This is a genomic window from Pseudomonas aestuarii (genome assembly GCF_027988105.1).
Classification (GTDB): Bacteria; Pseudomonadota; Gammaproteobacteria; order Pseudomonadales; family Pseudomonadaceae; genus Aquipseudomonas; species Aquipseudomonas aestuarii.
The window spans coordinates 731,787-786,766 of sequence record NZ_JAQJZJ010000001.1; the positions used below are offsets into that span (position 1 = coordinate 731,787).

Below are 54,980 nucleotides of genomic sequence, written 5' to 3' on the forward strand. Positions count from 1 at the left end.
CGTCCTGGGTCCACACCGAGGAAGCCAGGCCGTAGTCGGAGTCGTTGGCCCAGGCCAGCGCCTGCGCCTCGTCGTCGAACCGGGTGACCGAGACCACCGGGCCGAACACTTCGCGACGCACGATTTCGTCCTCCTGGCGGGCGCCGGCCAGCACCGTCGGTTGGTAGAAGAAGCCGGGGCCGGCGACCGCCTTGCCGCCGGTGACCACCTCGATGTGCCCCAGCGCCGCCGCGCGCTCGACGAAGCCACTGGCGCGCTCGCGGTGCTCGGCGGTGATCAGTGGGCCCAGTTCGGTGGCCGGGTCGTGCTGCAGGCCGTGCTTGATGCTGCCGACCGCCGCGCCCAGTTCGGCGACGAACTTCTCGTAGATGCCTTTCTGCGCATAAATGCGGCAGGCGGCGGTGCAGTCCTGGCCGGCGTTGTAGAAGCCGAAGGTGCGGATGCCCTCCACCGCGGCGGCGATGTCGGCGTCGTCGAAGATCAGCACCGGCGCCTTGCCGCCCAGTTCCATGTGCATGCGCTTCACCGAGGCGGCGGTGCTGGCAATGATGTTCGAGCCGGTGGCGACCGAGCCGGTCAGCGACACCATGCGCACCTGCGGGTGGGTCACCAGCGGGCTGCCGACGCTGGCGCCGCGGCCGAAGACGATGTTGACCACCCCGGCGGGGAAGATCTCGGCGAGGAACTCGGCCAGCTTCAGCGCGGTCAGCGGGGTCTGTTCGGAGGGCTTGAGCACCACGGTATTGCCGGCGGCCAAGGCCGGGGCGAGCTTCCAGGCGGCCATCATCAGCGGGTAGTTCCAGGGCGCGATGGACGCCACCACGCCGATCGGGTCGCGGCGGATCATCGAGGTGTGCCCCGGCAGGTACTCGCCGGCGGCGCTGCCACTGAGGCAGCGGCTGGCGCCGGCGAAGAAACGGAACACGTCGGCGATGGCCGGGATCTCGTCGTTCAGCGCGGCGGCGTAGGGTTTGCCGCAGTTGTCCGACTCCAGGCGGGCGAACTCCTCGGCATGCGCCTCGATCTTGTCGGCCAGGCGCAGCAGCAACAGTGCGCGGTCCTTCGGCGCGGTCTGCGACCAGCCGTCGAAGGCGGCGTCGGCGGCGCGCACGGCGGCATCGACCTGCTCGCTGCTGGCCTCGTTGATATGCAGCAGCGGCGCGCCGAGCGCCGGGTTGAGCACCGCCAGGCTGGCGCCTTCGCCAGCGACCAGGCGGCCATTGATCAGCAGTTTGCTTTGCATTGCGCAATCCTCTGGTTGGGGCTTCTACGAATTCACCGCGGCCGCGAGTTCGCGCCGCGTCAGGCTCATTTACCGCCGCTGCCGGCCACGCTCTCGCCGCCCTTGGTCAGGTAGTAGGCACCGAGGATCGGGATCATGGTCACCAGCATCACCGACATCGCCACCACGTTGGTCACCGGCACGTCGCGCGGTCGGCTCAACTGGTTGAGCAGCCACAGCGGCAGGGTGCGCTCGTGACCGGCGGTGAAGGTGGTGACGATGATCTCGTCGAACGACAGGGCGAAGGCGAGCATGCCGCCGGCCAGCAGGGCCGAGCCGAGGTTGGGCAGGATGATGTAGCGAAAGGTCTGCCAGCCGTCGGCGCCGAGATCCATCGAGGCCTCGATCAGGCTGTAGGAGGTGCGGCGGAAGCGGGCGATCACGTTGTTGTAGACGATCACCACGCAGAAGGTGGCGTGGCCGACGACGATGGTGAAGATGCCCGGCTCGATATCCAGGGTCTTGAACGCCGCCAGCAGGGCCAGGCCGGTGACGATGCCGGGCAGGGCGATCGGCAGGATCAGCAGCAGCGAGATGCCCTCCTTGCCGAAGAAGTCGCGGCGGTACAGCGCGGCGGCGGCCAGGGTGCCGAGGACCAGGGCGATCAGGGTGGCCAGGCAGGCGATCTGCAGCGACAGCTTGATCGCCTCGAGCACGTCGACCCGGGCGAAGGCCACGCTGAACCAGTGCAGGGTGAAGCCCTGGGGCGGGAAGCTGAAGGCGGCGTCTTCGGTGTTGAAGGCGTAGATGAAGATGATCAGGATCGGGAAGTGGAGGAATAGCAGTCCCGCCCACGCCGCCAGCTTCAGGCCCCAGGAAGCCCGCTCTGATGAGGGAGTATTAGAGCGCATCGAAGGCCCCCAGGCGTTTGACGATGGACAGGTAGATGGCGATCAGCACGATCGGCACCAGGGTGAAGGCGGCGGCCATCGGCATGTTGCCGACCGCGCCCTGCTGCACGTAAACCATGCTGCCGATGAAGAAGCCGGGTGGGCCGACCAGTTGCGGCACGATGAAGTCGCCCAGGGTCAGCGAGAAGGTGAAAATCGAGCCGGCGGCGATGCCGGGGATCGACAGCGGCAGGATCACCTGGACGAAGGTCTGCCAGGGGCGCGCGCCGAGGTCGGCGGAGGCCTGCAGCAGCGAGGGCGGCAGGCGCTCCAGGGCGGCCTGGATCGGCAGGATCATGAACGGCAGCCAGATGTAGACGAACACCAGGAAGCGGCCCAGGTGCGAGGTCGACAGGGTGCTGCCGCCGACCCCGGGAATGCTCAGGATCAGTTGCAGGGTCGGCGCCAGGCCGAGCTGGTCGACGAACCACTGGGCCACCCCGCCCTTGGCCAGCAGCAGGGTCCAGGCATAGGCCTTGACGATGTAGCTGGCCCACATCGGCATCATCACCGCGATGTAGAAGAACGCCTTGGTCTTGCCCGTGGTGTGGCGCGCCATGTAGTAGGCGATGGGGAAGGCCAGCAGGGCGCTGGCCAGGGACACGGCGATGGCCATGCTCAGGGTGCGCAGGATGATGTCGTAGTTGGCGGGCCGGAACAGCGCGATCAGGTTGTCCAGGGTCAGCTCCGGGGTGACCATCATGCTGTAGTCGTCGAAGGTATACAGGCCCTGCCAGAGCAGGGTCAGCAGCGAGCCGAAGTAGATTGCGCCGAACCACAGCAGCGGCGGCACCAGCAGCAACGCCAGGTACAGGTTGGGCTTGCGGTAGAGCAGGTTGGCCAGGCGGTGCAGCGGGCCATGGGCCGGCTGGCGTGTCCGGGATTTCAAGGACGCCTCCATTTCAGTGGCCCTCACCAGGGGCAAGATCCTGCAGCGCCACCATCGCTGCCCGAGCCCAGCGCGCGGTCACGGCCTGGCCGGGCTGGAAGGTCGGCGCGCCGGCCTGCCACTGATCGTTGGCCTGGCTGACGCTGAGGTTCTGGCCGTTTTCCAGCTGGATCTCATAGCGGGTAGCCGCACCCTGGTACTGGATGTCGTGCAGCAGGCCGCTGACTTCCAGCTCGCCACTGGCGAGGGGCTGGTCGTCGGCGAAGCGGATGTGCTCGGGGCGGATCGAGAACGGCAGGGCCTGGCCGGTCAGGCGCTGGGCCAGCGCGCCGCGCAGCACGTTGGAGGTGCCGACGAATTCGGCGACGAACGCGGTCGCCGGCTTCATGTACAGGTTGCGCGGGCTGTCGACCTGCTCGATGCGGCCCTTGTTGAACACCGCGACCCGGTCGGACATCGACAGCGCCTCGGTCTGGTCGTGGGTGACGAAGATGAAGGTGATGCCGAGCTGGCGCTGCAGCTTCTTCAGCTCGCCCTGCATCTGCTCACGCAGCTTGAGGTCGAGGGCGCCGAGCGGCTCGTCCAGCAGCAGCACTCGCGGTCGGTTGACCAGGGCACGGGCCAGGGCCACGCGCTGGCGCTGGCCGCCGGACAGTTGCGCCGGCTTGCGTGCGCCGTAGCCGTCCAGGGCCACCAGGGCCAGGGTCTCTTCGGCGCGGACATAGCGCTCGCCCTTGGCCACCCCCTTGACCTTGAGGCCGTAGGCGACGTTGTCCAGCACGTTCATGTGCGGGAACAGCGCGTAGTCCTGGAACACCGTGTTGACGTCGCGCTGATAGGGCGCCAGGCCGACGGCCTCCTCGCCGTGGATGCGGATGCTGCCGGCGCTGGGCTGCTCGAAGCCGGCGATCAGGCGCAGGCAGGTGGTCTTGCCCGAGCCGGAGGGGCCGAGCATGGAGAAGAATTCGCCATCCTGGATGTCGATGGACACCCGGTCGACGGCCTTGACCTCGCCGAAGACGCGGGAGACACCGGTGAATTGCACTGCAAGGGTCATGTAAAACTCCAGGATAAAAATATGCCACCCGCCCTGGCTGCCAGGGGCCGGAGGGACGGTGCAACAGGTTGCCGGCTGTGGCGTGGGTCCGGCCGCGCAGGCACAACCCAACTTGCGACACTGCGGTTAGGTTGTTAGCGAACTAGCGCTGCGCGAGCGGTTCGTGGGCAAGGCGTCCCGCAGCACGATGCGAGACATACCTTCTGGTAGGCGAGCATCGTGCGAGGACACAACGCCGCCCACGGACCGCGCAGCCGGCGCGGCTCCCTTATCTACCGCCCATGATCGCGATGTAATCCTGGGTCCAACGGCTGTAGGGCACGTACTTGCCACCCTCGGCCTGCGGGGTCTTCCAGAAGGCGATCTGGTCGAACTTGTCGAAGCCATTGGTCTTGCAGCCTTCGGCGCCGAGCAACTCATTACCCTGGCAGGCGGCGGGCACCGCCGGCAGGGAGCCGAACCAGGAGGCCAGATCGCCCTGTACCTTGGGTTCCAGCGACCAGTTCATCCACTGGTAGGCGCAGTTCGGGTGCTTAGCGTCGGCGTGCAACATGGTGGTGTCGGCCCAGCCGGTGGCACCCTCTACCGGCACCACTGAGGCGATCGGTTGGCTTTCCGCCTGCAGGGCGTTGACCTGGTACGGCCAGGAGCCGGAGGCGACCACGCCTTCGTTCTTGAAGTCGCTCATCTGTACCGTGGCGTCGTGCCAGTAACGGTGGATCAGGTCATGTTGCTGGCGCAGCAGGGCCAGGGTGGCGGCGTACTGCGCCTCGTTGAGCAGGTAGGGGTCGTCGATGCCCAGCTCGGGCTTGGTCGCCTTGAGGTAGAGCGCCGCATCGGCGATGTAGATCGGGCCGTCATAGGCCTGCACGCGGCCCTTGTTGCTCTTGCCATCGGCCAAGGTCTGCTCCTCGAACACCACCTTCCAGCTGGTCGGCGCGTCCTTGAATACCTCAGTGTTGTACATCAGCACGTTGGGGCCCCACTGGTAGGGGGTGCCGTAATGCTGGCCGGCGACGGTGTGCCAGGGGGCCTGCTTGAGGCGCTCATCGACGCTCTTCCAGTTGGGGATCAGGTCGATGTTGATTGGCTGCACGCGCTTGCCGGCGACCAGGCGCAGCGAGGCGTCGCCCGAGGCGGTGACCAGGTCGTAGCCGCCCTTGGCCATCAGGCTGACCATCTCGTCGGAGGTGGCGGCGGTCTTGACGTTGACCATGCAGCCGGTCTGCTGTTCAAAACCGGTGACCCAGTCGTAGCCCTTGTCGGTCTCGCCGCGTTCGATATAGCCGGGCCAGGCGACGATATCCAGGCGTCCTTCGCCGGCACCGAGGGCCTTCAACGGCTCGGCGGCTTGCAGGCTGGCGCTGGCCAGCAGTGCGCTGGCCAGCGCACTGAACAAAGCGGTTCTTTGCACGAACATTGGGTTTCCCTCTTTTCTGTTGTTGGGCTCGGGGCAGTTGAACGTCATGTAGCTCAGCCGGTCAGGGCTACTTGTGGGTACTACTCATTCAATCCAGCTGCTGCTGGCCGTGGCGGGCCATGATGTGGCGCACCACGCTGTAGTCCTGCAGCGAATCGCTGGACAGATCCTTGCCGTAGCCGGAGCGCTTGAGGCCGCCGTGGGGCATCTCGCTGACCAGCATGAAGTGACTGTTGATCCAGGTGCAGCCGTACTGCAGGCGCGCGGCGACTTGCATGGCCTTGTCCAGATTGCCGGTCCACACCGAGGAAGCCAGGCCGTATTCGGAGTCGTTGGCCCAGTCCACTGCCTGCGCCAGTTCGTCGAAGCGGGTGACGGTGACCACCGGGCCGAACACCTCGCGCTGGACGATCTCGTCGCCCTGCCGGCAGCCCGCGAGCAGGGTCGGCTGGTAATAGAAGCCGGGGCCGGAGTGCGCGGCGGCGCCGGTGACGCGCTCGATGTGCGGTTGACCGAGGGCGCGCTCGACGAAGCTGGCCACCCGGTCGCGTTGGCGCGCGCTGATCAGCGGGCCGATCTCGTTATCCGCATCGGTCTTGCGGGCAAAGCGCAGGCTGCTCACGGCATCACCCAACTCCGCCACCAGGCGGTCATGAATCCCTTCTTCAGCATAGATGCGGCAGGCCGCCGTGCAATCCTGGCCGGCGTTGTAGTAACCATAGCTGCGCACGCCTGCGACCACCGCCTGCAGGTCGGCATCGTTGCAGACGATCACCGGCGCCTTGCCGCCGAGTTCCAGGTGGGTGCGCTTGAGGGTTTTGGCGGCGGCCTGGAGGATTTTCTGCCCGGTGACGATATCGCCGGTCAGCGAGACCATGCGCACCTTGGGGTGGCTGACCAGCTGGCTGCCGACGCTATCGCCGCCACCACAGAGGATGTTCAGCACGCCGCGCGGCAACAGCTCGGCGAGCACCGGGGCCAGGGCCAGGATCGACAGCGGGGTGTGCTCGGAGGGTTTGAATACCAGGCAGTTGCCGGCGGCGAGGGCCGGGGCGATCTTCCAGGCGGCCATCATCAGCGGGTAGTTCCAGGGCGCGATGGAGGCGACCACGCCGATCGGGTCGCGCCGCACCATGCTGGTATAGCCCGGCAGGTATTCGCCGGACAGTTGGCCGGTCTGGCAGCGCACCGCGCCGGCGAAGAAGCGGAACACGTCCACCGCGGCGCTGAGGTCGTCCTGCCGGGCCAGGTGCAGCGGCTTGCCGCAGTTGAGCGCTTCCAGGCGGGCGAGCAGGTCGGCGCGCTGTTCGATGGCGTCGGCGATGCCGAGCAGGATCAGCGAGCGTTGCTGTGGGGTGGTGCGCGACCAGCTGGGAAATGCCCGGTGTGCCGCCAGGATGGCGGCCTCGACCTGTTCGCCTGAGGCTTCGGCGATATGGGTCAGGATTTCACCGGTTGCCGGGTTGAGGATCGCTTCCACCGCGCCTTCACCGGCGAGCAGTTGGCCGTCGATCAATAATTCACGGAAGAGGGGCGTGGGAATCGGTGCGCCAGCCATGCGGTGTGCCCTTATCTTAATTTGGGGACAACGGGCTGCTGTAGGGAGGACTCAGGCCCGGTGCGCTCTTCTCACTGTGCGAAGGAGAGACTAGATCCTGGGCTTAAGGCTCACAAATTCTTAATACTGAAGGCTGCGTTCGATTAAATAGATAGCTTGCGTCCGCCAGGTTGCTCGCGGGCAACGCTGAGGAAGGGGTCGACCAGTGCCGGTCGTGCGCTGCCGCGGCGCCAGGCCAGACCGACGTCGAGGGGCTGGGTCAGGTCGACCAGGGCGCGGGCTTCGATGATGTCGCCCTCCAGTGACCAGGGGCGGTAGGTCATGTCCGGCTGGATCGACAGGCCCAGGCCGGCGGCGACCAGGCTGCGCACCGCCTCGGTGGAGCCGGTGCGCAGGGTGATGTGCGGCTGCAGGCCGGCGCCGGACCAGATGCGCTGGGCATTCAGCTCCATCTCGTCGACATTGAGCTGGATCAGCGGCTCGCTGACGATGTCGGCCAGGCTGATGCTGTCGTGTTCCAGCAGTGGGTGCTGCGGCGGCAGCCAGAGGCGCAGCGGTGAGTGGGTCAGTACCTCGGTCTGCAAGGCGTGGCGGTCTTCAAGGTTGGACAGGATCAGCACGCCGACGTCGATCTCGCCGCTGACCAGCAGGTGCTCGATGTACGGGCGTTCGTCTTCCATCACGCGGATTTCGACGTTGGGGTAGGCGCGCTGGAAACGGGTGAGCAGGTCGGCCAGGTAGTAGCCGGCAACCAGGCTGGTCACGCCGATGGTCAGGCTGCCGGCGACCTGGTCGGCGCTCTGTTGCAGGCTGCGTTTGGCGTTGTCGACCGTGGCCAGGATCAGGTGCGCCTGGCGCAGGAACTGGTGGCCCTGGTGGGTCAGGGACATGCCCTTGGCGTGGCGATTGAACAGGCTGACGCCGATCTCCTCCTCCAGTTGCTGGATGGCCAGGGTCAGGGTCGACTGGGAGATGTGCACGGCCTGGGCTGCTGCGGAAATCGAGCCGGTCTCGGCGACGGCAATGAAGTGGCGGATCTGGCGCAGGGTCATCATCGCGGGCTACCAACAGGGGACTGAGCAGTCTTTCGGTACAGTTTTGTCGAAAGTACCTCATTGCGTTCGTTTTTGTAGAGCGCTAAATGTTTTCCCTGGTGGACGCGCGGCGTGCGACTCGCCAGGCCGCGCGGCGGCAACATCCCGACGCAATCCGCCGGCGACTGCGGGATTTTTCCATTTAATCTGACGGTAGTATTTGCACCTTGGTTACCCAGGAGACGTGACGATGAACACCCGTGGTTTGCTCGATCAGCTGCTCAAGTCCGGTCAGGATCTGCTGCAAAACAAGGCGGGGCAAAATCCCGGCAAGGGGCCCGCCGCCGGTGGTTTGGGTGGGTTGTTGTCAGGTGGTGCTGGCGGTCTGGGCAGTCTGCTATCCGGTGCGGGTGGCGGCGCCTTGGCTGGCGGTGCCATGGCTTTGCTGCTGGGCAACAAGAGCGCCCGCAAGTTGGGCGGCAAGGCGCTGACCTATGGCGGCCTGGCCGCGCTCGGGGTGATCGCCTACAAGGCCTATGGCAACTGGCAGGCGCAGCAGGCGCAAGCGCCGCAGGGCGAACCGCAAACTCTCGATCGCTTGCCGGCGCCGCAGGTCGAGGTGCATAGCCAGGGGATTCTCAAGGCATTGGTGGCCGCCGCCAAGGCGGATGGGCATGTCGATGCGCGAGAGCGCCAGCTCATCGAAGGCGAGCTGGTCAAGTTGACCCATGACGCCGAACTGCAGCGCTGGCTCGAGGCCGAACTGAACAAACCGCTGGATCCGGCCGAGGTGGCGGGCGCGGCGACCAGTCCGGAAATGGCTGCCGAGATGTATATCGCCAGCGTACTGATGGTCGATGAGGAGCACTTCATGGAGCGCGCCTACCTGGAGGAACTGGCCCGCCAGCTCAAGCTCGACCCGGCGCTGAAAAGCGAACTGGAAGCCCAGGTGCGCCTGGAGCTGAACGCCGGCTGAAAGTCGACCCTTGTAGCCCAGGTGCAATCCGGCAGAGGCGGGGGCCTGGATTCCATCCAGGCTACGAGCTGTCCGTAGGATGGCGTTCAACCTACGCGGCCCGCCTCATCCTACAAAAGCTTCCGGCGGGGCGTTGTCATTCACCGCGTCTATCTCAGACCAAAAGATCATGTCGCTCGGCTGCCGGGCGGCTAGGCTGTTGTCCATTCCAACCGCAATGGCTACAGCGAGGGCACCGATGCAACAACTCGAGGACAGCTACGACTACCTGATCGTCGGGGCCGGCCCGGCCGGCTGCCTGTTGGCCAATCGCCTGTCTGCCGATCCAGCGGTGCGGGTGTTGTTGCTGGAGGCCGGCGGGCGTGACAACTATCCCTGGATCCATATTCCGGTCGGCTATCTGTATTGCATCGGCAACCCGCGCACCGACTGGTGCTATTCCACCGAGGCCGAACCCGGCCTGAATGGCCGGGCGCTGAACTATCCGCGTGGCCGGGTGCTGGGTGGCAGCTCGTCGATCAATGGCATGATCTACATGCGCGGCCAGGCCCGCGATTACGATGGCTGGGCGGCGGCCGGCAATCCCGGCTGGGCCTGGGACGATGTTTTGCCGCTGTTCAAACGCACTGAGCACCATTTTGCCGGCAGCAGCGAGGTACACGGCGCCGCCGGCGAGTGGCGAGTCGAGCGCCAGCGCCTGTCCTGGCAGGTGCTGGAAGCCTTCCGTCAGGCCGCAGGGCAGAGCGGCATCGCCAGCATCGAAGACTTCAACGCGGGCGATAACGAGGGCTGCAGTTACTTCCAGGTCAATCAGCGCCGTGGCGTGCGCTGGAACGCTTCGAAAGCCTTCCTCCGCGATATTCGTCAGCGCCCCAACCTGCGCGTGCTGACGGGGGCCGAGGTGCAGCGGGTGGTGCTCGCCGAGGGGCGTGCCGATGCGTTGAGTCTGCGCTGGCAAGGGGGCGAACGGCTGATCCGCGCGCGGCGCGAGATCATCCTCTGTGCCGGCTCGATCGGCACGCCGGCACTGCTGCAGCGTTCGGGCATCGGTCCGCGGCCGTTATTGCAGCGCCTGGGCATCGGCGTGCAGCACGAGTTGCCCGGAGTGGGCGAGAACCTGCAGGATCACCTGCAGCTACGGCTGATCTACAAGGTCAGCGGCGTGCCGACCCTCAATCAGGTCGCCGGCAGCCTGTGGGGCAAGCTGGGCATGGGCCTGGAGTATCTGTTCAAGCGTAGCGGTCCATTGGCCATGGCACCGAGCCAGTTGGGCGCCTTTGCCCGGTCCAGTGCCGCGCAGACCTCGGCCAACCTGCAATACCACGTGCAGCCGCTGTCACTGGAGCGTTTCGGCGAGCCACTGCATGACTTCCCGGCCTTCACCGCCTCGGTGTGCAACCTGCGTCCGCACAGCCGTGGCAAGGTCGAAATCCGCTCGCTGGAGGTCGCGCAGGCCCCGTTGATCCAGCCCAACTACCTGAGTGACGAGCGCGACCTGCAGGTGGCCGCCGATGCGATCCGCCTGACCCGGCGCATCGTCGCCGCGCCGGCGCTGGCCGCCTTCAAGCCCGAGGAGTACAAGCCGGGGCCGAGTTACCAGAGCCAGGAGGATTTGCAGCGGGCGGCGGGGGAGATCGGCACCACGATTTTTCATCCGGTCGGCACCTGCAAGATGGGCTCGGGGCGCGCGGCGGTGGTCGATGCGCAGTTGCGCGTGCATGGCGTGCCGGGGCTGCGCATCGCCGATGCCTCGGTCATGCCGGACATCGTCTCCGGCAACACCTGTTCGCCGGTGTTGATGATTGCCGAGAAGGCCGCGCAGTTGATTCTCGAGTCGCCACCCTGCCCGGGCCTGGAGGCTACCCCGGCGCCGCCGGTGAGCGAGGCGGCGACCGGCTAAGTGCCCGCTGGCCGATCACGGCCGCTTGCGGGCTGCCAGAGGGACTGCGATTACGGTATACTCGCCGGCTTTTCCGAAAGTTTTACCTGCGAGTGCCGCCAGCCATGGAAATCAACCCGATCCTGAACAGCATCAAGGACCTATCCGAGCGCACCCAGACTATTCGGGGGTATCTTTGACTACGATCAAAAGCATGATCGGCTGGTCGAAGTAAACCGCGAACTCGAAGACCCGAACGTCTGGAACAACCCCGAATACGCCCAGAACCTGGGGCGTGAGCGCGCCGCCCTGGCGTTGATCGTCGACACCATCGACGACCTCGACGGCAGTCTGGGCGACTCGCGTGATCTGCTGCAGATGGCCGCCGAAGAAGAAGACCAGGGCGCCGTCGACGATGTCGCGGCCGAGGTCGAGCGCCTGCGCGAAATCCTCGAGAAGATGGAGTTCCGCCGCATGTTCAGCGGCGAGATGGACGCCAACAACGCCTACCTGGACATTCAGGCCGGCTCCGGCGGCACCGAAGCCCAGGACTGGGCCAACATCCTGCTGCGCATGTACCTGCGCTGGGCCGACAAGCGCGGTTTCGACACCACCATCATGGAGCTGTCCGCCGGCGAAGTCGCCGGGATCAAGGGCGCGACCCTGCATATCAAGGGCGAATACGCCTTCGGCTGGTTGCGCACTGAGATTGGTGTGCACCGTCTGGTGCGCAAGAGTCCGTTCGACTCCGGCAACCGTCGCCACACCTCGTTCTCGGCGGTGTTCGTCTCGCCGGAAATCGATGACAACATCGAAATCGACATCAATCCGTCGGACCTGCGCATCGACACCTACCGTTCTTCGGGCGCCGGTGGTCAGCACGTCAACACCACCGACTCGGCGGTGCGGATTACCCACGTGCCGAGCAATACCGTGGTCTGTTGCCAGAACGAACGCTCCCAGCACGCCAACAAAGACACCGCGATGAAGATGCTGCGCGCGCGCCTGTACGAGCAGGAAGTGCAGAAGCGCAACGCCGCCTCGCAGGTGCTGGAAGACTCGAAGTCGGACATCGGTTGGGGCCACCAGATTCGCTCCTACGTGCTCGATCAGTCGCGGATCAAGGACCTGCGCACCAATATCGAGCGCAGTGACTGCGTCAACGTGCTCGACGGCGATATCGACGAGTACCTGGTGGCCAGCCTGAAACAGGGGCTTTAACAACACGCAATGTAGGTTGGGCCGGTCAGGCCCAACGAGCGGCGCTGCATTTGCGTAGGAGGCCGGCCCGTTGGCCGGATGTTGGGCATCGCTGCGCTCAGCACCAACCTACGATTACCAGGAAAGACCAGAGATCATGAGCGACCAACAACTCGACCAGCACGAACTGCAACAGGAAGAAAACAAGCTGATTGCCCTGCGCAAGGAAAAGCTTACCGTCGCCCGTGAGCAGGGCAACGCCTTCCCCAACGATTTCCGTCGCGACAGCTACTGCGCGGACTTGCAGAAACAGTACGTCGACAAGACCAAGGAAGAGCTGGCCGCAGCCGCTATCCCGGTCAAGGTCGCGGGTCGCATCATGCTCAATCGCGGTTCCTTCATGGTCATTCAGGACATGACCGGGCGCATTCAGGTGTACGTCAACCGCAAGACGTTGCCGGAAGAAAAGCTGGCCGAGGTCAAGCACTGGGACCTGGGCGACATCATCGCCGCCGAGGGCACCCTGGCCCGTTCCGGCAAGGGCGACCTCTACGTCGAAATGACCCAGGTGCGCCTGCTGACCAAGTCGCTGCGTCCGCTGCCGGACAAGCACCACGGCCTCACCGACACCGAGCAGCGCTATCGCCAGCGCTACGTCGACCTGATCGTCAACGAGGAGGTGCGTGACACTTTCCGCGTGCGCTCCCAGGTGATCGCCCACATTCGCCAGTTTCTGATGCAGCGCGACTTCCTCGAAGTGGAAACGCCGATGCTGCAGACGATTCCCGGCGGCGCCGCGGCCAAGCCCTTCGAGACCCACCACAACGCGCTGGACATGGGCATGTACCTGCGCATCGCGCCGGAGCTGTACCTCAAGCGCCTGGTGGTCGGCGGCTTCGAGAAGGTCTTCGAGATCAACCGCAACTTCCGTAACGAAGGCGTGTCGACCCGGCACAACCCCGAGTTCACCATGTTGGAGTTTTATCAGGCCTACGCCGATTACGAAGACAACATGGACCTGACCGAGGAGCTGTTCCGCGAGCTGGCCCTGCTGGTGCTAGGTAGCACCGACGTGCCTTACGGTGACAAGGTGTTCCACTTCGGTGAACCCTTCGTGCGCCTCTCGGTATTCGACTCGATCCTCAAGTACAACCCGCAGCTGACCGCCGCCGACCTGACCGACATCGATAGGGCGCGGACCATCGCCAAGCAGGCCGGCGCCAAGGTGCTGGGCTTCGAAGGCCTGGGCAAACTGCAGGTGATGATTTTCGAAGAGCTGGTCGAGCACAAGCTGGAGCAGCCGCACTTCATCACCCAGTACCCGTTCGAAGTCTCGCCGCTGGCGCGTCGCAACGACCAGGATCCGAGCGTCACCGACCGTTTCGAGCTGTTCATCGGCGGCCGTGAAATCGCCAACGCCTATTCCGAGTTGAACGATGCGGAAGACCAGGCCGAGCGCTTCCACGCCCAGGTGGCCGACAAGGACGCCGGCGACGACGAAGCCATGCACTACGATGCCGATTTCGTCCGCGCCCTGGAATACGGCATGCCGCCGACCGCCGGTGAAGGTATCGGTATCGACCGCCTGGTGATGCTGCTGACCAATGCACCGTCGATCCGCGACGTCATCCTCTTCCCGCACATGCGCCCGCAAGCGTGACGCCAAGCCGCCCTCGGGCGGCTTTTTGTTGTCTGGCGCGGGATTTATTCTGCGCAATACTGCCTAACAAGAGATGTTGCTGCTTTTCAGTGTGCGCGAGGACCGTCCAGACGTGAGCTCCACTTCCATCCCAGATAGCGCCACCAGTATGGCCAATGCCGTTGCCCAGAGCGTGCAGTACCAGGGGCGCAAGGTCAGCCGGCGCAGCAGCGAGCAGCGTCGTCAGGCCATTCTCGATGCGGCCATGGCGATCATCGTGCGCGATGGGGTGCGTGCCGTGCGCCATCGTGCGGTCGCCGCCGAAGCCGGGGTGCCGCTGTCGGCCACCACCTATTACTTCAAGGATATCGATGACCTGATCACCGATACCTTCGCCCAGTTCGTCGAGCGCAGCGCGGCCTACATGGCCAAATTCTGGAGCAGCACCGAGGGTGTGTTGCAGGAGTTGCTTGGCGCGCTAGACGGCAGCGTGCAGGCGCGCCAGCACCTGGCGGACGAGATTGCCCGCCTGGCGCTGGAGTATGTGCGCCATCAACTGCTCAGCCGTCGCGAGCATTTGCTCGCCGAACAGGCCTTCGAGCAGGAAGCCTTGCTCAATCCGCGCTTGCACGAGTTGGTGCGTGCCCATCGGCAGATTCTCTTGCAGGGCGTCAGCCAGTTTTGCCAGGTGTTGGGTTCGGCGCAGCCCGAGCAGGATGCCAGGCTGTTGACGGCGATTATCGGCTGGATGGAGTATCAGGGCCTGCTCGATGGCCTTGAGCAGTTGGATAATGAGGACATGTTGGCCATTCTTAAACGTTATATGCATGTAGTGTTGGCACTCTGAGTCGCGCCCTGCGGGCGGGAGCCTCTCAAGGGTGTCTGCCGGCGTGATCGAACTGTTTCACAAGGAGAGCGAAATGAATGCCTGGCGCGTAGCGGTGGCCTTGTCCTTGCTGCTGTTGAGTGGCTGTCTGGTGACCCTCAACGACCCGATTCCAGCCAACGAAGCGGCGCCTATTCCCTTGCTCGGCGAATGGTCACGCAAGGACGAGTGGGGCGAGCGGTACTATCTGGACATTACCCGTGCCGGCTCCAACCTCTACGAGGCCAGAACCTACAAGGGCAGCCCGGACAACCTCGACAGTGAGGTAAAGTACGGCTTCACCGTGGCCCGTCATGGGCGGCGCTGGTACCTGTCGGCGGGGCTGCCGCAGAGCCTGGGCGGCAACTTCGCCATCGCCGGCTTCGAACTGACCGTCGACAGTGAACTGTTGGTCTACACCCTGGATGTCGATCGCATCCTGCAGGAACTCGAGGCGGGCACCTTGCAAGGCAAGACAGTCGATACCCAGCAGGGCGAGGGTGTGCTGATTAGCAGCCCACTGGATACCCTATTCGCCTATCTCGACGACCAGGCCAATTCGGATGTATTTATCGAGGCCGCGCGCTATCAGCGCGTCGGTCCATAGTCAGTCAATGAGCAATTAATGAGGGAGCGATGAACAGTCTCACCGGGTTGGACGACTATCAGCTGATTGTTCGGGCTTTGTCCGACCGCATCGTCGAAGCGCAGACGCCAATCCGCGTGCTGGATGCGGTGAAATGGGATGACGGCATCCGTGAAGGCTTTCTCAAGCACAAAGGCAAGAAGTTGCCGGCGGTCGATCGAGCCTATTACGCCAACCGCCCCTTGGGCTTCGATGCCACCGCGAAGAAGCAGGAATTCCAGGCCATCGAGCGTGATATCACCCGTCAGCTCGGTCAGTTCAACCCGGTGGGCCAGATCATGCGGCGCATGTGCCGCGAATACCGCATGGTCATCCGCATGCTCGAGGCGCGCGGTACCGAGGATTTCGGCCTGATCTCGCAGGACCTGTACGGCGCCGCCTCCGATGCCTTCCATGCCGGCGACCCGACCCTGGCCGACCTGGGGCTGATGTTTTCCGACTACCTGAACAATATCGACAGGCGCGGCGATCTGGAGGACGAGCCGAAAAACCTCAATGCCAAGCAGGCGGTCGACCTGCTGCAACATCGTCTGAACAAGGTGTTCGGCGAGGCGGAGGACACCATCCGGGTGTTCGAGTCCGACGGTATCCTCGCCGACGCGGCGGCCGGCGCCGACTACATCAAGGTCCGCGCCGATGCGCTGTTCAACGAGCGCGACGTCCGGGCCCTGGAAGTACACGAGGGACTGGTGCATGTCGGCACCACCCTCAATGGCCTGAATCAGCCGGTCTGCACCTTCCTGGCCAAGGGGCCGCCGTCGTCCACCGTGACCCAGGAGGGGCTGGCGATCCTGATGGAGGTGATCACCTTCGCCTCCTATCCGACCCGTCTGCGCAAGCTGACCAATCGCACGCGCACCATCCACATGGCCGAGGAAGGGGCGGATTTCCTGCAGGTCTTCGAGTTTTATCGCGAGCAGGGTTTCGACATGGAGGTCAGCTACAGCAATGCCAGCCGGGTGTTCCGTGGCTCGACCCCGAACGGGCTGCCGTTCACCAAGGACCTGTCCTATCTGAGGGGCTTTATCATGGTCTACAACTACATCCAGTTGGCCGTGCGCAAGGGCAAGCTGGAGCAGATACCGCTGCTGTTTTGCGGCAAGACCACCCTGGAAGACATGCGCACCCTGCGTCAGCTGGTCGACGAGGGCCTGGTGGTTCCGCCGAAATACCTGCCGCCGCAATTCCAGGACCTCAACGCCCTGTCGGCCTGGATGTGTTTCTCCAACTTCCTCAATCACCTGAGTCTCGACCGCATCGAAGCCGACTACGCCAACATCCTCTGAAAGCTGCTGCGGGCTTCGCGCATCATGCTGCGTTGAAGATGCGGGCGGAAATGCTCATTTACAGCTGTAAATTCCGCTTTCCGGCCTCATCTTCGCCTTGCCTTGCCTGCTCTTCGCTCGCGACACTTTCATGTCATGCGATAGGGTAGCCCGATGAACACCCAGGGCAGCGCCTAAGCGAACTGCCAGGAGCCTTTGCATGCCCAGCCACCAACTCGACTACGAAATCCTCGGCGCCTCGGCGCAGAGCGTGGAAATCATCCTCGACCCCGGTGAGACGGTGATCGCCGAAGCCGGGGTGATGAACTACATGACCGACGGCGTGCGCTTCGAAACGCGCATGGGCGATGGTGCCGCGAGCGGGGTGCTGGGCAAACTGTGGAGCGCCGGCAAGCGCATGCTCACCGGCGAGTCGCTGTTCATGACGCACTTTTCCAATGCCGGCAAGACCCCGGCGCGGGTCGCCTTTGCCGCGCCTTATCCGGGCACCGTGGTGCCGATCCAGCTGGCCGAGCACGGCGGCAGCCTGATCTGCCAGAAAGACGCCTTTCTCTGCGCCGCCTACGGCACCGCGGTCGGCATCAGTTTCAACAAGCGCCTGGGCGCCGGCTTCTTCGGCGGCGAGGGCTTTATCCTGCAAAAGCTCGAGGGCGATGGTCTGGCCTTCGTGCATGCCGGTGGCACGGTGATCCGCAAGGAGCTGAACAACCAGACCCTGCGTCTCGACACCGGCTGCCTGGTGGCCTTTACCAGCGGCATCGATTACGACATCGCCCTGGCCGGCGGGCTGAAAAGCATGCTGTTCGGCGGCGAGGGCATCGTCCTGGCGACTCTGAAAGGCACCGGCACGGTCTGGGTGCAGAGCCTACCGTTCTCGCGCCTGGCCGAACGCATCTACGAGGCGACTTTCAAAGCTCGTGAGGAAGTACGCGCCGGTGGTAAATGATCGCCACTTTGCAACGGCTTGCGTTTGTATCAAGCTGCGCCGCCTGTCGCTACTGTCAGTGTCACTGCATCGCTCGCCTGTCGGCCGGCCAGTTGGTTCGCCAGGCGATTATTTTTCTGCAACGTTCCACGTCGAGAGTCTGTAATGAGTGAATTGAACCCCATCCCCCTGATCCTCACCGGCATTGGCAGCATCTGCGCCACAGTGGCGGCCCTCGGTTATTACGGCTACCTGCATTTCGCCCAGCCGGAGGATGCCTTGCTGCTCTCCGACTACACCATGCTCAAGACCGTTCCCGGCGAGGACTACAAGGTCTCGCTCAAACCGGCCAGCCAGGTGGCGCAGTGCGTAGATGGCGTTTTGGTGCTGTTCGACCTGGAACAGAAAGGCCTCAGTGGCGTGCTGGTCGATCAGCGCAAGCGGGCCGTGCGCTGCGTGGCCGAAGAGGCTCCAGTCGCGCAGTGAGCCTGTGCCGGCCTCGAGGCCCTGCAATACACTGTCAGCCCTGATGCCCATCCCCAGCTTTATGCGCAACTGCCCCGCCAGGGCCCATGCAGGTGGTCTGCCTGCAGGGCGTCAGTGATCCGTTCAATTTCCGTCGCGCATGGGTAAGCTACCCAGTGATTACCGCACCGAGGAACAAACGATGAGCACTACCGCGCCGACCGCGCTAATCCACGAAACCTTCCCCGTCGGGCCTTTGCAGTGCAACTGCACGATAATCGGCGATCCCGTGACCAGGAAGGCGATCGTGGTCGATCCGGGTGGCAATCCCGAGCTGATCATGGCGCGTCTCGAGGCCCATGGCCTCAAGGTGGTCAGCATCATCCACACCCACGCCCATCTGGATCACTTCCTCGCCTCCGGGCAGATGAAGGAGAAGACCGGCGCGACCCTGCACCTGCACAAGGACGATCAGTTCCTCTGGGATGGCCTGGAAATGCAATGCCGCATGTTCGGCGTGCCCTATGTGCCGGTCCCCGCGCCCGATCAGTGGCTGGTCGACGATCAGGCGCTGGACTGCGGCTGCGGGGTGGCGCTGCACACGCCGGGGCACACGCCGGGCTCGATGAGCTTCTGGTTCCCTCAGGACAAGTTGCTGATCGCCGGCGACACCCTGTTCAAGCGTGGTATCGGCCGTACCGATCTGTGGGGCGGTGATTACCCGACCATCGAGCGTTCGATCAAGCAGCGCCTGTACAGCCTGGACGAAGACGCCACCGTGATTACCGGGCATGGGGCGCAGACCCGGTTGGGTGATGAAATGCGCGAGAACCCATTCGTGCGGGCATGATTGGCAATTTTTCGTGGCGGATCTTGCTAAGCTGGTGAGGAACTTAACGTCAGATCCGGGCTCAAAAAGCCGATGAAGATCTGTCACAACACGAAAAATAAAGGAATAACGATGACTACATGGCGCAATCTGGCATTCGCAGCAGTTGGCATGACCCTCTTGGCTGGCTGCACCACCAACCCCTACACCGGCGAACGTGAAGCCGGTAAAGCCGGGATCTACGGCGGTATCGGTGCTGTAACCGGTGCGGTGATTGGGGCGGCTACGTCGAGCAAGAAAGACCGGGCCAAAGGTGCGCTGATCGGTGCGGCAGTGGGCGGCGCCGCAGGTGGTGGCTATGGTTACTACGCCGATACGCAAGAAGCCAAGTTGCGCGAGACCCTGCAAGGCACTGGTGTACAGGTGCAGCGCAATGGCGATGATCTGAAGTTGATCATGCCGGGCAATATCACCTTCGCCAGCAACTCGTCGGATCTTTCCAGCGGTTTCTACCCGACCCTCAATTCGCTGGTCAAGGTCTTCAACGAGTTCGACAAGAACGGCATCGATATCGTCGGCCACACCGACAGCACCGGTTCACTGGAACTGAATCAGAACCTGTCGAATCGCCGCGCGCAAAGTGTCGCCTCCTACCTGACGAGCAACGGTATTTCGCCGGCACGCATTTCAGCCTACGGTGCCGGGCCGAGCCAGCCTATTGCCAGCAACGCCAGTGAAGCCGGCCGCGCGCAGAACCGTCGGGTCGAGATCAACCTGCGTCCCCTGCAGTAACGCGTCACAGCGACACCCAAAAGGCCTCCCGCATCGGGAGGCCTTTTTTGTTGTGCGGCGGTTGTCAGCATTTCGAGCGCCGTCTCAAGGGTTACCTGCTCTCAGTCACCTGGTTGCGGCCCATATTGCTGGTGCAATTGCGCCAGCTCGGCGTCCTTGTCTCGCCACAGCTGGTTGACCCACTGCTGGAAGCTGAGGCGATAGGCCTGGTCCTGGTCGTAGTTCCGGCCGATGAACTCTGGCGGGATCGGCAATTCATGGAAGCTCACCACCACGTCGCTGATCTCGCCGCTGAGGAGTTGCCAGAAGCCTGGATTACCCTGGGGATAATGAATGGTGACGTTGACGAGGCTGTGCAGTTGTTCGCCCATGGCGTCCAGCACGAAAGCGATACCGCCGGCCTTGGGTTTGAGCAGGTACTGGAATGCTGAGCCCTGCGCGGCTTGCTTGGCCGGGCTGAAGCGCGTGCCCTCGAGGAAGTTGAAGACCGATACCGGATTGCTCTTGTAGCGCGCGCAGGCCTTGCGGGTGGTCGCCAGGTCCTCGCCGCGTTTCTCCGGATGCCTGATCAGGTATTCCTTGCTGAAGCGCTTCATGAAGGGAAACTCCAACGCCCACCAGCACAGGCCGATGACCGGCACCCAGATCAGTTCCTGCTTGAGGAAGAACTTGAGCAGCGGCATGCGTCGGTTGAGCTGGTATTGCAGGACCAATATGTCGACCCAGCTCTGGTGGTTGCTCGTCACCAGGTAGCTATGCTGTTTGTCGAAGCGCTCGATCCCCTTGATGTGCCAGCGGGTCTGCGAAAGCAGGTCCATCCAGCATTTATTGGTGGCAATCCACGACTCGGCGATCACATGCATGAGGTCGCGCAACCTGCGTTGTAGCGCCGGGATCGGCAACAGCAGTTTGAGCAGCGCGAGGAAAAACAGCGGCCAGCACCAGAACAGGGTATTCAGGGCCAGCAGGCTTGCGCCAATCAGGCCGCGCAGGGCGGCAGGCAGACAATGCAGCATGGGGGCAGATGCCTCCGCAAAGGGGGCTCGGCCCCGGATCGTTGAGAGCCCGTGGTTCTCCACCACGGCTCAGTTGGCGCACAGGGTAGCGTCTGGGCACTGGACTGCAAGTGCTGGAGCTGACCGTCAGGTCATGTTGCGGGGCTGTCGCTAGTGCGGATTATCCAAAATCCACCCAGTAGCCCGAATAAGCCTTGGCGTCATTCGGCGACCACGAAATATGGCTGGTGTCGTATCGAGCAGGAACTGTCGGATCTTGCCGGTTCAGCGCTATCGGCAGCATGGGCCGAGCCCAGCCTGGAGAAATCGCGGTACATGGTAAGGCCGCAGTTAATCGACATACCAAGGTTGTCGTGACACCGGGGTGGATGGCGCATGCGCCATCCACCGAGGATACCGCGGCCCTTGCATATGGCCGCAGGGCTATGGCGGCTACTGCGGCAGGTTGGCGGCCTGGATGGCGGTCAGGGCGATGGTGTAGACGATGTCGTCGACCAGCGCGCCGCGCGACAGGTCGTTGACCGGCTTGCGCAGCCCTTGCAGCATGGGGCCGACGCTGATGCAGTCGGCGCTGCGCTGTACCGCCTTGTAGGTGGTATTGCCGGTATTCAGGTCGGGGAACACGAAGACCGTGGCGCGACCGGCCACCGGGCTGTTCGGTGCCTTCTGCCGGCCAACGCTCTCGATCGCGGCGGCGTCGTACTGCAGGGGGCCGTCGAGCAGCAGCTGCGGGTTGATCAGCCTGGCCAGGCGCGTGGCCTCGCGAACCTTCTCGACTTCTTCGCCGGTGCCCGAGTCGCCGGTGGAGTAACTGAGCATGGCCACCCGCGGCTCGATGCCGAAGGCCATGGCCGAGGCTGCGCTTTGCACGGCGATCTCGGCCAGCTCAGTCGCAGTCGGGTCCGGGTTGACCGCGCAATCGCCGTAGACCAGCACCTGGTCCGGCAGCAGCATGAAGAACACCGAGGACACCAGGTTGTAGCCCGGCGCAGTCTTGATCAGCTGCAAGGCCGGGCGAATGGTGTTGGCCGTGGTGTGGATGGCGCCCGAGACCAGGCCGTCGACCTCGTCCAGGGCCAGCATCATGGTGCCGAGCACCACGTTGTCTTCCAGCTGGGCCAAGGCCATGGGCGCATTCAGGCCCTTGCCCTTGCGCAGTTCGATCATGGGCTCGGCATAGCGCTCGCGGATCAGGTCCGGGTCGAGGATTTCCAGCCCCGGCGGCAGTTCGATGCCTTGGGCCTGGGCCGCGGCGTGCACGTCTTCCGGTTTGGCCAGCAGCACGCAGCGGGCGATGCCGCGCGCGTGGCAGATGGCGGCCGCCTGGATGGTGCGTGGCTCGCTGCCTTCTGGCAGGACGATGCGCTTGTCCGCGGCCTTGGCGCGCTGGACCAGTTGATAGCGGAACGCCGAGGGCGACAGGCGCAGCTCCCTCGGGGTGCCGCAGCGGGTGCGCAGCCAGTCGTGGTCGACATGACTGGCGACGAAGTCGGCGACCTTCTGCGCGCGTTCCTTGTCGTCCACCGGGATTTCCTTGTTCAACCGGTTGAGGTCAGTGGCGGTGTCATAGGAACCGGTGCGCACCGTCATCACCGGCAGGCCGCTTTGCAGCGCGCCACGGCACAGTTCCATGATGCGTGGGTCGGGCACGAAGTCGCTGCACAACAGCAAGCCGGCCAGCGGCATGCCGTTCATTGCCGCCAGGCTCGCGGCGAGGATGATGTCGTCGCGATCGCCAGGGGTCACCACCAGGGTGCCGGGCTTGAGCAGTTGTACGGTGTTGGCCACGGCACGGGCGCAGAGCATGATCCTGAGCATGCGCCGTTGTTCGTAGTCGCCAGCGTTGAGCACGCGGGCGCCGAGCAGGTCGGCGATGTCGCGGGTGCGCGGGGCGTTCAGCTCGTCCTGCCAGGGAATGCAGCCAAGCAGGCGGAAGTCTTCGTTCTTGAGCAGCGGCGAGTGTTCCTTCAGGCGCTCGCAGAAGGCGACGACGCCATCTTCGCTGCGCACCTTGTTGATGATGACGCCGAGCACTTTCGGGTCGCGCGGACCGCCAAACAGCTGCGCATGGATTTCTAACCGATCGCACAGTTCACTCAGGCTTTCCTGTTCCGGAGCCGAGACCAGGATCACCTCGGCATCCAGGCTCTTGGCCAGATGGAAGTTGATCCGCGCCGCATAGCTGGCCTGACGGGTCGGCACCATGCCTTCGACGATGATCACATCTTTGCCGGCGGCGGCCTGGTGATACAGGCTGATGATTTCTTCGAGCAGTTCATCCAGTTGGCCGTCGCCGAGCATGCGCTCGACATGCGCCAGGGCCAGCGGCTTGGGCGAATGCAGGCCGTGGGTGCGGGCGATCAGTTCGCTGGAACGCTCCGGGCCGGCATCGCCCTGATGGGGCTGGGCGATGGGCTTGAAGAAGCCGACCTTGAGGCCGGCGCGCTCCAGGCCGCCAACCAGGCCGAGGCTGATGGAGGTGAGGCCGACGCCAAAGCCGGTGGGCGAGATAAAGAAGGTGTGCATTGAGTCTCCAATCGTGTCGGGCGAGCGCTTACAGATAGGTAGGCGCTGGGCCGCAGGCGCTGTCGGTCGTGGTCGGGCTGGGTTTGCTGGGCGCGCAGGCCGGGCTTCGGCGCTGCGCTCTGCAATCCAGCCTGCATGGTCATCAGCATTCAGTTATCGAGCAGGGCCAGGGTGTCGAGGGCGATCTGGCGTTCTTCGTTGGTCGGTACCACCAGCACCCGCGGGTGGCCATAGGCCTGGATCGCGCCAGCAACGCCGCGGATGGTGCGGGCATTGGCCTCTTGGTCCAGGGCCAGGTTGAACAGTTTGAGGTGGGCCACGGTCTTGCTGCGGACCAAGGGCGAGTTTTCGCCGATGCCGCCGGTGAAAATCAGTCCGTCCAGCTGCGGCAGGGCGCAGCTCATGGCGGCGAGCGATTTGGCCAGGCGGTAGCAGAACACCTCGATGGCCAGGGTGGCGCCGGCATGGCCCTGTTCGCGGGCTCGCTCAAGGCTGCGCATGTCGTTGGACAGCCCGGAAAGGCCGAGCAGGCCGCTTTCCTTGTTCAGCAACTGCTCGATGCGCTCCAGGCTCCAGCCCAGGGTGCGCGCCAGGTGGCTGTGCAGGTTGGGGTCGACATCGCCGCTGCGGGTGCCCATCACCAGGCCTTCCAGCGGGGTCAGGCCCATGCTGGTGTCACGGCTCTGGCCGTTGACGATGGCGCAGGTCGAGCAGCCGTTGCCCAAGTGGGCCACCAGCCAACTGCTGTCGCCGGCTGCCAGGCCGGCCAGCTCGGCCGCGCGATGGCTGACGTAACGGTGGCTGGTGCCGTGGAAGCCGTAACGACGCACGCCGTGCTCACGGTAGAGCTTGTCCGGCAGGGCATAACGAAAGGCATGTTCGGGCAGGGTCTGGTGGAAGGCGGTGTCGAATACCGCCACCTGGGTCAGGGTGGGGAACAGCTTGATCGCCGCCTCGATGCCCTGCAGGTTGGCCGGATTGTGCAGCGGCGCCAGCGGCGCAGTGGCGTGAATGGCGCGCAAGGTGGCGTCATCCAGGCGGCTGGCCGCGGTGAAATGCTCGCCGCCATGCACCACGCGATGGCCGATACCGTGCAGCTTGCCGCCGGCGGCATTCTGCACCAGTGGCAATAGCTGGGCGAGGGCGGCGCGATGATCGCCATTGGGGATCATCAGGCTGTCCTTCTCGCCGCCACGCTGCCAGTGCAGCACCGCGTCGTGGCTGCCGAGGCGTTCGGCCAGGCCGCTGAGGGTGAATTGCGAGTGGGCTTCATTGACCAGGGCGAACTTGATCGACGAACTGCCGCAGTTGATTACCAGAATATTGCGTGCCGGCATTTACCGTTCCTTGTCTGTGTCGCTAGCAGCCTGTTGGACCTGTCCTTTCGCTGCGAGGGAAAGTCCGGATGGCAGCCGTTTTTGCGCTGTATCGAGGCGGCAGGCCGCCTGGCGAATGCTCGCTCTATTCGATGAAAAGCAGTGCGAAAAATGATCAGTTCCGCCTGTCCCGCAGTGGGGAAGTGTCAGGTCCGGCAGGCTGCCAGGGTTGGCTGCGCCGGACTCGACAGCTGCCATGCACCAGCCGCAGGCGAAGGGCTGATCCAAGCGGCTAGTGCGTTGTTTGGCGTCGAGCACCCAGGCGCTATTTTGCCACGGCGGCTGATGGCGCAGGTGCTGAGTATGACCACAGGACAAGATTGCCAGCCAATGACCGTCGGCGTCCTGACCAAAGTCAATCAATCGCACCCGGGCTGCGTCTGGCCGTCCGTCAGGGCTGGGTTCGCTTTCGCGCGCGCCCTTGGTTAAACTTGTCCGTTCTTTATTTCTATGCAGAAGGTCTCCCCCCATGCTGATCGCCTCCAATAAGGCTGTATCTATCGACTATACCCTTACCAACGATGCCGGTGAGGTGATCGATAGCTCCGCTGGCGGCGCGCCGCTGGTTTACCTGCAAGGCGCCGGCAACATCATCCGCGGTCTGGAAAAAGCCCTGCTCGGCAAGCAGGCCGGTGACGAGCTGGAAGTCTCCGTCGAGCCGGAAGAAGCCTATGGCGAGTACAGCGCCGAGCTGGTCGCGACCCTCAATCGCAGCATGTTCGAAGGCGTCGACGAACTGGAAGTCGGCATGCAGTTCCACGCCTCCGGCCCGGACGGCAGCATGCAGATCGTCACCATTCGTGAACTGGACGGCGACGACGTGATCGTCGACGGCAACCACCCGCTGGCCGGTCAGCGCCTGAACTTCAAGGTCAAAGTGATCGAAGTGCGTGACGCCAGTGAAGAAGAAGTTGCGCATGGCCACGTGCATGGCGAAGGTGGTCATCAGCACTGATCCACTGGCGCAATGTCGAGGGCGCAATACGACTTATGGTCGTAGCAACTGTGCCGCCGACTGCTAAGCTGGGTTAAACGAGAAAGGCGCCTTCATAGAGGCGCCTTTTTTGTCCTTTGCCGGTAATTTGAAGCGTTCCCAAGGAGCTAGTAATGAGTGCCTTTCACGACCTTAATCTGCGTGCTCTGGATGGTCAGGAACTGCCGCTGGCACCCTTCAAGGGGCAGGTTGTGCTGGTGGTCAACGTTGCCTCCAAGTGCGGCCTGACTCCGCAGTATGCCGGGCTGGAAAAACTCCATCAGCAGTACCGCGCGCAGGGCTTTACCGTGCTCGGCCTGCCGTGCAACCAGTTCGCCGAACAAGAGCCTGATAGTGAAGAGGCCATCCGCGAGTTTTGCAGCCTGAACTATGGGGTGACCTTCCCCTTGGGCAGCAAGATCGACGTCAATGGGCATGAGCGTCATCCGCTGTACCGCCTGCTGGCGGGCGAGGGCGCGGAGTTTCCCGGTGACATTACCTGGAATTTCGAGAAGTTCCTGGTCGGTCAGGACGGCCGGGTGCTGGCGCGCTTCTCGCCACGCACTGTGCCGGAGGATCCCGCCTTGATCCAGGCCATCGAAAAAGCCCTGAGCTGAAAGACCTCCAGGCGTTCGCGGCAAGGTGCACTGCATACGGCGATCCGTTCGCAGCGCAGCGATAGCCTGGCGGATTGATCGATGCTGCACTGCCTGCGGGTAGGGCGGCTTCGCAGCGCAGCGACAACCCGCCAGCATTTGTGTCACGCCACGTCAGCAGGGTGCACTGCCTGCGGCGAGTACTGCCTACGGATCGCGTCATGCTAGAGGCTGTCCCTTCTCCCGCCGTTGTTAGCGCCTATCACGCCGATCAATAGTGCTGGGCGAGGCGAGACGACCGGTCATATCCTTGCCGGCATGAATGCAAACCAACGACTCGACAAACGTGACCTGATCCTCGCCAAAGGCGCCGAGGTGATGACCCGTCGCGGTTATCACGGTGCTGGCGTGCAGGAGATCGTGCAGGCCGCCGGCGTGCCCAAGGGCTCTTTCTACCACTACTTCGCCAGCAAGGAAGAGTTCGCCCTGCAGGCCTTGCAGCAGGTGTATGGCCCGCGTTTGCAGCGTTATGGCCAGGCCCTGGCGAACCCGGCGTTGAGCCCGCGGGCGCGCATCCTCGGTTACTACGCGGAGTTGGTGGAACACTTTGCCCAGCAGGAAAAGCTCGAATACCACTGCTTTATCGGCAGCCTGAGTTTTGAGATGGCCGAGCTGTCGCCCACCCTGGGTAGCGAGATCGACGCCATTTTGCAGCGTTCGGCGGACATCCTGCAGGCCTGCCTGCAGCAGGCGCAGGATGCCGGCGAGTTGGCCGCCAATGAGGATTGCCGAAGCCTGGCGAGCTTTATCACCAGCGCCTGGCAGGGCGCCCTGACGCGCTTGAAAGTGGCGAACAACACCTGTGCCCTCGAAGACTTCATGCAGCGCTTGCAGCGGTTGTTGCAGGCCTGATTTTTTAAAACTCCATCAAGTAGACGACCGGTCACCTGGCCGGCAGAGGAACGACGATGACCGATCCGGTAAAAGCCTTGTTTCAACCCTTCAGCCTGGGCGCGCTGGAGCTGCCGACCCGTGTGGTGATGGCGCCTATGACCCGTTCCTTCTCGCCGGGCGGCGTGCCCAACAGCAAGGTCATCGAGTACTACCGTCGCCGCGCCGCCGGTGGTGTCGGCCTGATCGTCACCGAAGGCACCACCGTCGGCCACAAGGCCGCCAACGGCTACCCGAATGTGCCGCGCTTCTACGGCGAAGACGCCCTGGCCGGTTGGCAGAAGGTGGTCGAGGCGGTGCACGCCGAAGGCGGAAAGATCGTCCCGCAGCTGTGGCACGTGGGTAATGTGCGCAAGCTCGGCACCGAGCCGGATGCCAGCGTGCCGGGTTACGGCCCGAGCGAGAAGATCAAGGAAGGCAATGTCGTGGTCCATGGCATGACCCAGGACGACATCCAGGAAGTCATTGCCGCCTTCGCCCAGGCCGCCAAGGATGCCCAGCGCATCGGCATGGACGGGGTGGAAATCCACGGCGCGCACGGTTACCTGGTCGACCAGTTCTTCTGGGCCGGCAGCAACCAGCGTAGCGACGAATACGGCGGCGACCTGGCCCAGCGCTCGCGTTTCGCCATCGAGCTGATCCAGGCGGTACGCGCCGCGGTCGGCCCGGAGTTCCCGATCATTTTCCGCTTCTCGCAGTGGAAGCAGCAGGATTACAGCGCGCGTCTGGTGGAAACCCCGGAGGCCCTGGAAGCCTTCCTCAAGCCGCTCAGCGATGCCGGTGTGGACATCTTCCATTGCTCGACCCGGCGTTTCTGGGAGCCGGAATTCGAAGGCTCGGACCTCAACCTGGCCGGCTGGACGCGCAAGCTCACTGGCAAGCCGACCATCACCGTCGGCAGCGTCGGCCTGGACGGCGAGTTCCTGCAGTTCATGGTCAATACCGACAAGGTCGCCGAGCCGGCCAGCCTGGAAAACCTGCTGGAGCGCCTGAACAACCAGGAGTTCGATCTGGTTGCGGTGGGCCGCGCCCTGCTGGTCGACCCGGATTGGGCACTGAAGGTGCGCGAAGGCCGTGAAGGCGACATCCTGCCGTTCAGCCGCGAGGCGCTGATGAGCCTGGTCTGACTCTTGTTTCCCTGGGAGGCGCCGCACAACGGCGCATTCCCTCCTCAAGCCCCGGAACATCGGGGCTTTTTTTCGTCCGCAAGATCAGTCGATCAAGCCTGTGTGCGTCCGGCCGGGAGTTCGATAATGGGTGCCAGGGCCGTGCGCAGGTGCTGCTCGAACAACGAGATTATCGCTGGCCAGCCTTGCCGAGCGGCATGCTGGCGGGCATTCAGGCGCACCCGGCGCAGGCTTTCCGGCTCCTCCAGCAGCCAGCTGGCCGCCTCGATAAAGCCCTGTTCGTCTTCGGCCACGGCCAGGACACCGTTATGGCCGTGGCGGATGTGCTGCGCGGCGGCGGCCTGATCGAAGGCCACCACGCCAAGACCTGAGGCCAGGGCCTCGAGGACCACATTGCCGAAAGTTTCCGAGAGACTGGGAAAGACGAACAGATCGCCCGAGGCATAGTGTGCGGCCAATGCTTCGCCGCGCTGCAGGCCGCAGAAAACGGCATCCGGCAATTGCTGCTGGAGCGCCGCGCGTTGCGGGCCGTCGCCGACCAGGATCAGCTTCAACTGGCGTTGCGGGTGGGCGCCTTGCAGGGCACGAAAACTCCTGGCCAGCAGGTCGAGGTTCTTCTCCGCGGCCAGGCGGCCGACGTGCAGCACGGCGATGTCCTCATCGGCCAACCCCCAGCTTCGGCGTAGCGCGCTGCAGCGTTTGGCGGGGTGGAACAGCTGGCCATCGACGCCGCGGGCGAGCAACTCCAGGCGCTCGAAACCGCGACGTTGCAGCTCGATCAGCTGGCTGGTGCTGGGTACCAGGGTCATCTGCGAGCGGTTGTGGAACCAGCGCAGGTAGTTGGTCAGCACGCGGGTCAGCAGGGCGATGCCGTAATGCCCGGTGTACTGCTGGAAGTTGGTGTGAAAACCGCTGATCACCGGAATCTGCAGGCGCCGTGCGGCGCGCAGGGCGGACAGCCCGAGCGGGCCTTCGGTGGCGATGTACAGCACATCCGGGCGCTGCCTTTTCCAGCGTCGCAGCAGCTTGTGCAGTGACGACTGGCCCCACTGCAAGCCGGGGTAGCCGGGCAGCGACCAGCCGCGGGTCAGCAGTAACTGGTCGTCGCTTTGGCGGCCGTCATCGCTGCTCTGTCGTGGGCGCACCAGTTGCAGGCGATGGCCGCGCTCGCGCAGGCCATCGACCAGGCGGCCGAGGGTATTGGCCACGCCGTTGATTTCCGGCGGGAAGGTTTCAGTGATCAGGGCGATAGAGAGCGTGAGTGTGTGCATGGCAGCAGTGTCGGCTGCCGCCATGTAGCAGATGTGACATTAACGTGGCGTTATCGTGACCGCCCGACCGCCACCTTCGCGTACCCAGAATAGCGTGGCCCCCGCCACCGCCGCCGGCATCATCAGGATGTTGACGAAGGGGATCAACAACACCGCGTAGGTGATGCCGCCGAACCCCAGCGATTGCCAGCGCTTCTCGCGCAGCCAGGCGAGCATGTCCGGCCAGCTCATCTTGTTGTTGTCCGCCGGGTAGTCGATGTACTGGATGGCCATCATCCACACGCCGAACAGCAACCACAGCGGCGCGGCGATCAGGTTGACCACCGGGATGAAGGTGAGGATCAGCAGGCCGATGGCGCGCGGCAGAAAGTACCCCAGCTTGCGCATTTCGCGGCCCAGGGTACGCGGCACCATGGCCAGCAGTTCGGCCCAGCTGAAGGGCGGCAGGGTGTCTTCGCCGCGCACCACCACTTCGACCTTCTCGGCGAGAAAGCCGTTGAAGGGTGCGGCGATGATATTGGCCAGCATGGTGAAGGTGAAGAACACCATCAGCAGCACCAGCACCACGAACAGCGGCCAGAGAATGTATTCGAGGAAGCTCAGCCAGCTCGGCAGGCTCGGCATGAAGGCATCGACCCAGCCGCTGAACTGCTGCACGGCAAAGCCGACCAGGGCGACGAAGAGAATCAGGTTGATCGCCAATGGCAGTAACACGAACAGCCGTAGTCCCGGGCTCAACACCAGTTTCAGCCCCTCGCTGAGGTATTGCGGGCCGGATAGTACGGGAGCAGGCATGGGGGTTCTCCGTGAGCTGAAAGTCGCGCCGACCTTACCGACTTTGTCCGGCAGGGGAAAGTCCGCCGCTGTCGGCCGAGACATCATAGGGATTCGCTATGCATGGAATTGGCAAAGGGTATTTCCTTGCTTGCCAGCACCTGCGTAGCCTGCGCATCAGTTCAACGACTGATCAGATTTTGCGGCTGGCTGCCCACCGCACTGTTGAGGTGCTTGGCTGGCCCCTTTTTTATTCGCCCGGCACAGCGCCCGGCAGGAGTCTCTTATGTCTGCAACACGCCATGCCCGGGTGATCATCCTGGGATCCGGCCCTGCCGGTTACAGCGCCGCCGTCTATGCCGCACGGGCCAACCTCAAGCCGCTGCTGATCACCGGCATGCAGGCCGGCGGCCAGTTGACCACCACCACCGAAGTCGACAACTGGCCGGGCGACGTCCATGGCCTGACCGGCCCGGCGTTGATGCAGCGCATGCAGGAGCACGCCGAGCGCTTCGAGACCGAGATCGTCTACGACCACATCAACGCGGTGGACCTGGCCGGCCAGTCGTTCACCCTGGTCGGCGACAGCGCCACCTACAGCTGCGATGCGCTGATCATCGCCACCGGCGCCAGCGCACGCTACCTCGGTCTGCCGAGCGAGGAGGCGTTCATGGGCAAGGGCGTCTCGGCGTGCGCCACCTGCGATGGGTTCTTCTACCGCAACCGTGACGTCGCAGTGGTCGGCGGCGGCAACACCGCGGTGGAAGAGGCGCTGTACCTGGCCAATATCGCCAGCAAGGTAACCCTGGTGCACCGTCGCGAGACCTTCCGTGCCGAGAAGATCCTGCAGGACAAGCTGCAGGCGCGGATCGCCGAAGGCAAGATCGTGCTCAAGCTCAACGCCGAGGTCGAGGAAGTGCTGGGTGACAACATGGGCGTGACCGGCGTGCGCCTGAAGAACAACGACGGCAGCAGCGCGGAGCTGAAGGTCGATGGCCTGTTCGTCGCAATCGGCCACACGCCCAACACCGCGCTGTTCGACGGCCAGTTGGCGCTGAAGGAGGGTTACCTGGTGGTCAGCGGCGGTCGTGACGGTAACGCCACCGCCACCAGTGTGCCCGGCGTGTTCGCCGCCGGTGACGTCGCCGACCATGTCTACCGCCAGGCGATCACCTCGGCCGGCGCCGGCTGCATGGCGGCGCTGGATGTGGAGCGTTTCCTCGACGGCCAGTAACACCCAGAAGCGTGATGATCGCGCCGACGCAGCGCGTCGGTGCGATCATGCGGGTAGTGCGGCTTCGGCGCGCAGCGACAACCCGCCAGCGTTGCGCCGTGCCGAGCAATCAATGGTGCACTGCCTCCGGCGAGTGACTCCGCTGAGTGCGGATTGCTCAAGGCAATAGATCGGTTTGCAGGCAGCCGCAGTCGGCGGGAATTTTTCAGGCCTTGCGCGTGAGCGGCTGCCGGTCGAAGCGCACGCCGGCGAGGCCGGTGCTCATAAGGGCGCGGATGTTGCCGTGGTCATTGCCTTCCGGGTTGGCCAGCACGCTGCGGTAGTGTTCGCCGAAGCAGCGCAGGGTTTCTTCCAGGCTCAGGCCTTCGAGCAGGGCCAGGCCGAGGGTCTTGCAGGAGCCTTCATTCTGTCCGGCGGGGTTTTCCACCGCGCCATTGCTGAAGGCGCTCGGCTGGTAGTCATAGTGTTCGGCGACGAAGGCCAGGGTCTCGGCAAAGGCGAACGCATCGTTATGCAGGCGGACCCTGAAATCGTGCAGGGCGCTCATGCATTGTTGCCTTTATCGCTGGCCTTTCTGAACGCAGCCTGCTGCTCGGCGCTGGCCTCTTGCTGGTATTTGCTTTTCCACTCGCTGTACGGCATGCCGTAGATTTCTGTGCGGGCCTGATCCGGGGTTACCGCAACGCCGATGTCGTCGGCCGCGGCCTTGTACCATTTGGACAGGCAATTACGGCAGAAACCGGTGAGGTTCATCATGTCGATGTTCTGCACATCGGGGCGGCTGCGCAGGTGTTGCAGCAGGCTGCGGAAGGCGGCTGCTTCGAGTTCCAGGCGTTCTTGATCGGTCATGGTGATGTTCTCAGGGGCGGGCAGGGCCTCTGTCGGACGCCGTGGGCGTCCGACAGAATTGCAGGCTAGGGTGGCGAGGATAATAAAAGCCCCGCCGCCTGGCGGCAATGCCTGGGCGGCTGGATGGTCGAACCGTTGCTGGCTTATCCGCCGTTCAGCGGTGGCTGGCCAGGGTGATCGATACCGACTCGGCAAAGCGCAGGGCGTGGGGCTTGTCCACTTCCACTTCGGCGTAGCGCACGGCGCTCTGCTCCATCACCAAGTCGAGGATTTCCTGGGTCAGGCGCTCGAGCAGGGCGAAGCGGTGGCCTTCGACGTGCTGGATGATTGCCTTGGTGATGGTGCGGTAGTTCAGCGCGTGATCGATATCGTTGTCGCGCACCGCCTCGTTGGCCGGGTAGAGGATGGTCAGGTTGATCAGCACATCCTGCTTGTTGTTGATCTCCTCCTCCTTGATCCCGATGAAGGTTCTCAGGCGTAGATCCTTGACCCGAATTCGCGCCATTCCAGGTTCCAGTCGTGGCATTGCTACTTGCTCCGTCCAATCAGTTGCAGGAATTCCTGACGGGTGTTGCTCGACTCGCGGAAGGCGCCGAGCATCACCGAGGTGCTCATGAGCGAGTTCTGCTTCTCGACGCCACGCATCATCATGCACATGTGCTTGGCTTCGATCACCACGGCGACCCCGGCGGCGTTGGTGACCTGTTGCACGGCTTCGGCGATCTGCCGGGTCAGGTTCTCCTGGATTTGCAGGCGCCGTGCGTACATGTCGACGATGCGCGCGACCTTCGACAGCCCCAGCACCCTGCCGGTGGGAATGTAGGCAACATGCGCCTTGCCGATAAAGGGCAGCAGGTGGTGTTCGCACAGGGAATAGAGCTCGACGTCCTTGATGATCACCATTTCGTCATTGTCGGAGGCGAACAGCGCGCCGTTGACCACCTCTTCCAGGCTTTTCTGATAGCCGTTGCACAGGTATTGCATGGCCTTGGCTGCGCGTTTCGGGGTGTCCAGCAGACCTTCGCGTTCAGGGTCTTCACCTACGCCAAGGAGGATCTCGCGGTAGTGATCAGGCAGTTGTCGGTTCATTCGATGCAGTCCTCGAGGCGCGCCTCATTGGAGATGGCGCCCGCCGTTTACGGTAAGGGTGGTGCCGGTGACGTAAGGGTTGTCCAGCAGGTAGCGCAAACTTTGGTAGATCACCTGGGGGCCGGGCTCGAAGCCCAATGCCGATTTCGCCAGGGTTTTTGCCCGGTAGAGCGCATCATCCTCGGGGTTGAACATGATCAGTGCCGGGGCGATCCCGTTGACCTTGATCTGCGGCGCGAGTTTCGCCGCGAACGAGAGCGTGAGGCTGTCCAGGCCGGCTTTGCTGGCGCAGTAAGCGGGGCGCTTGGCGCTACCTTTGCGCGCGACATCATCGCTGATATGAATGATGTCGGCCGGGGAGGAGCGCCGCAGCAGATCCGCACAATGCAGGTTGATCAGATAGGGTGCCAGCATGTGCACGTTGAACAATTGCTGGAATACCGTGGCCTCGTCGCCGGGTGTTTCGACCAGCCAGTCGGAGGCATTGTGGACGATGGCGCGCAGACTGTTGGTGTGGGTTTTCAACTCGGCGATAAAGGCGAGGATCCCGGCCTCACTGGCAAAGTCCGCCTGGATGGCCAGCGCTCCGCGCGCGCACAGGTGCTTGATGCCCTCGCGCTCGCGGCGGTAGGTGGCAATCAGTCGATGACCATCGTCAAGCAGGCGCTCGGCACAGTGCAGGCCGATGCGTTGACTGGCGCCAGTGATCAGAATGGGTGATGCGCTAGCGCTCATGATGGGCTCAGCTGATGGAGTAGTGGGTGCTGCGGCGTTACCTCCGGGCACCTCACCACCGAGTAAGGTGCTTCGCCGACTGAAGCAGTGACAAAGTTATACCAGCTATCAGATTTGTACAACCATGCGACCTGTATGGTTACTGGCGACTTGGCCGCTTTATACCTGTTCTGCTGGGCTGTATTGCTCCTGGGCAGATTTTCAGGGATCGGCAATCTTGGTTTTATCCTGTACAAGATGGTTTTACGTGTACAGATATCTGGGGTGGTTATGAGCCTGTGGCAATTGCGTATTGCACTGCTGTGGCGCCAGGTCGAGCGGGTCGAAGTGGTGGCCGTGCGTTGCAGCGGTTATGCCGTGCAGGTGATTGCGCTGGATGGCGGCGTACAGGCTTTATTGCCGGTCGCAGGTGTCCGCCTCTGGCCTTCGTTGCCTGCGCTCAAGGTGCGTCTGCGCTGCTGTGGTGTGCGACGAATGGTGCTGGTGCAGCGCCACAGTCATGACGAGATCATCGGCCGTCCTGCTCTGCAAGTAGCCGATAGCGGCTTGCTCATGCCGCTATAGGCGTGCGTCGGAGCTGGGGTCCGGGCGCTGGTCGGCGTTGCATTGCCCTTGCTGGCAGCGCTTGCCTGCCGCTGGATGAGGCAGCCAGGCCAGGTGTGGGCGTAACCGGCAGAACAGCCAGTAACCCAGTTCGAACAAGGGCCGTAGCGCCCGCCAGGTCAGGGGTGTCGCCCAGCGGCCAAGGCCCGCCGCGCGCCAGCTCCAGAGCGTGGCATCGAGGCCGGTCAGCCATTGGCCATCGGCGAAGCGGGCGTGCAGCCTGTTGCTCAGCGTGGTGCGATCAATCCCGACGCTGTCGGCCTGGAAGTCTGCGCGGCTGATATCGATCAGCAGCAAGCGATGCTCATCGGCATGCCGGCTCAGCAACTGAATTTCCCGCGCGCACAGCGGGCAGTCGCCATCGTAGTACAGGCTCAGCGGCCAGTGCGGGCGATTGTACATAATGTCGTCCAATGTATAGGTTCTGTATAATGTAGGCGGATGTCAGCTGAGTTACAATGCCGGCAACATTTCTGTGGTGATGCCTCTCCCATGTCCGATCTCGTTGGTGCCTTGTCCCTCGATTCGAGTGCCCTCAAGCAGGAAGAGCTGTTTCCTATCCGTGAGGTGTCGCGGTTGACCGGGGTCAATCCGGTGACCTTGCGGGCCTGGGAGCGACGTTACGGGTTGATCCAGCCGACGCGTACCGACAGCGGGCATCGTCTCTACTCGCAGGCGGACATCGAGTCGGTGCGCAGCATCCTGGCGTGGATCGAGCGCGGCGTGTCGGTGAGCAAGGTCGGCAAGATTCTGGCGAAAAACATCTCGACCCGGTCGGCCAGCACGCCGGTGTATGAAGAGGTGACCTCCGGCGAGTGGGCGGAATGGCAAGCTCAACTGCGCCGCGCGATCAGCGCCTTCGACGACGTCAGGCTCGATCGCTTGTACGGCCAGGTGTTTTCCAGCTATCCGCTGCCGGTGGTGTTCCAGGACATTCTGATGCCGCTCTGGCAGGAATTGCTGCTGCGTCAGGACGAGTTTGGTCAGGCCAGCGAGTGGTTGTTCCTCGATACCTTTCTGCGCGCGCGCACCCTGCAGCGCCTGCAGATCTTCCGCACCCAGGTCGAGGAACGGGTCTTGCTGGCGGCCTTGCCGGGTCACTGTCGTGAGTTGGAATTGCTGGTCACCGGCCTGCTGTTGAGCAGTACGGAGGTTTCGGTCAGCGTGCTGGGCGTGGGCCAGCCGCTGGAAGAGCTGGCTCTGGTCTGCGAACGCATGCAGCCGCAGGCGTTGGTGCTGTTCACCAACCTGCCACCGAGTGATGACTTGCCCCGCGTGCTGGCGCGCCTGGCGCTGGGGCTGGATTGTCCGCTGGTGCTGGCGGGAGATGGCGCCGAACTCGCCGAAGACAGCCTGAGCGGCTCGCCGATCGCCTGCCTGGGCAACGAGGGTCGCCTGATGCAGCGCCGTTTGCAGCAGTTCCTCGCCGGGCATCTGGATACCTGACAACCACTTCAGGTCCCGCATTCCGGCATAGGCTGGCTGGGGCTGTGCCGAAGGTAACCTTTGCCGCCAAAGGTCGCCTATGGGCTCAGCCCGCGCGGCGCGACCTGCGCGGCCCGACCCCTACACGCTTGAGCCGCGCTTCAGCACAAACGGCTGACCTGCCGGTGAGCATGCTGGGCAAGGGGAGGGCCTGCTAGCTCCGGTTGACCTCGGGGTGGAGGGCGCGGTGCTGCTGGAAAATGAACTGCTGCAAGCGCTCGCTGCCGCGTTTGTCGAGCGGGTCGAGTTGATAGGCCAGGAGCCCGTCAGAGGTTTTACGAACCAGGCTGCCTTCAACGGTAATCGGCTTCTGTCCGGCGAGCGGCAGAATCAGTTTGAAGTGCTCGGGCGTGGCACGTTTGCTGCGGAGTTCGATCAGTAGCCCGTTGAGCGACAGTTCGTGTACCCACAGGTCGCTGGGTTTGGCATTGCGCTGTCGCAACGCAACCGGTGGGTCCAGCGGCAGGCGCCAGGCGCGGTTGGAGGGGCCGTCTTCGAAAATCTGCGGAGTGCCAAGCTCAAGATGCTGAACCTGTTGTGCGTCCTCGACCAGGTGCGCGGTAAACGTCAGGCGCTGATTGGCGACGTGTGCCTCAATGGTCAGTTGTTCGTTGGCTGCACAGTAGGCGAGCAACTCTTTGAGCTGAGCGCCAGCATCGACCAGCAAGTCAGGTGCGGGCCTGCGTTTGCTTGACCCAGGCTTGCTATGCAGGTGCTGGATAAAGTCCAGCTCCTCCTGGGTGATTAACGGCTGGTCATGCATGCTCGAACCCTGCTTTAGAGTATTGCCTCCGCTATGACAATATAGCTCGCCATTGGTTGATGCATTTGGTCAGTTTTTCAACTGGGCCAGTTGTGCACGCAAGGTCGCCAGTTCGGCTTCCAGTTCCTTGACCCGTTCCTGGGCTTGCACTTGCTCGGTGACATTCTTCTGGATGCCGATGTAGTAGGTCAGCTGATCAGCTTCGTTGAATACCGGGGTGATCGACAGTTCGTTCCAGAATGGACTGCCGTCCTTGCGGTAGTTGCGAATGATCTGCCGGCAGGGGCGGTGGGCGTTCACCGCCTCGCGAATGGCGGCCAGACCCGGCTGGTTGCGGTCGCTGGCCTGCAGGAAGCGGCAATCCTGATAGAGGATTTCATCGCTGGTATAACCGGTGAGTTCTTCAAAGGCGCGGTTGGCGTAGATGAGGATGTTGTCATCGCCCTCTTGCTCGGCAACCACAATGCCGTCGTTCGAAGCGTCGATCACCAGTTGCAGCAGTTTGGCGTTGATCATGAGGCGATTCCTGGGCTCTGTCTGCTGCATTCTAAAACATCCGGACGCGCTGTCTACTTGCGGCATAATGCCCGCCGTTTCAGACTGTGTTCTGCATGTTTCGGAGTTGTTTATGAAAATCGCCATCCTTTCCGGTTCGGTCTATGGCACCGCCGAGGAAGTCGCCCGGCATGCCGAGCAGCTGTTGAAAAATGCCGGTTTCGACGCCTGGCACAATCCGCGCGCCAGTTTGGCCGATGTCCAGGCGTTTGCCCCCGACGCCTTTCTGGCGGTGACCTCGACCACCGGCATGGGCGAGCTGCCGGATAACCTGCAGCCTCTGTATTTCGCCATTCGCGATCATCTGCCGGCGTGGAGTGGCCTGCCCGGCGGGGTGATTGGCCTGGGTGATTCCAGCTACGGCGACACCTTCTGCGGTGGCGGCGAGCTGGTTCGCGAGTTGTACGCCGAGCTGGGTATTCGCGAGGTGCTGCCGATGTTGCGTCTGGACAGCAGTGAGAGCGTCACGCCGGAAAGCGACGCCGAGCCCTGGCTGGCCGAGTTCATGGCGGCGCTGCAGGCCTGATCCCGTCCGCGCGCATGCGTTGATCGGCGCGGTGCAAAGCTGGCGGGTTGTCGCTGCGCGCCGAAGCCGCCCTACGATGTGAACTTCCCCGGTCGCGCGGCAAGTAGACAAGGCCTGCACGGTCACTAAGCTGGCTGCCAGGGCAACTCACGGCAGCGGCATCCCTCGCTAGACTCCTTGGCACTGATAACAACAAGTGCCGAGGTGTATGCCATGACCGCTGCTCCAGTTCTGCCGACTCCCAACCTCAAGGACCAGGTGTCCGCCGCCGAATGGCAGACCCGCGTCGATCTGGCAGCCTGCTACCGGCTGATTGCCCTGTATGGCTGGGATGACCTGATCTTCACCCACATCTCGGCCAAGGTGCCGGGCACTGACGAGTTCCTGATCAACCCCTACGGCTTGATGTTTCACGAGATCAGCGCCTCCAGCCTGGTGAAGATCGACCTGGCCGGCAACAAGCTGATGGACAGCCCCTTCGAGATCAATCCGGCCGGCTACACCATCCACAGCGCGGTGCACGAGGTGCGCCACGACGTGGCCTGCGTGCTGCACATCCACACGGCCGCCGGGATCGGCGTTTCGGCGCAGAAGCAAGGCCTGCTGCCGCTGTCGCAGCAGTCGCTGTTCGTCCTCTCCAGCCTGGCCTATCACGGCTACGAGGGGGTGGCGCTGAACCACGATGAGAAGGCCCGTCTGCAGGCCGATCTGGGCGACAAGAACTTCATGATCCTGCCCAATCACGGCCTGCTCACCGCCGCCGGCAGCATCGCCGATGCCTTCCTGATGATGTTCATCCTGCAGCGTGCCTGCGAGATTCAGGTGATGGCGCAGAGTGGCGGCAGCGAGTTGATCCAGATCCCGCAGCAGATTCTCGACGGTGCCAAGGCGATGCTCGCCGGGGTGATGAAGAACCCCACGGGCATGGGCGGCGCGCTGCCCTGGCCGGCGCTGCTGCGCAAGCTCGATGCGCAGATGCCGGGTTACGCCGAGTGACGGGGCTGCCAGGCATTGCCCTGGCGGACTGGCGCGACCAGGGTCGGGACTTCAGGTTCCGCGGCCATGCCATGCGCTACTGGACGGCGGGCGCGGCAAGCGCCGAGCCGCTGCTGCTGATCCATGGCTTTCCCACCGCCAGTTGGGATTGGCATTACCTGTGGACGCCGCTGAGCCAGAAATACCGGCTGATCGCCTGCGACATGCTCGGCTTCGGCGATTCGGCCAAGCCGCGCGGGCATGCCTACAGCCTGCTCGAGCAGGCCGACCTGCAGCAGGCGCTGCTGGCGCACCTGGGTATTGAGGAACCGGTGCATGTGCTGGCGCATGACTATGGCGACAGCGTCGCCCAGGAATTGCTTGCAAGGCATCATGAGGGCCGCCTGCAGCTGGCCAGTTGCGTGTTTCTCAATGGCGGCCTGTTCCCCGAGACCCATCACCCGGTGCTGGTGCAGAAACTCCTGCTCAGTCCCATCGGGGCGTTGATCGGTAGGCTGTTCAGCCGGCAGAAACTGGCGGCCAGTTTTGCCAAGGTGTTCGGTCCGCAGACCCAGCCCAGTGCCAGGGAGCTGGATGACTTCTGGAGCCTGATCAGCCACAACGATGGGCCAGGGGTGATGCACCGGCTGATTCGCTACATGCCCGAACGCCGGGTGCAGCGTGAGCGCTGGGTCAAGGCCATGCAGCGTGGCGGGGTGCCGCTGCGACTGATCGACGGCGCGCTCGACCCGATCTCCGGGGCGCACATGCTGGCACGTTACCGCGAACTGATTCCCGCGCCCGACACTGTGTCGCTCGAGAGCATCGGCCATTACCCGCAAACCGAAGCACCGGCCTTGGTCTTGCAGCATTATCTGGCCTTCCGCCAGGCGTTGGAGTCCAGGAATGAACAGGCGACAGCTGGTTAAATTCGCGGCATTGACTGGCGTGGCGGGTATCGGGGCAGGCTACTGGGCCTTGCCGGCCGGCGAAGTGCCAGGGCCGCTCAGCCTGCCAGGTGCGCAGCAGCTGTTGATCGGCCTGCGGGATAAGCCGTTGCTCAGCCTCAAGGGCTGGAGCCCGGCCGAGGTGTTCAACCACTGCGCGCAAAGCATCGAGTATTCCCTCGGCGGATACCCGACAATCAAGCCCGCCTGGTTCCGCCATAGCGTCGGGCCGCTGGCGTTCGGTGCGTTCGCCGCCCGCGGGGCCATGCGTCATCCGCTGGATGAGGCCATTCCTGGCGCGGCGCCGCTGAGCGCGCCGGCCACCCAGGCGCTGGCGCTAGAGCGGTTGCTGCAGGCGTTCGCCGACTTCGCCAGCCATCAGGGCGAGTTGCAGCCGCACTTCGCCTATGGCGCTCTGAGCCATGCCGACTATGCCCAGGCCCATGTGCTGCATCTGTATAACCACCTGAGCCTGATCCGCCTGGCTTAATCATCCCGCAGCCTTATCGAGCACCATTCAGCGGTGGGCGTCTTTATTGTGACCGGTGCACAGCTGCTGGACACTTCAGCCATTGCCAACCTGCCAAGGAGCTCACCGCATGAGCGAAGCCATTAGTTTCCAAGACCAAGTCGTGATCGTCACCGGTGCCGGTGGTGGCCTGGGTCGCGCCCATGCCCTGCTGTTTGCCAAACATGGTGCCAAGGTAGTGGTCAACGATCTCGGTGGTAGCACCCATGGCGAAGGCGCCAACGCCTCGGCCGCCGCCAAGGTGGTGGAGGAGATCCGCGCCGCCGGTGGTACCGCGGTGGCCAACCATGACTCGGTGACCGACGGCGAGAAGATCGTGCAGCACGCCCTGGACGCCTTTGGCCGTATCGATGTGGTGGTCAACAACGCCGGCATCCTGCGCGACAAGACCTTCCACAAGATGGACGACGCCGACTGGGATCTGGTCTACAAGGTCCACGTCGAAGGGGCCTACAAGGTGACCCGCGCCGCCTGGCCGCACATGCGCGAGCAGGGCTATGGGCGCATCATCTTCACCGCCTCCACGTCCGGCATCTACGGCAACTTCGGCCAGTCCAACTACGGCATGGCCAAGCTCGGCCTCTACGGCCTGACCCGCACCCTGGCCATCGAGGGGCGCAAGAACAACATCCTGGTCAACGCCATCGCCCCTACCGGCGGCACGCGCATGACCGAAGGGCTGATCCCGCCGCAGATATTCGAGCAGCTCAAGCCCGAACTGGTCAGCCCGCTGGTGGTTTACCTGGCCAGCCAGGCCTGCGAAGAAACCTCGGGCCTGTTCGAGGTCGGTGGCGGCTGGATCGGCAAGACCCGCTGGGAGCGCAGCCTGGGCGCCGGTTTCGACCCGCGTGTCGGCTTCAGCCCGGAAGACGTGGCCGATCATTGGCAGCAGATCTGCGACTTCGACGGCGCGGCGCACCCGGCCGATAACATCGAGGCCTTGCAGGAGATGATGAAGCACCTGCAGCAATACACCTCCTGATCGCGCCAGTCTGGCGGGGGATTCGGCCAACGGGCTGATTTTCCTGACGCAGCGCTTTAAGGTGAAGGCCGGCTAAATGCCGGCCTTTGCCGTTTCAGGACGCGCCAGCGGCACGGCTCCTGAACCCGCGTGGCCTGCCCGCGAAAGATGCGCAGGGCCAAGCGCATTGCCGGCAGGGGACCGAGGCGTCGCCCGGCGCCTGGGGTTTGTCTTGATGACGGAGATTTGTTCATGAGCGTTATCGTTGAGAACAACGGCCCGGTCACCACTCTGATCATCGACCGTGTGCCGGTACGCAACGCCGTCGACCGGCCGACCGCCGAGGCCCTGGCTGCCGCCTTGCGCGCGTTCGAGGCGGACCCGCAGGCGCGGGTCGCCGTGCTCGCCGGTGCCGGCGGGACCTTCTGCGCCGGTGCCGACCTGGGCGCGGTGGCCGCAGGCGGTGAACGGGCCAATCGCCTGGAACCTGAGGGCGACGGCCCCATGGGGCCGAGCCGCATGCAACTGAGTAAACCGCTGATCGCCGCCATCGAGGGCCATGCGGTGGCCGGCGGCCTGGAGCTGGCGCTGCTCGCCGACCTGCGGGTGATGGCCGCTGATGCCGTGCTCGGGGTGTTCTGCCGGCGTTTCGGCGTGCCGCTGATCGACGGCGGCACCGTGCGTCTGCCGCGGATCATCGGTCAGGGTCGCGCGCTGGACCTGATCCTCACCGGCCGTGCGGTATTGGCCGAGGAAGCGCTGGCCATCGGCCTGGTCAATCGGGTGGTGACGGCCGGCACGGCACTGGCCGCCGCCCAGCAGCTGGCCCTGCAGCTCGCCGACTTCCCGCAGCATTGCCTGCTGGCCGACCGGGCCAGCGCCTATGCGCAGTGGAACCTGCCTTTCGATGAAGCCCTTGCCAACGAATTCAGCGGCGGCCTGGCGGTGCTCGAAAGTGGCGAAACCCTGGCCGGCGCGCAGCGTTTCAAGGCGGGGCAGGGGCGTCACGGCGCGTTCTGATGCCTGCGGGTCAAGGGCTTCAGCGTAGCCGTGGACGCGGCCGGGCGGCGCTGCGCTTTGGCCGCGAAGGGCTTACTCAACCCTTGCCGGAAATTCCGTACTTGCGCAGGCGCATGGCGATAGCGCTGTGCGAGGTGTGCAGGCGCGCGGCCAGTTGCCGGCTGGAGGGGTGGCTGAGGTAGAGCTTTTCCAGCAGGGCCTTCTCGAAACCGGCCACGGCGGCTTCCAGGCTGACGACCTCGCCTTCGGGCAGTTGCGGCGCTACGGCGGTGCTGGCGATGTCCAGGTCATCGATCTGCACCAGATTGCTTTCGCAGATGGCGGCGGCGCGGAAGATCACGTTCTGCAGCTGGCGCACGTTGCCCGGCCAGCGGTTGCCGAGCAGTGCCGGGTAGGTGTCCGGGGCCAGGCGGCAGGGCAGGCGTTGAATCTGCTTGCAGGCATGCTGCATGAAATGCCGGGCCAGCAGCAGGATGTCCTGGCCGCGCTCGCGCAGGGGTGGCACTTCCAGGTTGAGCACGTTGAGGCGGTAGAACAGGTCTTCGCGGAAGGCGCCTTCGCCGACCATCTGTTCCAGGTCGCGGTGGGTGGCGCTGAGGATGCGCACGTTGACCTTGACCTCGCGCTCGCCACCGACCCGACGGAAGGTGCCGTCACTGAGGAAGCGCAGCAGCTTGGCCTGCAGGTAGGGTGACATCTCGCCGATTTCATCGAGAAACACCGTGCCCTGGTTGGCCAGCTCCAGCAGCCCCGGCTTGCCGCCGCGCTGTGCCCCGGTAAAGGCCCCGGGGGCATAGCCGAACAGCTCGCTCTCGGCGAGGTTCTCCGGCAGCGCCGCGCAGTTCAGCGCCAGGAAAGGCGCCGTGTTGCGCGCGCTGATGGCGTGGCAGCCACGCGCCACCAGCTCCTTGCCGGTGCCGGTTTCGCCCTGGATCAACAGCGGCGCATCGAGGCTGGCGACGCGCAGGGCGCGGGTCTTCAAGGTGCGGATCGGCTGCGATTCGCCGAGCAGCGAATCGAAGCCCTCGACATGGTCGTGGTGCAGGGCCGCCAGCCGCGCACCGATGCGGCTTGGCTCATACAGGGTGAGCAAGGCGCCAGCGAGCCGGCGCTGCCCGCTGTCGACCGCTTCGCTGATCGGCGTGGCGTCCAGCAGCAGCGCCTGACCATTGAGGGTCACTTCGCGCAGCGGCAGGCGGAACTGCTGCTCCAGCAGGGCATGGGGCAAGGCCGGATCGGCGAACAGTTCACCGAGCGACAGGCCTTCCACGTCACGCTCGCAGAGGGCGATCAGCGCCGGGTTGGCCAGCAGCACGCGGCCGGCGCCATCCACCGCCAGCACCGGGTCGGTCATCGCCGCGAGCAGGGCGTCGAGCTGCAGGTGCCGGCGCTGTCCGGGGAGGATGTCGACGATGGTCACCGCCTGCACGCCACGCACCTTGAACAGCGCTTCGCGCAACTCGTCGAGCACCGCGGGGCTCAGGGTCGGCGCGTCGATATAGACATTGGGCGGGACCATCTCCACCGCATCCAGATTGAGATTGCGCCCACCGAGCAGCGCCAGGACTTCCTGGGTGATACCAACGCGGTCGATGAAGCTGACGTGGATGCGCATACGGGCGAGGAACCGACTCGATTACAAGGGCAGCAGTATGCCCGGTCTGAATGGCTTAGTTAACCGAGCGCAGGTTTTCACCCTTGCGCGTGGCAGCAGAGCCCCAGGCGCGGTGCTGGAGCAATCGTTAACCTGAGCGTCATAACCCGGCCGCAGTAGGCGAGAGTTTTTTCACCCGCTTCCGCCTTTGAAGGCTCATCCCGGCGAGGGTTAGCGGCTCAGCCGCAATTGATCCGCTGGATCGCTTCGGCCTCGTCGATCTCGATATTCAGGCGCTGCGAGTTGTACTCCAGGGTCACCGCATCGCCGGGGGCGAGTACACGAACGCTGCGTGCGCCGGCGTGTTGGCGCGCCTGTTCAACCTGTTCGGCGGTTGCGGTCTTGCCCAGCATGCCTTGCACCAAGTCGGCGTTACAGGCGCCGTTGGGGTTGGCGGGTGGTGCCGGTGCCTTGCTGCCGTCTACCGAGCTGCAACCGGCCAGCATGGCGAGCAGGGCCAGGGTGCAGGGAAGTCGTTTGCGATACATGCTGTGGTCCTTGGGTCGGGCGCCAGGCGGCGCACTGAATGGATAGCGGTTGATCCGCATGCCCATAGGGGGCCTGTGTTCCTCTGCCCAGGGATCAGGGCGGCTTATGGGTGTTTGCGATAGGTCAGCAGCACGATACCGCCGATGACTATCACTCCGCCAACCATCTGGGTCTGGCTCAGCACTTGGCCGAGGATCACCCAGCCCAGCAGCAGGGTCGCCACCGGCTCGATATTCATCACCGGGGCGTTGCGCATCATGTCCAGTCGCGGCATGCAGACGAACAACAGGGTAAACCCCACACCGTAGAGCAGTGCCAGCACGCCCAGAGCGATCCAGCCGGTCTGCGCCGCCGGCGGCGTCACACCGCCCGGCAGCAGGTCGCTGGCGCCGGCCACTAGCGCACTGCTGAAGACGATCAGCATAGTCAACATGCTGCGCAGCGAGCCGCGCAACGCCGACAGCTTGTGCTCGGTGAGCCACAGCGCACTGGCGAAGGCGCAGGCGGCGCAGAAGGCCAGGCCGATGCCCAGCAGCCACTCGGCGCTGACCCCTTCACGGGCACTCAGGCGCGTCGGCACGTCGAGGGCGAACAGCAGGCCGAACAGGATCAGGCCCATCAGCCAGGCCGTGCGCCGGGTCGGTGGCGGGCCGCCGAGCGCCCAGCCGAGCAGGGCCAGGATAATCGGAAAGGTATTGGCCGCGAGCAGGGCCAGGGCCACCGGAATCCGCGCCACCGCCGAATACAGGCAGAGACTCTGGGTGGCGATCAACAGGCCCATCAGCAGTTGCCAGCGCCAGGCTCCGGCTGGCAGGCGCAGCGGTTGTCGTTGCCAGGCGACGAGGGCGCTGAGCACCACCAGGGTCACCCCGGAACGGCAGAGAATCGCCAGCAGCACGCCAGCACCATCGTCGAAGGCGATGCGCGCGGCGATATGGTTGCCGGCAAAGGTACAGGCGAGCAAGGCCAGTAGCAGTACGGCGAGGTGGCGGGGAAACGGCGTAGTGGGGGACATGAACGCGCGGGCACTTCCGGGGCAGATTCGCCGCGAAACTCCGCGGCCTGGACAGGGTACAGCAGCCGCCGAGCAGCCGGTCGGTGTTGTTGCCGGGGTCTTTGCTCCAGTGCGCTAGCGCCACCCCAGAACCATTATCGACGACATGGAGCGACGGATGGTGGCGTGCGGGATGCGCAGCGTCAATGGCGCTCATCTAGGCTTCAGCCTGTCCATCACCGCTTGGTTCGGGGGAGCCGATATCCCAGGAGACACGCACATGCACAGGATGACTCGCACACTCGCCCTGCCGGCGGCCCTGTTGGTCTTGGCCTGCAGTTTCGCCAGTCAGGCCGAGCAAGCCGACATGACCTTCTTCGTCACCAGCGAGGGATCGGGCCAGGGCGCCAATTTCGGCGGCCTGGCGGGTGCCGACGCGCACTGCCTGAAACTGGCCGGGCTCGCCGGGGCCGGCCAGCACACCTGGCACGCCTACCTCAGCACCAGCGCCAGCGACGGAGCGGCGGCGGTCAACGCACGTGATCGCATCGGCAAGGGACCCTGGCAAAACGCCGAGGGGGTGGTCATCGCCAAGGATGTCGCGCAACTGCATGGTGACAACCATCTGGCCAAGGACACCGCCCTGGACGAGCACGGCGCGATGATCAAGGGCCGTGGTGACACGCCGAACAGGCACGACATCCTCACCGGCTCCCAGGCCGATGGCACGGCGTTCGCCGCCGACCAGGACCACACCTGCGGCAACTGGACCAGCAGCAGTGAGGGCTCTGCCCAGGTCGGCCACCATGACCGCATGGGCTTGCGCGACGATGCGCCGTCGCGCTCATGGAATTCCTCGCACCCAACGCGGGGCTGTAGCGACGAAGGTCTGAGGAGTACCGGCGGAGCGGGGCTGCTGTACTGCTTTGCCGTGGACTGAGGCGGATGCCTGCGGGCCGGCACCAGGGCGCTGGCCGTCCTGGCTGGGGCGGGCCGCGCATTCTAGAGCCGCCGTGGCTGTGCTGCGCTCGAATCGCCCCGGGCCCTGCGCTCAAGCGGACCCGCCGCGCTGCTATTCGAGTCAGGCGGCGATGCTGGCCATTCGGATTTAGCGCGCTGAGCGACTGCTACGCGCACCGGACCAGGCGCTGATTTCAGAGCCAGCTCATGGCCACTGGCAGCAGGACCGCCGTGAGCACACCGAGCAGACTCATCGCCAAGGCCGCAAACGCACCGGATTCCTCGCCTTCCTCCAGTGCCCGAGCCGTACCAATGGCGTGAGCGTTGATCCCATAGCTCAGCCCGCGGGCAGCCGGGTGGTCGACCCTGGCCCAGCGCAACAGCAGCGGTCCCAGAGCCGTGCCGATCACGCCCGTGAGCATCACCAATACCGCGGCCAGGGGCACGATGCCGTGCAGTTGTTCGGTCACCAGCATGGCGATGGGCATGGTCACCGACTTGGTCGACAGGGTCATCAGCACCGGCACGCGCGCGCCGAGGCCATGGGCGATCAGCAAGGTCAGCAGCACTGTTAGCGCCCCGCCAAGCAGGACCGTCAGCAGGATCGGCAAGAGCAGCAGGCGAATGCGTTGCAGGTTGTGGTACAGCGGCACCGCCAAGGCCACAGTCGCCGGGCCGAGCAGCAAGGCGATGGGCGCGGCGCCCTGGCGGTAGGTGGCGTAATCCAGGCCTGTGGCGAACAACGCCGCCACCACCAGCAACATGGCGATCATCACCGGTTGCAGCAGCAACCAGCCGCTGCGCCGATACAGCCAGAGCGCGAACTGGAAGGCCACCAGGGTCAAACCCAAGGCAAACAACGGATGGCTGACCAGGGCGCGCCACCCCATCTGTAGTTCCAGCAGACTGATCAAGGTTCTGCCGCCTTGCGCTCAATGCGCCGGGTCAGGTGCTGCATCAGCCAGCCGCAAAAGGGAATGCTCACCAGCAACGACAGCACCAGGGCCGCAGCGATCGCCAGGGCGTCTTCGCGCCAGGCATCGCCCGCCAGCATGATGCCGGCGGCCGGAACCACCAGCAGCAGCGGCAGGTAGTTGAGCAAGCCACTGGCCGCCTGGTTCAGCGGTTCATCCACCGTGCCGCGCACGAGCAAGTAGCCGAACAACAGCAGCATGCCGATCACGGCACCCGGCAGCATGGGCAGGCACAAGGCGCTCAGCAGGTTGCCGGCCAACTGCAACGCCAGCAGCCAGGTCAGTCCTTTAAGCATCAAAGGGCCTCACCCGCACTGCGACGACGGAACAGCGGCCGCGGCTCGATGGCCGAGCGGCCGTAGAGCACGCTCATGCCCGCCAGGCCCTTGAGCGCGTCCTCGGCGGACCTGTCCTCGCGCACGGCAAAGGCATCGAAACCGCACTGGCGCATATGGCTGAGCTGGTCGCGCAGCACATCGCCGACCGCGCGTAGCTCGCCGCTCCAGCCCAGGCGCGTGCGCAGCAGGTAGGCCTGGCTGTAACCACGGCCATCACGAAAGCTGGGGAATTCGATGGCGATCAGCGGCAGGATGGGTAGGAAGGCGTGAATCGCTTCGACCTCATCCTCCGGGGCCAGGCAGATGCCGTCCAGGCTGAAGCGCTCGCCCGTGAGCGTTGCCTCATCCTGGCGCTGCAGCCAGGCCGCCAACGGCAGGATCAAGGGGCCGGCGGGGCGGGGCTGGGTCGGCTCGCGCAACCACTGCCAGGGATCATCATTCACCAGGCCGGCCTGGCCAGCGCTCAGACGAATCAGGTTGTTCATGCCGGCACCTGCGCCTGGCGATACACCTGCTGCTTGAACGGTTCGAGGCCGATGCGCTGCACGGTATCGACGAAGCGTTCGTCGGCCTCGCGGTAGTCGCGGTAGGTCTTGACCAGGCCGTCGATCACCTCGGGGATTTGCGCCGCACTGAACGCCGGGCCGATTACCTTGCCCAGGGCGCTGGCCTTGCCCTGGGAGCCGCCGATGGTCACCTGGTACCACTCGCTGCCGTTCTTATCCACGCCGAGGATGCCGATATTGCCGATATGGTGGTGGCCGCAGGCATTCATGCAGCCGGAGATGTTCAGGCTGAGTTCGCCCAGATCGTGCAGGGCGTCGAGGTCGGCGAAGCGCTGCTGGATCGACTGGGCAATCGGGATCGACTTGGCATTGGCCAGGGCGCAGTAGTCGCCGCCGGGGCAGGCGATGATGTCGGTCAGCAGGCCGATATTGGCGGTGCCCAGACCATGGCTCAGGGCGTGCCGGTAGAGGGCATGCAGATCGGCTTTGCGCACATCCGGCAGCACCACATTCTGTTCGTGGGCGATGCGGATTTCGCCGAAGCCATAGTCGTCAGCCAGGTCGGCGATGGCGTGCATCTGCGTCGAGGTCACGTCCCCGGGTGGCGAACTGGCCCCGGGCTTGCTCGACAGCACCACCGAGGCATAGCCCGCCACCTTGTGCGGGCGCACGTTGCGCGACGCCCAGCGGGCGAAGGCGGCGTCGCGCGCCAGGGCGCTGCCGTAGTCGAGGTCGGCCTCATCCAGGCTGGCGTAAGCCGGGGCGTCGAAGGCCGCCGCGACCCGCTGGTACTCCGCCTCGGTCAACTCCGCCGGGCCGTCCTTGATGTGCTGCCACTCGGCCTCGACCTCCCTGGCGAAGGCGTCGATACCCAGGGCCTTGACCAGGATCTTGATCCGCGCCTTGTACTTGTTGTCGCGCCGGCCGTGGCGGTTGTAGACCCGCAACACCGCCTCGACATAGGACAGCAGGTGCTGCCACGGCAGGCCCGCGCGGATCTGCTGGCTGAGGATCGGGGTGCGGCCCAGGCCACCGCCGACCATCACCCGCAGCAACAGTTCGCCGGCCGGGTCGCGATACAGGTACAGGCCGATGTCGTGCATCATCACCGCCGCGCGGTCTTCTTGGGCCGCGCACAGGGCGATCTTGAACTTGCGCGGCAGGTAGAGAAATTCCGGGTTGACCGTCGACCACTGACGGAGGATTTCCGCCAACGGCCGCGGGTCGAGCAGCTCGTCCGCGGCGACCCCGGCGAAGGCCTCGGTGGTGATGTTGCGCACGCAGTTGCCGGAGGTCTGGATGGCGTGCATCTCGACCTCGGCCAGGCGATCGAGGATGTCGCCGACCTGCTCCAGTTCGATCCAGTTGAACTGGATGTTCTGCCGGGTGGTGAAGTGGCCATAATCGCGGTCGTAGTCCTTGGCGATTCCCGCCAGGGTGCGCAACTGTCGCGCCGACAGGGTGCCGTAGGGAATCGCCACGCGCAGCATGTAGGCATGCTTTTGCAGATACAGGCCGTTCTGCAGGCGCAACGGCAGAAACTCCTCCTCGCTCAACTCGCCGCTGAGGCGCCGCGCGATCTGGTCGCGAAACTGCGCCACGCGCTCGCGCACCAGGGCGCGGTCGTAGTCGTCGTATTGGTACATGGGCCACCTCGTCAGAACTGATCGCCGGCCGCGCGCTGCCTGCAGCGGGCCGACCCTGTGCCTGCAACTATGGCGGCCAGGCGCGCGGCAAAACAGCCTCAGGTAAACCTGAAAAAACCGGATCAGATAGGCCGAAAAGGCGTAATCACGCGACTTCAGCAGGATGTTTGCCAGAGGGAGCAGGGCTGGCAGCTGCGACAATCTGTCCAGCTGATCCGCTTTTTATTGGAAAATCTGAGTCTGTTATCGATACATGCCGAGGCCGATGATGCGTTGCACCTGATTGCAGCCAGACGAGGCTCAGCCCATGAGCGAACGCATCCCCGCCACGGTCATCGACACGATCGACCCGCGCCGCCCCATCCAGTTGACCCCGGCCAAAGCCGGCGGGCCTATCCATACCCGCAGCTTCACCGGTCTGTTTCGCAATCTGCGGTTGTTCGGCGCGGGATCGCTGATGCTGCTGTTCTTCGGCACCGCCTGGTTGAACTGGGGCGAGCGCCAGGCGGTGTTGTGGGACCTGGGCAACGGCCAGTTCCATATCTTCGGCGCGACCTTCTGGCCGCAGGATTTCGTCCTGCTCTCGGCACTGCTGATCATTGCCGCCTTCGGCCTGTTCTTTATCACCGTATTCGCCGGCCGGGTCTGGTGCGGCTACACCTGCCCGCAAAGCGTGTGGACCTGGGTCTTCATGTGGGTGGAAAAGCTGACCGAAGGCGAGCGCAACCAGCGGATCAAACTGGACGCCGCGCCCTGGTCGGCGGGCAAGCTGCTACGCCGCAGCGCCAAGCACGGCCTGTGGCTGGCAGTCAGCCTGGTCACCGCGTTGGCCTTCGTCGGCTACTTCACCCCGGTGCGCGAACTGGTGGCTGATCTGCTCACCTTCAACCTGGGTGCCACCACCGCCTTCTGGCTGTTGTTCTTCACCGCCGCCACCTACCTGAATGCTGGCTGGCTGCGCGAGCAGGTGTGCCTGCATATGTGTCCCTACTCGCGCTTCCAGAGCGCGATGTTCGACGACAACACCCTGATCGTCTCCTACGACGCGGCTCGCGGCGAGAGCCGCGGCCCGCGCAAGAAGGACAGCGTGCCGCAGCTCGAAGGCTTGGGCGACTGCATCGATTGCACGATCTGCGTGCAGGTGTGCCCGACCGGCATCGACATCCGCGATGGCTTGCAACTGGACTGCATCAGCTGCGGGGCCTGCATCGACGCCTGCGACACGGTGATGGACAAGATGGGCTATGCCGCGGGGCTGATCCGCTACACCTCCGAGCGCGCCCTGGCCGGGGGCAAGACCCAGCTGTTGCGGCCACGCCTGATCGGTTACGCGGCCATGCTGCTGGTGATGATCGCCGCTTTCGTCTGGGCCCTAGACCAGCGCGCCCTGGTGTCGCTGGACGTGACCAAGGACCGCGGCCTGTTCCGGGAAAACCAGCAGGGCCAGATCGAGAACATCTACCGCCTCAAGGTCATCAACAAGACCCAGCAGGCCCGCCACTACATCATCTCCCTGGCCGACAGCCAGGGCTTCGAACTGCAGGGCCAACGCCAGCTGAATCTGGCCCCCGGCGAGATTGTCGATGTGCCGGTCAGCGTCGTCATGGCCGCCGAGCGCGCTGCCAGCGTGTCGCAGCCGCTGTATTTCGCGGTTACCGATAGCGCCGAGCCGACGCAGCGGGTCACCGCCAAGAGTGCCTTCGTCGCGCCGCTCAATCGCTAGCTATCTCCGGGAATCGCATGAACAGTCGCCAGGCCGTAGAGTATGCCGTTCCATTTACCGAGCGACTGGGCCAGGACAGGATGAAGCGCTACGAGAAGTTCGCCGCCGAAATCGCCGAGCTGGTGCGCAGCGGCGTATTGGCCCCCGGGGAGAAAGTGCCCTCGGTGCGCCACGCCAGCCGCACCTACGGGATCAGCCCGTCCACGGTATTCCAGGCCTACTACCTGCTGGAAAGCCGCGGCCTGATCGTCGCCCGGGCGCGCTCCGGCTACTTCGTCCGCGAACATGCGCAGCGCAGCCTGCCCGAGCCGGACATCGGCGCGACCCAGGCGCACACCACCGACGTGGATGTCAGCGAGCTGGTGTTCTCGGTGCTCGGCTCGCTGAAGGACCCGAACACCGTGGCCTTCGGCTCGGCCTTTCCCAGCCCCGACCTGTTCCCCCTGCAGCGTCTGGCCCGCTCCATGGCGCAAAGTGTGCGCGACATGCCGGCCCACGCGGTGATCGCCGACATGACCGAAGGCAATCCCAATCTGCGCCGGCAGATCGCCCTGCGTTATATGGTCAGTGGCGTGATGCTGCCGCTGGAGGAACTGGTGATCACCACCGGCGCCATGGAAGCGCTGAACCTGTGCCTGCAATGCGTGACCCAGCCCGGCGACCTGGTGGCCATCGAGTCACCGGCCTTCTACGCCACCCTGCAGGTACTGGAACGGCTCAAGCTCAAGGCGGTGGAAATCCCCGTGCACCCGCGCGAAGGCATCGACCTGGACAGCCTGGCCCGCAGCCTGGAACAGCTGCCGATCAAGGCCTGCTGGTTCATGAGCAGCCTGCAGAACCCGCTGGGGGCGAGCATGAACGAGGCGAAGAAGCGCGGCCTCTATGAACTGCTGCAGCGTCATCAGGTGCCGCTGATCGAAGACGACGTCTACGCCGAGCTGTACTTCGGCACGCAGCCGCCCAAGCCGGTGAAGAGCTTCGACCGCGACGGCCTGGTGATGCACTGCGGCTCGTTCTCCAAGTGCCTGGCCCCGGGCTACCGGGTCGGCTGGGTGGCGGGCGGGCGCTATGCCGAGCAGATCAGCCGGCTCAAGCTGATGACCACCATCTCGCCCTCGGTGCCGGCCCAGGCCGCGCTGGCCGACTATCTGCAGCACGGCGGCTACGACCGCCACCTGCGCAAGCTGCGCCATGCCCTGGAAACCCAGCAGGCCTCGATGCTCGCCTCCGCCGCCCGACATTTCCCGGCCAGCACCCGGGTGACTAGGCCCAGCGGCGGCTATTTTCTCTGGTTCGAGTTTCCCGAGCAGGTCGACTCGCTGCAACTGTTCCAGCTCGCCCTGGCCCAGGGCATCAGCCTGGCCCCCGGGCCGATCTTCTCGGCCACCCGGCGCTTCGGCAACTGCGCACGGCTGAATTACGGCCATCCCTGGAGCGCCCAGAGCGAACAGGCGATGGCCGTGCTTGGGCGAATCATCGAGTCTTTCTGAGCCGCGACAACAGTCAGTTTTCGCTCTGCGGCAATAACGCGGTGTCCTTCGCTGTAACAGGGAGGCAGACACTTGGCGGGGAGACCGAGAGGGATGACAGGGGCTATTCAGGTGCAAGAAAACCGGCTCGAGGGCCGGTTTTTAGAGGCGGTCACTGTTGATGACGGGAATCGAGCCCTGTTCAAGCCTTGGTAATCGATGATCTACGTTGGCCAAAGCTGGCTGTTTGGTGGTGTCAGCTTTCTTGGTCAGTTCAGGTCTTCCCGATTCAGTGATTTCGACACTTTTTCGACACGTCCGGTATTGCGATCTACCATCACCGAATCGCTGTATGGCACGTTGATATTTCGGTATGGTGCTACTGATAACGTAAATGTGGAAGCTAAGCGAATACGTATAGCTCGCCATTGCGACCCGTTAAACACCTGATTTTATTGAGAACCCTGTTTTGTTCGTGTGTACGAAGTGCGGGGTTATACGGAATTCTCTACTGTTGGATAGCATGGAATTCTATCTAATCACTGTTGGGCACCAAAGCAGAATTTGTGATGAATGAAATGGATATTACTCACCCACCTTCAGCTGAACAGTTCCATCGAACTGTGTACGCTATTTGGGATTTTCAGCAGGCATTATCGGCTTTAATATTTCTCCTAGAAGAATGCGACCTAAGTTCAAAATATACTAAAGCTCAAATTCGCCGCTTTAAGTGCTACGAATCTCAAGCAATTATTTCATTTTGCAGGCCGTTCGCTCAATCCAAAAACGGCAGTCAGCTAAGCCTAAAAAGAATACAAGTCACGCTAGGCGCTGACGAAAGCAGATTAAAAAAAGATGTTCTACATTTGAGAAATAAAATAATAGCCCACTCAGACAGCGAAGAAATGCATTACAAGGGCGTTTTGATAGGCATCGAAGACCCACTAGAACTAAAAGCACCACTGCTAATTTTTGACGAGGGGTTACACCTAAGTCTTAACCAAATTCAAAATCTAGAATTGCTTTTACGCAAGTTAATTTCCGCCATTACTGAGTACACCTTTATTCTTTGCAAATCATATCCAGAGCTTTTTGAAACATACAAAATCCCAGCGTCACGCAGTAATTAATAACCGTGAGTTTGTTGCCCAACAAGGCGCTCAAATCGCTCACTTCGTTCGCTGGGGCGGGCTAAAGCCCGCCCTGAGCTTAATCGTTGCATATCAATGGATATAAAGAATGGTCTCTAATAGATTCTGTGTTTTTTGTGGAAATCCACCAGAAAAAAAGAATCGAGAGCACATACTTCCTCAGTGGCTGCTTGAGCTAACTGGAGATCCAAAACGAGTTGTAAATTTTGGCACTAATTTTAAAGACGGACGAACTATTAGATTTGATTGGTTAAATTTCTGTGTTCCAGCGTGTGAGAGTTGCAACACGGAATACTCAAGCCTTGAAGGGAGAGCTAAATCTTATGTGCTGACGTTACTTGATAGAGGTGCACTCACAAGTATTGAATATATTGATTTTATGGATTGGATGGATAAGGTTCGCATAGGGCTTTGGATCGCATATCATTTCATCCAAGGTAACCCCACTAATATCGAACCCAGTTTCCATATAAAAACGAGAGTTAGCCAAAAAGATCGAATGATTGCTATCTACCCAATGGCTGGTGACGGGGTAGGCTTAAATGCCCTAGGAGCAGAATCAT

Annotated in this window: 56 protein-coding genes and 1 pseudogene (2 of these 57 cut by a window edge); 29 read left to right on the forward strand and 28 right to left on the reverse strand. The window is 63.7% G+C overall.

Features of this window, described 5'->3' with window-relative positions; translation table 11 throughout:
- The 7 genes from PH586_RS03365 to PH586_RS03395 form a co-directional block, all read right to left on the reverse strand.
- On the reverse strand, positions 1-1,243 hold the 5' portion of the coding sequence (locus tag PH586_RS03365) for a gamma-aminobutyraldehyde dehydrogenase (RefSeq protein WP_271346338.1). 182 nt of this gene lie to the left of the window's left edge; 1,243 of the gene's 1,425 nt are visible here — the first part of the coding sequence; its start codon is at positions 1,241-1,243; its stop codon lies off the left edge, out of view.
- Between the two features lie 65 nt (positions 1,244-1,308).
- Complete coding sequence (locus PH586_RS03370; RefSeq protein WP_271346339.1) at positions 1,309-2,133, reverse strand: ABC transporter permease; 825 nt, start codon at positions 2,131-2,133, stop codon at positions 1,309-1,311.
- Complete coding sequence (locus PH586_RS03375; RefSeq protein WP_271346460.1) at positions 2,123-3,073, reverse strand: ABC transporter permease; 951 nt, start codon at positions 3,071-3,073, stop codon at positions 2,123-2,125. The genes PH586_RS03370 and PH586_RS03375 overlap by 11 nt, the downstream gene beginning before the upstream one ends.
- A 1-nt stretch (position 3,074) precedes the next feature.
- The gene (locus PH586_RS03380; RefSeq protein ID WP_271346340.1) at positions 3,075-4,118 is read right to left on the reverse strand and encodes an ABC transporter ATP-binding protein; all 1,044 of its coding nucleotides are present in this window, start codon (positions 4,116-4,118) and stop codon (positions 3,075-3,077) included.
- A 268-nt stretch (positions 4,119-4,386) separates the two neighbouring features.
- Positions 4,387-5,538 carry a putative ABC transporter substrate-binding protein YdcS gene (ydcS, locus tag PH586_RS03385; RefSeq protein ID WP_271346341.1) on the reverse strand — a complete coding sequence of 384 codons (1,152 nt, stop codon included), beginning with the start codon at positions 5,536-5,538 and terminating at the stop codon, positions 4,387-4,389.
- A gap of 88 nt (positions 5,539-5,626) precedes the next feature.
- Positions 5,627-7,096: a gamma-aminobutyraldehyde dehydrogenase gene (locus tag PH586_RS03390; protein WP_271346342.1), complete on the reverse strand. Its 1,470-nt coding sequence runs from the start codon at positions 7,094-7,096 to the stop codon at positions 5,627-5,629.
- A 143-nt stretch (positions 7,097-7,239) separates the two neighbouring features.
- Positions 7,240-8,151: a LysR family transcriptional regulator gene (locus PH586_RS03395; RefSeq protein WP_271346343.1), complete on the reverse strand. Its 912-nt coding sequence runs from the start codon at positions 8,149-8,151 to the stop codon at positions 7,240-7,242.
- A gap of 229 nt (positions 8,152-8,380) precedes the next feature.
- Here PH586_RS03395 and PH586_RS03400 point away from each other — a divergent pair, with 229 nt between their 5' ends.
- From PH586_RS03400 to PH586_RS03450, 11 genes are all read left to right on the forward strand, one after another.
- Positions 8,381-9,106, forward strand: a complete 726-nt coding sequence (locus PH586_RS03400; RefSeq protein ID WP_271346344.1) for a tellurite resistance TerB family protein — start codon at positions 8,381-8,383, stop codon at positions 9,104-9,106.
- A 238-nt stretch (positions 9,107-9,344) separates the two neighbouring features.
- Positions 9,345-11,006: a GMC family oxidoreductase gene (locus PH586_RS03405; protein ID WP_271346345.1), complete on the forward strand. Its 1,662-nt coding sequence runs from the start codon at positions 9,345-9,347 to the stop codon at positions 11,004-11,006.
- Between the two features lie 104 nt (positions 11,007-11,110).
- Positions 11,111-12,206 (forward strand): peptide chain release factor 2 gene (gene prfB, locus PH586_RS03410; RefSeq protein ID WP_271346346.1). Its coding sequence is split into 2 segments (ribosomal slippage): positions 11,111-11,182 and positions 11,184-12,206, totalling 1,095 coding nucleotides; the frame shifts between segments, so codons are not numbered across the junction.
- 136 nt (positions 12,207-12,342) lie between these two features.
- Positions 12,343-13,845 (forward strand): lysine--tRNA ligase, encoded by a 1,503-nt coding sequence (lysS, locus tag PH586_RS03415; RefSeq protein WP_271346347.1) that lies wholly within the window; start codon positions 12,343-12,345, stop codon positions 13,843-13,845.
- Positions 13,846-13,993: 148 nt separating this feature from the next.
- A complete protein-coding gene (locus tag PH586_RS03420) occupies positions 13,994-14,671 on the forward strand; it encodes a TetR/AcrR family transcriptional regulator (RefSeq protein WP_271346461.1) in 678 nt (225 codons plus the stop codon).
- 73 nt (positions 14,672-14,744) lie between these two features.
- Positions 14,745-15,296, forward strand: a complete 552-nt coding sequence (locus PH586_RS03425) for a hypothetical protein (RefSeq protein ID WP_271346348.1) — start codon at positions 14,745-14,747, stop codon at positions 15,294-15,296.
- A 29-nt stretch (positions 15,297-15,325) separates the two neighbouring features.
- Positions 15,326-16,621: a flavohemoglobin expression-modulating QEGLA motif protein gene (locus PH586_RS03430; protein WP_271346349.1), complete on the forward strand. Its 1,296-nt coding sequence runs from the start codon at positions 15,326-15,328 to the stop codon at positions 16,619-16,621.
- 199 nt (positions 16,622-16,820) lie between these two features.
- Positions 16,821-17,567 (forward strand): TIGR00266 family protein, encoded by a 747-nt coding sequence (locus PH586_RS03435; RefSeq protein WP_271346350.1) that lies wholly within the window; start codon positions 16,821-16,823, stop codon positions 17,565-17,567.
- A 144-nt stretch (positions 17,568-17,711) separates the two neighbouring features.
- Complete coding sequence (locus PH586_RS03440) at positions 17,712-18,032, forward strand: hypothetical protein (RefSeq protein ID WP_271346351.1); 321 nt, start codon at positions 17,712-17,714, stop codon at positions 18,030-18,032.
- Positions 18,033-18,213: 181 nt separating this feature from the next.
- The gene (locus PH586_RS03445; protein ID WP_271346352.1) at positions 18,214-18,861 is read left to right on the forward strand and encodes an MBL fold metallo-hydrolase; all 648 of its coding nucleotides are present in this window, start codon (positions 18,214-18,216) and stop codon (positions 18,859-18,861) included.
- Positions 18,862-18,972: 111 nt separating this feature from the next.
- Positions 18,973-19,632 (forward strand): OmpA family protein, encoded by a 660-nt coding sequence (locus tag PH586_RS03450; protein WP_271346353.1) that lies wholly within the window; start codon positions 18,973-18,975, stop codon positions 19,630-19,632.
- 101 nt (positions 19,633-19,733) lie between these two features.
- Here the strand turns inward: PH586_RS03450 and PH586_RS03455 are convergent, their stop codons facing one another.
- From PH586_RS03455 to PH586_RS03470, 4 genes and pseudogenes are all read right to left on the reverse strand, one after another.
- Positions 19,734-20,648: an acyltransferase gene (locus tag PH586_RS03455; RefSeq protein ID WP_271346354.1), complete on the reverse strand. Its 915-nt coding sequence runs from the start codon at positions 20,646-20,648 to the stop codon at positions 19,734-19,736.
- A gap of 432 nt (positions 20,649-21,080) precedes the next feature.
- Positions 21,081-23,174 (reverse strand): phosphate acetyltransferase, encoded by a 2,094-nt coding sequence (gene pta, locus PH586_RS03460; RefSeq protein WP_271346355.1) that lies wholly within the window; start codon positions 23,172-23,174, stop codon positions 21,081-21,083.
- A gap of 149 nt (positions 23,175-23,323) precedes the next feature.
- Complete coding sequence (locus tag PH586_RS03465) at positions 23,324-24,511, reverse strand: acetate kinase (protein ID WP_271346356.1); 1,188 nt, start codon at positions 24,509-24,511, stop codon at positions 23,324-23,326.
- Positions 24,512-24,733: 222 nt separating this feature from the next.
- Positions 24,734-25,021 (reverse strand): annotated as a pseudogene (locus tag PH586_RS03470) (DUF3565 domain-containing protein); the annotation flags it as partial.
- Here PH586_RS03470 and PH586_RS03475 point away from each other — a divergent pair.
- The 4 genes from PH586_RS03475 to PH586_RS03490 all read left to right on the forward strand — a co-directional run bounded on the left by PH586_RS03475 (position 25,020) and on the right by PH586_RS03490 (position 28,197).
- On the forward strand, positions 25,020-25,505 hold the full coding sequence (locus PH586_RS03475; protein ID WP_271346357.1) for an FKBP-type peptidyl-prolyl cis-trans isomerase: 486 nt from the start codon (positions 25,020-25,022) through the stop codon (positions 25,503-25,505). The pseudogene PH586_RS03470 and the gene PH586_RS03475 overlap by 2 nt on opposite strands.
- Before the next feature lie 152 nt (positions 25,506-25,657).
- Entirely contained in the window at positions 25,658-26,140 is a 483-nt protein-coding gene (locus PH586_RS03480; protein ID WP_271346358.1) for a glutathione peroxidase, read from the forward strand.
- A gap of 297 nt (positions 26,141-26,437) precedes the next feature.
- Positions 26,438-27,031 carry a TetR/AcrR family transcriptional regulator gene (locus tag PH586_RS03485; RefSeq protein ID WP_271346359.1) on the forward strand — a complete coding sequence of 198 codons (594 nt, stop codon included), beginning with the start codon at positions 26,438-26,440 and terminating at the stop codon, positions 27,029-27,031.
- Between the two features lie 56 nt (positions 27,032-27,087).
- A complete protein-coding gene (locus tag PH586_RS03490) occupies positions 27,088-28,197 on the forward strand; it encodes an NADH:flavin oxidoreductase (protein WP_271346360.1) in 1,110 nt (369 codons plus the stop codon).
- 92 nt (positions 28,198-28,289) lie between these two features.
- Here the strand turns inward: PH586_RS03490 and PH586_RS03495 are convergent, their stop codons facing one another.
- A complete protein-coding gene (locus PH586_RS03495) occupies positions 28,290-29,492 on the reverse strand; it encodes a glycosyltransferase family 4 protein (protein WP_271346361.1) in 1,203 nt (400 codons plus the stop codon).
- A gap of 15 nt (positions 29,493-29,507) precedes the next feature.
- Positions 29,508-30,263 (reverse strand): sulfate transporter CysZ, encoded by a 756-nt coding sequence (cysZ, locus tag PH586_RS03500; RefSeq protein WP_271346362.1) that lies wholly within the window; start codon positions 30,261-30,263, stop codon positions 29,508-29,510.
- 265 nt (positions 30,264-30,528) lie between these two features.
- On the opposite strand from cysZ, the gene trxB reads away from it, so the two are divergent.
- Complete coding sequence (gene trxB, locus PH586_RS03505; protein ID WP_271346363.1) at positions 30,529-31,476, forward strand: thioredoxin-disulfide reductase; 948 nt, start codon at positions 30,529-30,531, stop codon at positions 31,474-31,476.
- Between the two features lie 205 nt (positions 31,477-31,681).
- On the opposite strand, the gene PH586_RS03510 is transcribed toward trxB, so the two are convergent.
- The 5 genes from PH586_RS03510 to folM all read right to left on the reverse strand — a co-directional run bounded on the left by PH586_RS03510 (position 31,682) and on the right by folM (position 34,149).
- On the reverse strand, positions 31,682-32,023 hold the full coding sequence (locus PH586_RS03510) for a HopJ type III effector protein (protein ID WP_271346364.1): 342 nt from the start codon (positions 32,021-32,023) through the stop codon (positions 31,682-31,684).
- Positions 32,020-32,325 (reverse strand): DUF1244 domain-containing protein, encoded by a 306-nt coding sequence (locus PH586_RS03515; protein WP_271346365.1) that lies wholly within the window; start codon positions 32,323-32,325, stop codon positions 32,020-32,022. Before PH586_RS03515 ends, PH586_RS03510 begins: the two co-directional genes overlap by 4 nt.
- Positions 32,326-32,479: 154 nt before the next feature.
- On the reverse strand, positions 32,480-32,851 hold the full coding sequence (gene folX, locus PH586_RS03520) for a dihydroneopterin triphosphate 2'-epimerase (RefSeq protein WP_271346366.1): 372 nt from the start codon (positions 32,849-32,851) through the stop codon (positions 32,480-32,482).
- 2 nt (positions 32,852-32,853) lie between these two features.
- Entirely contained in the window at positions 32,854-33,414 is a 561-nt protein-coding gene (gene folE / locus PH586_RS03525) for a GTP cyclohydrolase I FolE (RefSeq protein WP_271346367.1), read from the reverse strand.
- A 24-nt stretch (positions 33,415-33,438) separates the two neighbouring features.
- On the reverse strand, positions 33,439-34,149 hold the full coding sequence (folM, locus tag PH586_RS03530; RefSeq protein ID WP_271346368.1) for a dihydromonapterin reductase: 711 nt from the start codon (positions 34,147-34,149) through the stop codon (positions 33,439-33,441).
- Between the two features lie 135 nt (positions 34,150-34,284).
- Between folM and PH586_RS03535 the strand changes: the two genes are divergently transcribed.
- The gene (locus tag PH586_RS03535; RefSeq protein WP_271346369.1) at positions 34,285-34,713 is read left to right on the forward strand and encodes a DUF6482 family protein; all 429 of its coding nucleotides are present in this window, start codon (positions 34,285-34,287) and stop codon (positions 34,711-34,713) included.
- Here the strand turns inward: PH586_RS03535 and PH586_RS03540 are convergent.
- Positions 34,708-35,154 (reverse strand): thiol-disulfide oxidoreductase DCC family protein, encoded by a 447-nt coding sequence (locus PH586_RS03540; RefSeq protein WP_271346370.1) that lies wholly within the window; start codon positions 35,152-35,154, stop codon positions 34,708-34,710. The two genes, PH586_RS03535 and PH586_RS03540, sit on opposite strands and share 6 nt — an antisense overlap.
- Positions 35,155-35,244: 90 nt before the next feature.
- On the opposite strand from PH586_RS03540, the gene PH586_RS03545 reads away from it, so the two are divergent.
- Positions 35,245-36,198, forward strand: coding sequence for a MerR family transcriptional regulator (locus PH586_RS03545; protein ID WP_271346371.1), 954 nt, complete (start codon positions 35,245-35,247; stop codon positions 36,196-36,198).
- Positions 36,199-36,391: 193 nt separating this feature from the next.
- Here the strand turns inward: PH586_RS03545 and PH586_RS03550 are convergent, their stop codons facing one another.
- The gene (locus tag PH586_RS03550; RefSeq protein ID WP_271346372.1) at positions 36,392-37,000 is read right to left on the reverse strand and encodes a PilZ domain-containing protein; all 609 of its coding nucleotides are present in this window, start codon (positions 36,998-37,000) and stop codon (positions 36,392-36,394) included.
- Between the two features lie 69 nt (positions 37,001-37,069).
- Complete coding sequence (locus PH586_RS03555; protein WP_271346373.1) at positions 37,070-37,516, reverse strand: PAS domain-containing protein; 447 nt, start codon at positions 37,514-37,516, stop codon at positions 37,070-37,072.
- Between the two features lie 112 nt (positions 37,517-37,628).
- Between PH586_RS03555 and PH586_RS03560 the strand changes: the two genes are divergently transcribed.
- The 6 genes from PH586_RS03560 (at position 37,629) to PH586_RS03585 (ending at position 42,513) form a co-directional block, all read left to right on the forward strand.
- Entirely contained in the window at positions 37,629-38,081 is a 453-nt protein-coding gene (locus tag PH586_RS03560) for a flavodoxin (RefSeq protein ID WP_271346374.1), read from the forward strand.
- Between the two features lie 213 nt (positions 38,082-38,294).
- The gene (locus PH586_RS03565; protein WP_271346375.1) at positions 38,295-39,077 is read left to right on the forward strand and encodes a class II aldolase/adducin family protein; all 783 of its coding nucleotides are present in this window, start codon (positions 38,295-38,297) and stop codon (positions 39,075-39,077) included.
- Positions 39,074-39,985 carry an alpha/beta fold hydrolase gene (locus tag PH586_RS03570; RefSeq protein ID WP_271346376.1) on the forward strand — a complete coding sequence of 304 codons (912 nt, stop codon included), beginning with the start codon at positions 39,074-39,076 and terminating at the stop codon, positions 39,983-39,985. The genes PH586_RS03565 and PH586_RS03570 overlap by 4 nt, the downstream gene beginning before the upstream one ends.
- Positions 39,963-40,493, forward strand: coding sequence for a DUF1569 domain-containing protein (locus tag PH586_RS03575; RefSeq protein WP_271346377.1), 531 nt, complete (start codon positions 39,963-39,965; stop codon positions 40,491-40,493). Before PH586_RS03570 ends, PH586_RS03575 begins: the two co-directional genes overlap by 23 nt.
- Before the next feature lie 109 nt (positions 40,494-40,602).
- Positions 40,603-41,514, forward strand: a complete 912-nt coding sequence (locus PH586_RS03580; protein WP_271346378.1) for an SDR family oxidoreductase — start codon at positions 40,603-40,605, stop codon at positions 41,512-41,514.
- A gap of 231 nt (positions 41,515-41,745) precedes the next feature.
- The gene (locus PH586_RS03585) at positions 41,746-42,513 is read left to right on the forward strand and encodes a crotonase/enoyl-CoA hydratase family protein (RefSeq protein WP_271346379.1); all 768 of its coding nucleotides are present in this window, start codon (positions 41,746-41,748) and stop codon (positions 42,511-42,513) included.
- A 76-nt stretch (positions 42,514-42,589) separates the two neighbouring features.
- Here PH586_RS03585 and PH586_RS03590 read toward each other — a convergent pair whose 3' ends face one another.
- From PH586_RS03590 to PH586_RS03600, 3 genes are all read right to left on the reverse strand, one after another.
- Entirely contained in the window at positions 42,590-44,128 is a 1,539-nt protein-coding gene (locus PH586_RS03590) for a sigma-54-dependent transcriptional regulator (RefSeq protein ID WP_271346380.1), read from the reverse strand.
- 218 nt (positions 44,129-44,346) lie between these two features.
- Positions 44,347-44,655, reverse strand: a complete 309-nt coding sequence (locus PH586_RS03595; RefSeq protein ID WP_271346381.1) for an I78 family peptidase inhibitor — start codon at positions 44,653-44,655, stop codon at positions 44,347-44,349.
- A gap of 104 nt (positions 44,656-44,759) precedes the next feature.
- Positions 44,760-45,671, reverse strand: a complete 912-nt coding sequence (locus tag PH586_RS03600; protein WP_271346382.1) for an EamA family transporter — start codon at positions 45,669-45,671, stop codon at positions 44,760-44,762.
- Positions 45,672-45,930: 259 nt separating this feature from the next.
- On the opposite strand from PH586_RS03600, the gene PH586_RS03605 reads away from it, so the two are divergent.
- Positions 45,931-46,590: a hypothetical protein gene (locus tag PH586_RS03605; protein WP_271346383.1), complete on the forward strand. Its 660-nt coding sequence runs from the start codon at positions 45,931-45,933 to the stop codon at positions 46,588-46,590.
- Positions 46,591-46,804: 214 nt separating this feature from the next.
- Here PH586_RS03605 and PH586_RS03610 read toward each other — a convergent pair whose 3' ends face one another.
- From PH586_RS03610 to PH586_RS03625, 4 genes are read right to left on the reverse strand one after another with little or no spacing between them, the layout of a single operon-like run.
- Complete coding sequence (locus PH586_RS03610; RefSeq protein WP_408636752.1) at positions 46,805-47,500, reverse strand: LrgB family protein; 696 nt, start codon at positions 47,498-47,500, stop codon at positions 46,805-46,807.
- A gap of 20 nt (positions 47,501-47,520) precedes the next feature.
- Positions 47,521-47,883, reverse strand: a complete 363-nt coding sequence (locus PH586_RS03615; protein WP_271346384.1) for a CidA/LrgA family protein — start codon at positions 47,881-47,883, stop codon at positions 47,521-47,523.
- Positions 47,880-48,407, reverse strand: a complete 528-nt coding sequence (locus PH586_RS03620; RefSeq protein ID WP_271346385.1) for a DUF934 domain-containing protein — start codon at positions 48,405-48,407, stop codon at positions 47,880-47,882. The genes PH586_RS03615 and PH586_RS03620 overlap by 4 nt, the downstream gene beginning before the upstream one ends.
- Entirely contained in the window at positions 48,404-50,074 is a 1,671-nt protein-coding gene (locus PH586_RS03625; RefSeq protein ID WP_271346386.1) for a nitrite/sulfite reductase, read from the reverse strand. The genes PH586_RS03620 and PH586_RS03625 overlap by 4 nt, the downstream gene beginning before the upstream one ends.
- Before the next feature lie 307 nt (positions 50,075-50,381).
- Between PH586_RS03625 and ccoG the strand changes: the two genes are divergently transcribed.
- The 4 genes from ccoG to PH586_RS03645 all read left to right on the forward strand — a co-directional run.
- Positions 50,382-51,797 carry a cytochrome c oxidase accessory protein CcoG gene (gene ccoG, locus PH586_RS03630; protein WP_271346387.1) on the forward strand — a complete coding sequence of 472 codons (1,416 nt, stop codon included), beginning with the start codon at positions 50,382-50,384 and terminating at the stop codon, positions 51,795-51,797.
- An 80-nt stretch (positions 51,798-51,877) separates the two neighbouring features.
- Positions 51,878-53,287, forward strand: coding sequence for a GntR family transcriptional regulator MpaR (gene mapR / locus PH586_RS03635; protein WP_271346463.1), 1,410 nt, complete (start codon positions 51,878-51,880; stop codon positions 53,285-53,287).
- A gap of 548 nt (positions 53,288-53,835) precedes the next feature.
- Entirely contained in the window at positions 53,836-54,396 is a 561-nt protein-coding gene (locus tag PH586_RS03640; RefSeq protein WP_271346389.1) for a hypothetical protein, read from the forward strand.
- Positions 54,397-54,505: 109 nt separating this feature from the next.
- Positions 54,506-54,980 carry the beginning of a hypothetical protein gene (locus tag PH586_RS03645; protein WP_271346390.1) on the forward strand. It continues 626 nt past the right edge of the window, so only the first 475 of its 1,101 coding nucleotides appear in the window; it begins with the start codon at positions 54,506-54,508; its stop codon lies off the right edge, out of view.

Excerpts from the sequence above, each read along its gene's own strand:
- PH586_RS03370 (WP_271346339.1), bottom strand. The coding sequence starts at position 2,133 with ATGCGCTCTAATACTCCCTCATCAGAGCGGGCTTCCTGGGGCCTGAAG.
- PH586_RS03375 (WP_271346460.1), bottom strand. The coding sequence starts at position 3,073 with ATGGAGGCGTCCTTGAAATCCCGGACACGCCAGCCGGCCCATGGCCCG.
- PH586_RS03380 (WP_271346340.1), bottom strand. The coding sequence starts at position 4,118 with ATGACCCTTGCAGTGCAATTCACCGGTGTCTCCCGCGTCTTCGGCGAG.
- ydcS (WP_271346341.1), bottom strand. The coding sequence starts at position 5,538 with ATGTTCGTGCAAAGAACCGCTTTGTTCAGTGCGCTGGCCAGCGCACTG.
- PH586_RS03390 (WP_271346342.1), bottom strand. The coding sequence starts at position 7,096 with ATGGCTGGCGCACCGATTCCCACGCCCCTCTTCCGTGAATTATTGATC.
- PH586_RS03395 (WP_271346343.1), bottom strand. The coding sequence starts at position 8,151 with ATGATGACCCTGCGCCAGATCCGCCACTTCATTGCCGTCGCCGAGACC.
- PH586_RS03400 (WP_271346344.1), top strand. The coding sequence starts at position 8,381 with ATGAACACCCGTGGTTTGCTCGATCAGCTGCTCAAGTCCGGTCAGGAT.
- PH586_RS03405 (WP_271346345.1), top strand. The coding sequence starts at position 9,345 with ATGCAACAACTCGAGGACAGCTACGACTACCTGATCGTCGGGGCCGGC.
- lysS (WP_271346347.1), top strand. The coding sequence starts at position 12,343 with ATGAGCGACCAACAACTCGACCAGCACGAACTGCAACAGGAAGAAAAC.
- PH586_RS03420 (WP_271346461.1), top strand. The coding sequence starts at position 13,994 with ATGGCCAATGCCGTTGCCCAGAGCGTGCAGTACCAGGGGCGCAAGGTC.
- PH586_RS03425 (WP_271346348.1), top strand. The coding sequence starts at position 14,745 with ATGAATGCCTGGCGCGTAGCGGTGGCCTTGTCCTTGCTGCTGTTGAGT.
- PH586_RS03430 (WP_271346349.1), top strand. The coding sequence starts at position 15,326 with ATGAACAGTCTCACCGGGTTGGACGACTATCAGCTGATTGTTCGGGCT.
- PH586_RS03435 (WP_271346350.1), top strand. The coding sequence starts at position 16,821 with ATGCCCAGCCACCAACTCGACTACGAAATCCTCGGCGCCTCGGCGCAG.
- PH586_RS03440 (WP_271346351.1), top strand. The coding sequence starts at position 17,712 with ATGAGTGAATTGAACCCCATCCCCCTGATCCTCACCGGCATTGGCAGC.
- PH586_RS03445 (WP_271346352.1), top strand. The coding sequence starts at position 18,214 with ATGAGCACTACCGCGCCGACCGCGCTAATCCACGAAACCTTCCCCGTC.
- PH586_RS03450 (WP_271346353.1), top strand. The coding sequence starts at position 18,973 with ATGACTACATGGCGCAATCTGGCATTCGCAGCAGTTGGCATGACCCTC.
- PH586_RS03455 (WP_271346354.1), bottom strand. The coding sequence starts at position 20,648 with ATGCTGCATTGTCTGCCTGCCGCCCTGCGCGGCCTGATTGGCGCAAGC.
- pta (WP_271346355.1), bottom strand. The coding sequence starts at position 23,174 with ATGCACACCTTCTTTATCTCGCCCACCGGCTTTGGCGTCGGCCTCACC.
- PH586_RS03465 (WP_271346356.1), bottom strand. The coding sequence starts at position 24,511 with ATGCCGGCACGCAATATTCTGGTAATCAACTGCGGCAGTTCGTCGATC.
- PH586_RS03475 (WP_271346357.1), top strand. The coding sequence starts at position 25,020 with ATGCTGATCGCCTCCAATAAGGCTGTATCTATCGACTATACCCTTACC.
- PH586_RS03480 (WP_271346358.1), top strand. The coding sequence starts at position 25,658 with ATGAGTGCCTTTCACGACCTTAATCTGCGTGCTCTGGATGGTCAGGAA.
- PH586_RS03485 (WP_271346359.1), top strand. The coding sequence starts at position 26,438 with ATGAATGCAAACCAACGACTCGACAAACGTGACCTGATCCTCGCCAAA.
- PH586_RS03490 (WP_271346360.1), top strand. The coding sequence starts at position 27,088 with ATGACCGATCCGGTAAAAGCCTTGTTTCAACCCTTCAGCCTGGGCGCG.
- PH586_RS03495 (WP_271346361.1), bottom strand. The coding sequence starts at position 29,492 with ATGGCGGCAGCCGACACTGCTGCCATGCACACACTCACGCTCTCTATC.
- cysZ (WP_271346362.1), bottom strand. The coding sequence starts at position 30,263 with ATGCCTGCTCCCGTACTATCCGGCCCGCAATACCTCAGCGAGGGGCTG.
- trxB (WP_271346363.1), top strand. The coding sequence starts at position 30,529 with ATGTCTGCAACACGCCATGCCCGGGTGATCATCCTGGGATCCGGCCCT.
- PH586_RS03510 (WP_271346364.1), bottom strand. The coding sequence starts at position 32,023 with ATGAGCGCCCTGCACGATTTCAGGGTCCGCCTGCATAACGATGCGTTC.
- PH586_RS03515 (WP_271346365.1), bottom strand. The coding sequence starts at position 32,325 with ATGACCGATCAAGAACGCCTGGAACTCGAAGCAGCCGCCTTCCGCAGC.
- folX (WP_271346366.1), bottom strand. The coding sequence starts at position 32,851 with ATGCCACGACTGGAACCTGGAATGGCGCGAATTCGGGTCAAGGATCTA.
- folE (WP_271346367.1), bottom strand. The coding sequence starts at position 33,414 with ATGAACCGACAACTGCCTGATCACTACCGCGAGATCCTCCTTGGCGTA.
- folM (WP_271346368.1), bottom strand. The coding sequence starts at position 34,149 with ATGAGCGCTAGCGCATCACCCATTCTGATCACTGGCGCCAGTCAACGC.
- PH586_RS03535 (WP_271346369.1), top strand. The coding sequence starts at position 34,285 with ATGGTTACTGGCGACTTGGCCGCTTTATACCTGTTCTGCTGGGCTGTA.
- PH586_RS03540 (WP_271346370.1), bottom strand. The coding sequence starts at position 35,154 with ATGTACAATCGCCCGCACTGGCCGCTGAGCCTGTACTACGATGGCGAC.
- PH586_RS03545 (WP_271346371.1), top strand. The coding sequence starts at position 35,245 with ATGTCCGATCTCGTTGGTGCCTTGTCCCTCGATTCGAGTGCCCTCAAG.
- PH586_RS03550 (WP_271346372.1), bottom strand. The coding sequence starts at position 37,000 with ATGCATGACCAGCCGTTAATCACCCAGGAGGAGCTGGACTTTATCCAG.
- PH586_RS03555 (WP_271346373.1), bottom strand. The coding sequence starts at position 37,516 with ATGATCAACGCCAAACTGCTGCAACTGGTGATCGACGCTTCGAACGAC.
- PH586_RS03560 (WP_271346374.1), top strand. The coding sequence starts at position 37,629 with ATGAAAATCGCCATCCTTTCCGGTTCGGTCTATGGCACCGCCGAGGAA.
- PH586_RS03565 (WP_271346375.1), top strand. The coding sequence starts at position 38,295 with ATGACCGCTGCTCCAGTTCTGCCGACTCCCAACCTCAAGGACCAGGTG.
- PH586_RS03575 (WP_271346377.1), top strand. The coding sequence starts at position 39,963 with ATGAACAGGCGACAGCTGGTTAAATTCGCGGCATTGACTGGCGTGGCG.
- PH586_RS03580 (WP_271346378.1), top strand. The coding sequence starts at position 40,603 with ATGAGCGAAGCCATTAGTTTCCAAGACCAAGTCGTGATCGTCACCGGT.
- PH586_RS03585 (WP_271346379.1), top strand. The coding sequence starts at position 41,746 with ATGAGCGTTATCGTTGAGAACAACGGCCCGGTCACCACTCTGATCATC.
- PH586_RS03590 (WP_271346380.1), bottom strand. The coding sequence starts at position 44,128 with ATGCGCATCCACGTCAGCTTCATCGACCGCGTTGGTATCACCCAGGAA.
- PH586_RS03595 (WP_271346381.1), bottom strand. The coding sequence starts at position 44,655 with ATGTATCGCAAACGACTTCCCTGCACCCTGGCCCTGCTCGCCATGCTG.
- PH586_RS03600 (WP_271346382.1), bottom strand. The coding sequence starts at position 45,671 with ATGTCCCCCACTACGCCGTTTCCCCGCCACCTCGCCGTACTGCTACTG.
- PH586_RS03605 (WP_271346383.1), top strand. The coding sequence starts at position 45,931 with ATGCACAGGATGACTCGCACACTCGCCCTGCCGGCGGCCCTGTTGGTC.
- PH586_RS03610 (WP_408636752.1), bottom strand. The coding sequence starts at position 47,500 with ATGGGGTGGCGCGCCCTGGTCAGCCATCCGTTGTTTGCCTTGGGTTTG.
- PH586_RS03620 (WP_271346385.1), bottom strand. The coding sequence starts at position 48,407 with ATGAACAACCTGATTCGTCTGAGCGCTGGCCAGGCCGGCCTGGTGAAT.
- PH586_RS03625 (WP_271346386.1), bottom strand. The coding sequence starts at position 50,074 with ATGTACCAATACGACGACTACGACCGCGCCCTGGTGCGCGAGCGCGTG.
- ccoG (WP_271346387.1), top strand. The coding sequence starts at position 50,382 with ATGAGCGAACGCATCCCCGCCACGGTCATCGACACGATCGACCCGCGC.
- mapR (WP_271346463.1), top strand. The coding sequence starts at position 51,878 with ATGAAGCGCTACGAGAAGTTCGCCGCCGAAATCGCCGAGCTGGTGCGC.
- PH586_RS03640 (WP_271346389.1), top strand. The coding sequence starts at position 53,836 with ATGAATGAAATGGATATTACTCACCCACCTTCAGCTGAACAGTTCCAT.